General features: G+C 38.1%; 45 protein-coding genes, 1 other RNA gene and 1 other annotated feature. Of the genes, 9 read left to right on the forward strand and 37 right to left on the reverse strand.

What is annotated here, in order from left to right:
* From GH715_RS14995 to cymR, 8 genes are all read right to left on the reverse strand, one after another.
* On the reverse strand, nucleotides 1-1,425 hold a 1,425-nt coding region (locus GH715_RS14995), incomplete at its 3' end, for a ribonuclease YeeF family protein (protein ID WP_163578685.1).
* Nucleotides 1,426-1,449: 24 nt separating this feature from the next.
* Nucleotides 1,450-1,743, reverse strand: a complete 294-nt coding sequence (locus tag GH715_RS15000; RefSeq protein WP_018931493.1) for a YwqI/YxiC family protein — start codon at nucleotides 1,741-1,743, stop codon at nucleotides 1,450-1,452.
* Complete coding sequence (locus tag GH715_RS15005; RefSeq protein ID WP_153836090.1) at nucleotides 1,743-2,168, reverse strand: YwqH-like family protein; 426 nt, start codon at nucleotides 2,166-2,168, stop codon at nucleotides 1,743-1,745. The genes GH715_RS15000 and GH715_RS15005 overlap by 1 nt, the downstream gene beginning before the upstream one ends.
* Before the next feature lie 354 nt (nucleotides 2,169-2,522).
* Nucleotides 2,523-4,892, reverse strand: coding sequence for an SF1B family DNA helicase RecD2 (gene recD2 / locus GH715_RS15010; RefSeq protein WP_153836089.1), 2,370 nt, complete (start codon nucleotides 4,890-4,892; stop codon nucleotides 2,523-2,525).
* A gap of 18 nt (nucleotides 4,893-4,910) precedes the next feature.
* Nucleotides 4,911-5,576 (reverse strand): tetratricopeptide repeat protein, encoded by a 666-nt coding sequence (locus GH715_RS15015; protein ID WP_153836088.1) that lies wholly within the window; start codon nucleotides 5,574-5,576, stop codon nucleotides 4,911-4,913.
* A gap of 301 nt (nucleotides 5,577-5,877) precedes the next feature.
* On the reverse strand, nucleotides 5,878-6,987 hold the full coding sequence (gene mnmA, locus GH715_RS15020; protein ID WP_018931489.1) for a tRNA 2-thiouridine(34) synthase MnmA: 1,110 nt from the start codon (nucleotides 6,985-6,987) through the stop codon (nucleotides 5,878-5,880).
* 13 nt (nucleotides 6,988-7,000) lie between these two features.
* Nucleotides 7,001-8,143, reverse strand: coding sequence for a cysteine desulfurase family protein (locus GH715_RS15025; protein WP_153836087.1), 1,143 nt, complete (start codon nucleotides 8,141-8,143; stop codon nucleotides 7,001-7,003).
* An 18-nt stretch (nucleotides 8,144-8,161) separates the two neighbouring features.
* The gene (gene cymR, locus GH715_RS15030) at nucleotides 8,162-8,581 is read right to left on the reverse strand and encodes a cysteine metabolism transcriptional regulator CymR (protein ID WP_018931487.1); all 420 of its coding nucleotides are present in this window, start codon (nucleotides 8,579-8,581) and stop codon (nucleotides 8,162-8,164) included.
* Nucleotides 8,582-8,808: 227 nt separating this feature from the next.
* Here cymR and GH715_RS15035 point away from each other — a divergent pair, with 227 nt between their 5' ends.
* The 3 genes from GH715_RS15035 to GH715_RS15040 all read left to right on the forward strand — a co-directional run bounded on the left by GH715_RS15035 (nucleotide 8,809) and on the right by GH715_RS15040 (nucleotide 11,127).
* Nucleotides 8,809-10,071 carry a replication-associated recombination protein A gene (locus GH715_RS15035; RefSeq protein ID WP_153836086.1) on the forward strand — a complete coding sequence of 421 codons (1,263 nt, stop codon included), beginning with the start codon at nucleotides 8,809-8,811 and terminating at the stop codon, nucleotides 10,069-10,071.
* A 136-nt stretch (nucleotides 10,072-10,207) separates the two neighbouring features.
* Complete coding sequence (locus tag GH715_RS21815) at nucleotides 10,208-10,342, forward strand: hypothetical protein (protein ID WP_267463681.1); 135 nt, start codon at nucleotides 10,208-10,210, stop codon at nucleotides 10,340-10,342.
* Nucleotides 10,343-10,407: 65 nt separating this feature from the next.
* The gene (locus GH715_RS15040; protein ID WP_153836085.1) at nucleotides 10,408-11,127 is read left to right on the forward strand and encodes an RsfA family transcriptional regulator; all 720 of its coding nucleotides are present in this window, start codon (nucleotides 10,408-10,410) and stop codon (nucleotides 11,125-11,127) included.
* A 424-nt stretch (nucleotides 11,128-11,551) separates the two neighbouring features.
* Here the strand turns inward: GH715_RS15040 and ssrS are convergent.
* From ssrS to GH715_RS15060, 4 genes are all read right to left on the reverse strand, one after another.
* Nucleotides 11,552-11,749: non-coding RNA, 6S RNA (gene ssrS / locus GH715_RS15045), on the reverse strand.
* A gap of 88 nt (nucleotides 11,750-11,837) precedes the next feature.
* On the reverse strand, nucleotides 11,838-13,589 hold the full coding sequence (gene aspS / locus GH715_RS15050; RefSeq protein ID WP_153836084.1) for an aspartate--tRNA ligase: 1,752 nt from the start codon (nucleotides 13,587-13,589) through the stop codon (nucleotides 11,838-11,840).
* Nucleotides 13,590-13,600: 11 nt separating this feature from the next.
* Nucleotides 13,601-14,863, reverse strand: a complete 1,263-nt coding sequence (gene hisS, locus GH715_RS15055; RefSeq protein ID WP_153836083.1) for a histidine--tRNA ligase — start codon at nucleotides 14,861-14,863, stop codon at nucleotides 13,601-13,603.
* A 61-nt stretch (nucleotides 14,864-14,924) separates the two neighbouring features.
* Nucleotides 14,925-15,139: a binding site (T-box leader), on the reverse strand.
* Nucleotides 15,140-15,185: 46 nt separating this feature from the next.
* Nucleotides 15,186-15,359, reverse strand: coding sequence for a hypothetical protein (locus GH715_RS15060; RefSeq protein ID WP_153836082.1), 174 nt, complete (start codon nucleotides 15,357-15,359; stop codon nucleotides 15,186-15,188).
* Nucleotides 15,360-15,442: 83 nt separating this feature from the next.
* Between GH715_RS15060 and GH715_RS15065 the strand changes: the two genes are divergently transcribed.
* Nucleotides 15,443-16,369 carry an N-acetylmuramoyl-L-alanine amidase family protein gene (locus GH715_RS15065; protein WP_163578686.1) on the forward strand — a complete coding sequence of 309 codons (927 nt, stop codon included), beginning with the start codon at nucleotides 15,443-15,445 and terminating at the stop codon, nucleotides 16,367-16,369.
* A 45-nt stretch (nucleotides 16,370-16,414) separates the two neighbouring features.
* Here GH715_RS15065 and dtd read toward each other — a convergent pair whose 3' ends face one another.
* The 7 genes from dtd to GH715_RS15100 form a co-directional block, all read right to left on the reverse strand.
* Nucleotides 16,415-16,861 carry a D-aminoacyl-tRNA deacylase gene (gene dtd / locus GH715_RS15070; protein WP_153836081.1) on the reverse strand — a complete coding sequence of 149 codons (447 nt, stop codon included), beginning with the start codon at nucleotides 16,859-16,861 and terminating at the stop codon, nucleotides 16,415-16,417.
* Nucleotides 16,862-16,882: 21 nt separating this feature from the next.
* Nucleotides 16,883-19,087 (reverse strand): RelA/SpoT family protein, encoded by a 2,205-nt coding sequence (locus GH715_RS15075; protein WP_153836080.1) that lies wholly within the window; start codon nucleotides 19,085-19,087, stop codon nucleotides 16,883-16,885.
* 926 nt (nucleotides 19,088-20,013) lie between these two features.
* Nucleotides 20,014-20,526: an adenine phosphoribosyltransferase gene (locus GH715_RS15080; protein ID WP_153836079.1), complete on the reverse strand. Its 513-nt coding sequence runs from the start codon at nucleotides 20,524-20,526 to the stop codon at nucleotides 20,014-20,016.
* Entirely contained in the window at nucleotides 20,516-22,837 is a 2,322-nt protein-coding gene (recJ, locus tag GH715_RS15085) for a single-stranded-DNA-specific exonuclease RecJ (RefSeq protein WP_153836078.1), read from the reverse strand. Before recJ ends, GH715_RS15080 begins: the two co-directional genes overlap by 11 nt.
* A 56-nt stretch (nucleotides 22,838-22,893) precedes the next feature.
* Nucleotides 22,894-23,223, reverse strand: a complete 330-nt coding sequence (locus GH715_RS15090) for a LapA family protein (RefSeq protein ID WP_153836077.1) — start codon at nucleotides 23,221-23,223, stop codon at nucleotides 22,894-22,896.
* Nucleotides 23,224-23,422: 199 nt separating this feature from the next.
* Nucleotides 23,423-25,681 carry a protein translocase subunit SecDF gene (secDF, locus tag GH715_RS15095; RefSeq protein ID WP_153836076.1) on the reverse strand — a complete coding sequence of 753 codons (2,259 nt, stop codon included), beginning with the start codon at nucleotides 25,679-25,681 and terminating at the stop codon, nucleotides 23,423-23,425.
* Between the two features lie 79 nt (nucleotides 25,682-25,760).
* Complete coding sequence (locus GH715_RS15100) at nucleotides 25,761-26,057, reverse strand: post-transcriptional regulator (protein WP_153836075.1); 297 nt, start codon at nucleotides 26,055-26,057, stop codon at nucleotides 25,761-25,763.
* 165 nt (nucleotides 26,058-26,222) lie between these two features.
* Between GH715_RS15100 and spoVB the strand changes: the two genes are divergently transcribed.
* Nucleotides 26,223-27,761, forward strand: a complete 1,539-nt coding sequence (gene spoVB / locus GH715_RS15105) for a stage V sporulation protein B (RefSeq protein WP_163578687.1) — start codon at nucleotides 26,223-26,225, stop codon at nucleotides 27,759-27,761.
* A gap of 19 nt (nucleotides 27,762-27,780) precedes the next feature.
* Here the strand turns inward: spoVB and GH715_RS15110 are convergent, their stop codons facing one another.
* Nucleotides 27,781-28,449, reverse strand: a complete 669-nt coding sequence (locus GH715_RS15110; RefSeq protein ID WP_026287232.1) for a DUF421 domain-containing protein — start codon at nucleotides 28,447-28,449, stop codon at nucleotides 27,781-27,783.
* Nucleotides 28,450-28,514: 65 nt separating this feature from the next.
* Nucleotides 28,515-29,816 (reverse strand): ArsB/NhaD family transporter, encoded by a 1,302-nt coding sequence (locus tag GH715_RS15115; RefSeq protein ID WP_153836074.1) that lies wholly within the window; start codon nucleotides 29,814-29,816, stop codon nucleotides 28,515-28,517.
* Between the two features lie 154 nt (nucleotides 29,817-29,970).
* Here GH715_RS15115 and GH715_RS15120 point away from each other — a divergent pair, with 154 nt between their 5' ends.
* Nucleotides 29,971-30,348, forward strand: coding sequence for a TIGR04086 family membrane protein (locus GH715_RS15120; protein WP_153836073.1), 378 nt, complete (start codon nucleotides 29,971-29,973; stop codon nucleotides 30,346-30,348).
* A gap of 560 nt (nucleotides 30,349-30,908) precedes the next feature.
* Here GH715_RS15120 and yajC read toward each other — a convergent pair.
* The 6 genes from yajC to ruvA are packed head-to-tail and all read right to left on the reverse strand — an operon-like array spanning nucleotide 30,909 to nucleotide 35,205.
* Nucleotides 30,909-31,172: a preprotein translocase subunit YajC gene (yajC, locus tag GH715_RS15125; protein WP_018931468.1), complete on the reverse strand. Its 264-nt coding sequence runs from the start codon at nucleotides 31,170-31,172 to the stop codon at nucleotides 30,909-30,911.
* Between the two features lie 16 nt (nucleotides 31,173-31,188).
* Nucleotides 31,189-32,328 carry a tRNA guanosine(34) transglycosylase Tgt gene (tgt, locus tag GH715_RS15130; protein ID WP_153836072.1) on the reverse strand — a complete coding sequence of 380 codons (1,140 nt, stop codon included), beginning with the start codon at nucleotides 32,326-32,328 and terminating at the stop codon, nucleotides 31,189-31,191.
* A 15-nt stretch (nucleotides 32,329-32,343) separates the two neighbouring features.
* On the reverse strand, nucleotides 32,344-33,372 hold the full coding sequence (gene queA, locus GH715_RS15135) for a tRNA preQ1(34) S-adenosylmethionine ribosyltransferase-isomerase QueA (RefSeq protein ID WP_153836071.1): 1,029 nt from the start codon (nucleotides 33,370-33,372) through the stop codon (nucleotides 32,344-32,346).
* Nucleotides 33,373-33,385: 13 nt separating this feature from the next.
* Complete coding sequence (locus GH715_RS15140) at nucleotides 33,386-33,586, reverse strand: DUF2905 domain-containing protein (RefSeq protein WP_018931465.1); 201 nt, start codon at nucleotides 33,584-33,586, stop codon at nucleotides 33,386-33,388.
* Nucleotides 33,583-34,584, reverse strand: a complete 1,002-nt coding sequence (gene ruvB / locus GH715_RS15145) for a Holliday junction branch migration DNA helicase RuvB (protein ID WP_153836070.1) — start codon at nucleotides 34,582-34,584, stop codon at nucleotides 33,583-33,585. The genes GH715_RS15140 and ruvB overlap by 4 nt, the downstream gene beginning before the upstream one ends.
* An 18-nt stretch (nucleotides 34,585-34,602) precedes the next feature.
* Nucleotides 34,603-35,205 carry a Holliday junction branch migration protein RuvA gene (ruvA, locus tag GH715_RS15150; protein WP_153836069.1) on the reverse strand — a complete coding sequence of 201 codons (603 nt, stop codon included), beginning with the start codon at nucleotides 35,203-35,205 and terminating at the stop codon, nucleotides 34,603-34,605.
* Here ruvA and GH715_RS15155 point away from each other — a divergent pair.
* Nucleotides 35,196-36,338, forward strand: coding sequence for an MFS transporter (locus GH715_RS15155; protein ID WP_153836068.1), 1,143 nt, complete (start codon nucleotides 35,196-35,198; stop codon nucleotides 36,336-36,338). The genes ruvA and GH715_RS15155 overlap by 10 nt on opposite strands.
* Nucleotides 36,339-36,397: 59 nt before the next feature.
* Here GH715_RS15155 and GH715_RS15160 read toward each other — a convergent pair whose 3' ends face one another.
* From GH715_RS15160 to nadB, 6 genes are all read right to left on the reverse strand, one after another.
* The gene (locus tag GH715_RS15160) at nucleotides 36,398-36,940 is read right to left on the reverse strand and encodes a BofC C-terminal domain-containing protein (protein ID WP_153836067.1); all 543 of its coding nucleotides are present in this window, start codon (nucleotides 36,938-36,940) and stop codon (nucleotides 36,398-36,400) included.
* A 287-nt stretch (nucleotides 36,941-37,227) separates the two neighbouring features.
* Nucleotides 37,228-37,977 (reverse strand): YebC/PmpR family DNA-binding transcriptional regulator, encoded by a 750-nt coding sequence (locus GH715_RS15165; RefSeq protein WP_018931460.1) that lies wholly within the window; start codon nucleotides 37,975-37,977, stop codon nucleotides 37,228-37,230.
* 319 nt (nucleotides 37,978-38,296) lie between these two features.
* Nucleotides 38,297-39,328 carry a SafA/ExsA family spore coat assembly protein gene (safA, locus tag GH715_RS21820; protein WP_153836066.1) on the reverse strand — a complete coding sequence of 344 codons (1,032 nt, stop codon included), beginning with the start codon at nucleotides 39,326-39,328 and terminating at the stop codon, nucleotides 38,297-38,299.
* Between the two features lie 163 nt (nucleotides 39,329-39,491).
* Nucleotides 39,492-40,598 (reverse strand): quinolinate synthase NadA, encoded by a 1,107-nt coding sequence (nadA, locus tag GH715_RS15175; RefSeq protein WP_153836065.1) that lies wholly within the window; start codon nucleotides 40,596-40,598, stop codon nucleotides 39,492-39,494.
* A complete protein-coding gene (nadC, locus tag GH715_RS15180) occupies nucleotides 40,595-41,440 on the reverse strand; it encodes a carboxylating nicotinate-nucleotide diphosphorylase (protein WP_153836064.1) in 846 nt (281 codons plus the stop codon). The genes nadA and nadC overlap by 4 nt, the downstream gene beginning before the upstream one ends.
* Nucleotides 41,437-42,975 (reverse strand): L-aspartate oxidase, encoded by a 1,539-nt coding sequence (gene nadB / locus GH715_RS15185; protein WP_153836063.1) that lies wholly within the window; start codon nucleotides 42,973-42,975, stop codon nucleotides 41,437-41,439. Before nadB ends, nadC begins: the two co-directional genes overlap by 4 nt.
* Nucleotides 42,976-43,207: 232 nt before the next feature.
* On the opposite strand from nadB, the gene GH715_RS15190 reads away from it, so the two are divergent.
* Complete coding sequence (locus GH715_RS15190; protein WP_153836062.1) at nucleotides 43,208-44,377, forward strand: IscS subfamily cysteine desulfurase; 1,170 nt, start codon at nucleotides 43,208-43,210, stop codon at nucleotides 44,375-44,377.
* Complete coding sequence (locus tag GH715_RS15195) at nucleotides 44,355-44,885, forward strand: transcription repressor NadR (RefSeq protein ID WP_153836061.1); 531 nt, start codon at nucleotides 44,355-44,357, stop codon at nucleotides 44,883-44,885. Before GH715_RS15190 ends, GH715_RS15195 begins: the two co-directional genes overlap by 23 nt.
* Before the next feature lie 188 nt (nucleotides 44,886-45,073).
* Here the strand turns inward: GH715_RS15195 and pheA are convergent, their stop codons facing one another.
* From pheA to GH715_RS15215, 4 genes are read right to left on the reverse strand one after another with little or no spacing between them, the layout of a single operon-like run.
* Nucleotides 45,074-45,955, reverse strand: a complete 882-nt coding sequence (gene pheA, locus GH715_RS15200; RefSeq protein ID WP_153836060.1) for a prephenate dehydratase — start codon at nucleotides 45,953-45,955, stop codon at nucleotides 45,074-45,076.
* 19 nt (nucleotides 45,956-45,974) lie between these two features.
* Complete coding sequence (locus tag GH715_RS15205; protein WP_153836059.1) at nucleotides 45,975-46,427, reverse strand: ACT domain-containing protein; 453 nt, start codon at nucleotides 46,425-46,427, stop codon at nucleotides 45,975-45,977.
* A gap of 53 nt (nucleotides 46,428-46,480) precedes the next feature.
* A complete protein-coding gene (obgE, locus tag GH715_RS15210) occupies nucleotides 46,481-47,761 on the reverse strand; it encodes a GTPase ObgE (protein WP_153836058.1) in 1,281 nt (426 codons plus the stop codon).
* A gap of 19 nt (nucleotides 47,762-47,780) precedes the next feature.
* The gene (locus GH715_RS15215; RefSeq protein ID WP_153836057.1) at nucleotides 47,781-48,293 is read right to left on the reverse strand and encodes a Spo0B domain-containing protein; all 513 of its coding nucleotides are present in this window, start codon (nucleotides 48,291-48,293) and stop codon (nucleotides 47,781-47,783) included.
* Nucleotides 48,294-48,909 lie beyond the last annotated feature (616 nt).

The raw sequence follows: 48,909 nt of genomic DNA on the forward strand, positions 1-48,909 counted from the left end.
TACATCCTCAACTCCTCCACCACTTCTTTTCGCAAACATTATATGGGTACCGCCCATCGAATCCTGTACAATCCGAACTTCCGGTATTTGTTCCTTCAACCACTTCATTGCATAATTTACTGACCATGGTTTTGGAGTTTTCGGTACTGTTGCGGGTGGTTTTGGTGTTGGGAAGATCGTGGAGAGGCTGTTTTTTGCCTGCATGCGATCTACGGCTACACCTGCTCCACCGGCACCTAACATAAATAGGCTTTGGGTTAGGCTTTGATTTCGTTTTTCTTCACTTAATTCGTTGCCGAACATATCTTTGCCGGTAATATATTCACTGAATCCATTATAGGATGCCAGTCCATATATACCATACTCTGTCTTCTTTAGTATATCAAATGCCTTCGTATTTTGGTAGGCATCCAATACATGATCCGTGGCTTTTACACCTTTCGACATCGTGTAAGCTGTTTTTCCACCTTTCAGTGCTCTTCCTGCCCAACCTACTACAGGGATAAATCCGGCTGCTGCCAATGATCCTGCCGTCACACGTTCGGCAGTCGTTAATTTTTCACCAGTAACCGGGTCTACTCCTGTCGATGCACGCTTGGCATCATAATAACCGGTTATTTCACCTGTAAACGTACAGACTGTATCCCACGCTTTTTCGTACCATGGGCGATTTTCCATTTCCTCTATTTTAGCTTGTAATTCACGATTTTCCTGTAGTTCCTCCTGGTACTGCATATAGGATGAGGTAAGCTCCTGTGCATCTTGCCTTGCTTGATGGACTTCACTTTGCTGATAGATGATTTCATTAAAATGAACGGGAGAAATTTCTCCACCCTGAGATGAAGCATGAAGCATTTCTTGTATTAAACCGACAATCACTTGTTCATGGAGAGATGACTGATGATAATGATCCAATAAGAGCTGATCAAATTCCCTTACTTTCTGTTTGGTTTGTTTCCGTTTGTCCTCAGCATCTTCCATCCGTTCTTCAAAGTCACTCTTGGAGAAAACGTCTAATGAAACGAGGTCATTGATACGTGAAAAGATCGATTGCAAATTGGATTGCTGGGCATCGACCAGATTGAATGCCTTTGAAGTACTATTAGCAAGTTCTCTTTCCAAAAAGGGGACTTCCACCAATGTTTTTCCACCTAATTCGAAATCATCTGCCATTCCTTCTATTCCTTGAAAAAAAGCTATTTGCATATCAATGAAATCAAGCCAAGCTTCAATGACATCGATTTGCGCACGATAAAATCCTTTAATTGCATTAGCACTCTTCCCTGTAAAATCATTTAAATCAACAATTTGCTGAAAAGCAGTTCTTAATGTTTCTAGTTGTTCACTTAAAGCCTTATATTCCTGTGCCCTAGCTTCTACTGTCTCGACTAGCGATTTAGTTTCCAACGTTTCAGTTGAGCTCATCGCTTCCTCTCCCTTTCCATCTTTCTACCTTCCAATTGCTTCATCTTGTTCTTTTAGTTTTTTCACACTTTCTCTTGTGTCTGCCAGGTTTTTTTCTACCGTTTCAATATATTGTAATAAAAATTCATGAATCATTTCTTCCCGTTCCAACCATTCATTCGTGAATTTTAGTTCATTTTTACCATAAGTGTCAGTAGGCTTCGGTAATTCTAATTGGGATAAGCAATTTCTCGCATTTTCAAGTTGAGCCATAACAGAATGAAAATGGAGTTTGATTTCCGTTCCACCACCAGCAGTACTACTTAATCTTATGTTCATTAGAACAACCATCCTTTTAATTCGTTAATTTTTCGTCCGAATGCTTCCACAGCTTCTTCACCTTGATCCAATAATCGATCCGCCTGATAAGCAATCGAACTGGCAATATCCAGTGTATTTTGTTGAAGCTTTAGTTGACTTATTTCCCAATCTATCCGGTAGATGTAGTGATCATAATTACTAATCTTCGTTTTCATCACTTGATAAGCTTCACGGCGATCCTCGTCAAACTTATTGGCTTCTGTACCCTCCCATGAAAGATCTAAAGAAGGTTTTTCAATTTGTTTAATTTCGATGAATGCTTGATCCTGTTCAACTTCTATGTCACGTTTCGCTTCTTTTAACCTTTCTATCTTTTGTTCTATATCCGCTGAACGATTAGAAATAATATAAAATGCATTACTTAAAAAATCAGAATCTGACAATCTGTACACCTCCGTAACATATGATAGAGTAAGACTATGATCAGTGGCCGACTGATCATTAGGGGGTTAACCACGCTTTATTCCTTCGATTCATTTGAACTTTGAAGTGGAAGTTTTACGAACAATTAACACATAATAAACTATTCATCTAATAAATCATTATAAATAAAAAATAGCAGAATAATCCAGAGAATATATGTATTTTTTGGAAAAACAGATATATATTCCTATTTAATTATCACCTTTTTATTTTCCGTTACTTTCGAATCAGTTTTTTAACAAAAAAAAGCAGAGACGGTAATACCGATCTCTGCTTAAGAGGAAGACTTCCAACAAAACTTCAGGAAGTCATGATTACTCCATAAAGTCATAAGGTGAAAAATCTTCTTGACCTACTTCTACAGCAAGCAGTTGTTCATCTGCAGTTAACTTCTGCTCTCCTGCATTTTCTGCTTTATTTTCGTGTACTTGGAATAATTCATGTAAATAAGTAATAAGTGATGTATAACGTTGATTAGTATCTTCAGTTTGCACCCCTCGTAAAAATGCTGATTTATCACCACACATGACAAGCGATTGTTTAGCACGGGTAATCGCTGTATAGATCAAGTTTTTGCGCAGCATCCGATTGTATCCCGGGATAATTGGCAAAATGACAATTTGAAATTCACTACCTTGAGACTTATGAATGGACGTACAGTAAGCATGCATCAGATTCATCAAATCTGCTTTAGCATAAGCAACTTCTTTGTCATCAAAACTTACAACAACTTGTTCCTCTTGGTCAACATTCTCATCTTTTTCAAAAATGGCGACAACTTCCCCTATATCACCATTAAACACACCATCTTCTGGTTGATTGACAAGTTGGATGACCTTGTCCCCTTTGCGAAAAACTGTATCACCAAAACGCATTTCCCTTCTACCTTGTTGTGGCGGGTTGATCACTGCTTGGAGCTCTGTGTTTAACCGGTGAATACCTGCTTTTGAACGGTACATGGGAGCTAACACCTGAATTTGCCGTAAGTCCACTCCTTTGTCATGAGCTTTTTTCACTACTTGCGTTACAATATCAACAACCTGATAATCTGGGCAAGTTAAAAAGTTAAAATCATTTGCTTTGGTTAAGCTATCTGGCTGTACCTGATTGTTTTTGATTTCATGAGCAAGCTGAATGATTTTGGAGCCTTCCTTTTGCCGGTACACTTCCTTGAGTGAAACGGATGAGACGACCTCGCTTTTTAACAGATCTGCAAGCACCTGTCCTGGACCGACGGATGGCAATTGGTCTTCATCTCCTACAATTACTACTTGCATATCATCTGGAATCGCACGAAACAATTGATAGGCAAGCCATATATCAACCATCGAAAATTCGTCAATAACGAGAATTTTTCCTTCCAGCTTATTATTTTCATCTTTATCGAAAGTCTCATTGCCATCCCAGCCTAATAGACGGTGAATCGTCACACTGTCAATGCCTGTGGACTCTTTCATCCTTTTGGCTGCGCGACCAGTTGGCGCAGTTAACACAAATGGATATTCTTCGTCTTCTTTATAATCATCTCGATCCAATGAAAGATCATGAATCTCAGCATAAGCATTGATAATTCCTTTAATAACCGTGGTTTTACCGGTTCCTGGTCCACCAGTTAAGATGAATATTTTCTCTGATAATGCGGTTTCTAATGCCTGATATTGCTCTTTTCCATAACTTAAAACTTCTTCTTCCTCAATAGAACCAACAATTTTTAACAATTCTGCATCTGTAAATGCTCGGCCTATTTTTTTGTCAGCAATTCGTTTTATTTGAGCGCAAAATCCTGTTTCTGAGTAGTATAAGGACGGTAAATAGACTTTTTTGTCCGTTACAATGATTTGTTTTTCTGTATTTAGCTCAACAATTTGAGCAGTCATTTTGTCGACATCGATCTGGTTTCCTTCCCCATCTAATAATTGATCCATTTCATATAATAACTGATCAATCGGTAAATAAACATGACCATCCTGAATACTGTTTTGCAGAATATAAACACACGCTGCTTGTAATCTAGTAGGATGATCAATCGGAATGTTATTCTCTTTAGCCATTTGATCGGCTCGTATGAAACCAAAGCCTTCCACTTCAAATACGAAAGCATACGGATTGGTTTGCAATGTTTCTAAAGTATTTTCTTTAAAAGCTGTATACATTTTCTGAGCCATTTTCAGGCCGAAACCATATTTCGACAATGCGATGACAATATGTTCAAACCCTTGATTTTCTTGCAGGATCTGATAAATTTTTTCCTGTTTGTCTTTCGCTAATCCTTTTACCTGAGCCAGAACAGATTGATCGTTCAGAATCTGAGATAGAGCTGATTCTCCTAATGTATCGACAATCCGTTCTGCTGTTTTTTTTCCGATACCCGGAAATAGATCACTTGATAAATAGGCTATCACGCCTTCCTTCGATTCAGGAAGAAAACGTTGATAACTTTCCACCTGGAATTGACGACCAAATCGTTTATGATCAACAACCCGTCCATAAAATTCATAAGTTTCACCAGGATCTAGGCGCCGGAAATATCCTTTCACGACGACTTCTGTTTCATCAAACTGTTGATTGGTTTCGAGAATCTTGATCTTTGCAATGGAAAAGTGCTCTTGTTTATTTTCGAATATAGTATGAATCATTTCACCTTTTATGAAATTTTTTTGTTCGGCTGGTTGGCTATTCTCCATTACAAAGACCTCCATTTCTTACTGGTTTTCTTCGAGCATTTTTTCAATTTGCTGTTTACCATTTCCTGCTAATAAGTGATCAGGTTGAATTTCGAGTGCTTGATGAAAATGCGCCAATGCCTGTTCAACATCTTCATCATATAAGGCGATAACCCCTAAATTATAATGAGCATCACTATGTTCTTTTTGTAACTCCAATACTCTTTCAAAAGTTGATTTGGCAAAGTCCAGCTGCTCTGTTTGTGCTAGTGCCAGTCCATATTGAAATTGCACATCCACATCATCAGGGCTTAGTTCGCTTGCTCGTTGTAGATATGGAAGTGATAATTTAAACTGCTCATCGTATAAAAATGTCATTCCTAACATAAAATACGGATCCGCTTCTTCCAAGCCAAGACTAATTGCTTTCTGAAAATATTCTTTTGCCGAGTCATATTTCTCCTGTTCAAACTGAACATTTCCCAATCCATAATAAGCTGTTGCTGCTTTTTCATCGAGCTCTGTTGCCTTTTGATAAAATCGTTCAGCTCGCTCATAATCTTTCATATGTAAAAGTAGATTACCAAAGTTGATATAATGAACGGGATCTTGTGGATTTTTTTCAATCGCATCTGTAAAGTATTGTGCTGCATCTTCTAGCTTGCCTTCTTTCATATACTGAATCCCTTGGTCCATTTCAGTCATGTTAAAACCTCCTGTTGTTATTTTAGCTTAATTGTGAATTAGCGTGCAAGCACTGTCTGCGGATTGATCGTATGATGACCAATTCTGTATCTGAATATCGCATTTGTCTTTTATCAGATTGATGAGAGACACTTTTTGGTGTTTTGCTCTACTTTTGTCCTTCATCAAGCTTATGATGGACACTTTTTGTTGATTTGTTCCTCTTTTGTCCTTCATCGAGCTTATGATGGACACTTTTGTTTTATCTTATCACCTTTTTTAAGCGAAAGGGGACAGCACATTAATATGCTGCCCCTCTCAATCATCCTACATAATCTAAATATTTATCATCTTTAATAATCTCATCGATTGTTCCACCACCCAAGCAGATTTCATCTTGGTAAAAGACGACTGCTTGTCCTGGTGTAATCGCACGTTCCGGATTATCGAATATGACTTTAGCAGTACCATCTTCATTTGGATATACAGTTACACCATTATCTTTCTGGCGGTAACGGAATTTTGCCGTACAATGGAAAGCTTCAGTTGGTGCTTCATTAATCCAATTAATATCCGTTGCAATTAGTGCATCGGAATATAATGCATCGTTATGGTAATCTGCTCCAACATAGAGTACATTGTCTTCTAAGTTTTTACCAACGACAAACCATGGACCACCTGGACCACCGATACCAAGTCCTTGACGTTGCCCAATCGTGTAGTACATCAGACCGTCATGCTCACCTTTTACTTCTCCGTCCAATGTCATGATTTTACCTGGTTGAGCTGGTAAATATTCACTAAGAAATTCTTTGAAGTTTCGTTCTCCGATAAAACAGATTCCAGTACTGTCTCTTTTATTCGCTGTAGCGAGTCCGTTTTCTTTGGCGATACGACGTACTTCCGTTTTTGGTAAATTTCCAAGTGGGAACATCACTCTTTTTAACACATCTTCAGACAATTGATTTAAGAAGTATGTTTGATCTTTATTATCATCCACACCACGTAACATTTCTGCACGATCACCTGTATGTCTTACTTGGGCATAATGTCCTGTTGCGACATAATCAGCACCTAGTGAAAGGGCATGGTCTAAAAATGCTTTGAATTTAATTTCTTTATTACACATTACATCAGGATTCGGAGTTCTACCTGCTTTGTATTCATCTAAAAAGTAAGTAAATACTTTATCCCAGTATTGTTTTTCAAAGTTGACGGCATAGTATGGGATATCAAGTTGGTTACATACACGAACAACATCATCGAAATCTTCCGTTGCCGTACATACACCAAATTCATCGGTATCATCCCAGTTTTTCATAAAGATACCAACAACATCATAGCCTTGTTCCTTTAACAGAAGGGCTGTCACGGATGAATCGACACCACCACTCATACCGACAATTACACGTGTATCTTCATTTTTTTTCATTGTTGTCACCACCTTAGTTTGTGAGTCTTTGGACGATTTTCGCCACTTTCTCTGCTGCCTCTTCTATATTTTCCTGAGTATTCGCTAACCCGAAGCTGAAGCGAATCGAATTAGTCGTACAGCTACTATTTTCCGTAAACATCGCGCTTAACACATGAGAAGGTTCGACTGATCCTGCTGTACAAGCACTTCCACTCGACGCTGCTACACCACTCAAATCAAAATTGGTTAATAGCGCTTCTACATTGGTTCCCGGGAAGCTTACGTTAATAATGTTTGGTACGCGTTCGCTTTTTTCACCGTTAAGTGAAAAATTGACATTTTGGTCACAGAGTATTTGCAAAAAGAGATCGCGATAGTCTTGATATTGTTGATATCGTTGGTCTCTTTCTGTCTGGGCAAGCTGAATTGCTTCTGTAAATCCGGCAATCGCTGCAACATTTTCCGTACCTGGACGACGTTTACGCTCTTGTTCTCCACCATGCTGTAAGGCTTGTAACGTTACATCTGGATGAACATATAAAAACCCTAAACCTTTCGGACCGTTTATTTTATGAGAAGAAACGGTTAACAAATCAACTTTAAGTTCCCCAACATCTATCGGTAACATACCATAAGCCTGAACAGCATCTGTATGAAAGTAGGCTTGATGATCCGCTAGCAATTCACCAATTTCTGCAATCGGCTGGATCACACCTGTTTCATTGTTTACCATCATGACGGTCACAAGTATGGTATCGTCACGCAAAGCATTTTTCAATTGTTCAGGATTAATTACACCGTGTTCATTTACATCTAAATACGTTACATCAAACCCTTGTTTTTCAAGATTTTCAGCCGTGTGTAATGTTGCATGGTGCTCAATTTTTGTTGTGATAATATGCTTTCCTTTATCTTGGTTGGCTAGCGCAACTCCGGTTATGGCGATATTATCTGCTTCGGTTCCACCACTTGTAAAAACGATATCCTTTTCGGTAGCTTTTATAGATTGGGCTGCAACCGAACGTGCTTTATCTAAAACCTGTCTAGCTTTCCGTCCAAATGAATGAATACTAGATGGATTACCAAAATTCTCTTGTAAGCTTTCTGTCATTGCCTCGGCAACTTTCGGGTGTACCGGAGTTGTCGCGGCATGATCTAAATAGATAGCTTTCATTACTTTCAACTCTTTTCTTTAAATGTAGAACATGTAAGGATCCTGTACACCTTTTTCCCCGTAAGTGGACAAGTCCTCTAATGTGGTTGTATCCAGTACATCTTTCACTGCGTCACGAATTCTGATCCAAAGTTCCTGTTTGGCTGGCTCCTCCTCTTCAATTCCCTCAACCGGAGTGATTGGTCCTTCTAGAATTCGGATGATATCGCCAGCAGTTATCTCATTCGGTTCCTTTGCCAATACATAACCACCATATGCGCCACGAATACTTTTTACTAAGCTTGCATTTCTCAATGGGGCAACTAGTTGCTCTAAATAATGTTCTGATAAATTATTTTCTTTGGCGATACTTTTTAACGACATCGGGCCGTTGCCATTATTTTTGGCCAACTCGATCATAATCGTAAGTCCATATCTCCCTTTCGTAGATATCTTCATGATTACACCTCATTTTTCCCCTTCAAATTATCTATATACAATGTTCGTCATTAGTTGTTATTATAGCATGAATGATATACTAATTGCAGAACAATTCATAGCAGGAAAAAAGAAACAACGAACGCAATTAGCTAAGTATTTCTCATCATTACATACTTGCCTATATTAAGAAAGCAACTAAAAAATGTCAAGTTGCTTGCTCTAGAAGTAATAGAAAGGATGTTACCATGGCAAATCAACCACTTGCTTTTCGTATGAGACCAAAAAATATAGATGAAGTAATTGGACAACAACACTTAGTAGGAGAAGGCCAAATGATCAGGAGAATGGTTGATGCAAATCGACTCCATTCAATGGTATTCTATGGACCTCCAGGCACAGGGAAAACCTCTATGGCAATCGGTATTGCAAATAGTTTAGGTATTCGCTATAAACTATTGAATGCAGCTATTGATAAGAAAAAAGATATGGAGATTGCTGTAGAAGAAGCAAAAATGTCGGGACAGCTTGTCGTCATATTAGATGAGGTGCACCGACTTGATAAGGCGAAGCAAGACTTTCTTTTGCCACATGTAGAATCGAATCTAATTACATTAATCGGTTGTACGACGTCAAATCCTTATCACTCGATCAACCCTGCGATTCGTAGTCGTTCTCATATTTTTGAACTCTTTCGGCTCGAACCTTCAGATATTATCGAAGCATTAGATCGTGCGATTGCAGATGAAGAAAATGGTTTAGGAAAGTTGCCACTTGTAGTGGAGCAAGAAGCCAAAGAACATTTCGCTAATGCCTGTAATGGTGACTTGCGAGCTGCCTTAAACGGACTAGAACTAGCAGCCTACTCTACGCCTCAAACCAATGATCAGATCGTGATTGATTTAGCGAATGCTGAAGCTTGTATGCAAAAAAAGAGTTTCTCCCATGACAAAGGTGGAGATGCCCATTACGACGTATTATCTGCTTTTCAAAAATCAATCCGCGGCAGTGATGTTGACGCTGCATTACATTATTTAGGACGACTAATCGAAGCAGGTGACTTAGAAAGTATTGCCCGGAGAATGTTGGTTTGTGCATATGAAGATATTGGACTTGCAAATCCGCAAGCTGGTCCAAGAGCCTTAGCTGCAGTCGAGACCGCTGAACGCGTAGGCTTTCCGGAAGCACGTATCCCTTTATCAGTGGCTATTGTCGAGCTATGTTTATCTCCAAAATCGAATAGTGCTTATTCAGCACTGGACGCAGCACTTGCTGATATTCGTAGTGGTGATACCGGTGAAATACCTGCTCACTTAAAAGATGCGCATTATAAAGGAGCATCAGCTCTTGGTCGTGGAGTTGATTATAAATACCCACACGCCTATGAAGGCGGCTGGGTTAAGCAACAATATTTACCTGACAAAATCAAGCATAAACAATACTATCAGCCTAAGGATACCGGTAAGTTTGAAAAAAATTTACAACAAATATATCAAAAAATGAAAAAATAGTGTTTAATTCACTCCTTTTCTGGTCACACTAGCAAATAAGTTAATCTATTCGTACGATTATCAATCTATTAGAAAAGCAAAAAGCGCCCGATCAAAAACGTATAACCTGCGCCCGTTCAACACGGATGGATCGAAGTTGCCACGTAAAGTGGCGCTTTTAATCGATCATACATACGGAGGAGATAAAGGAATCACAGTGACGAAGGAACTGGTGATGACTTATCGTACGAAGCTGCAGGAAGGGCACTTGTTTTTGGGTGCTTGGAGCTAGACATCTCTGTTTGCTTAACTATCTATTAAAAAAATATATCAGAATCAAACAAGGAGTGAACATCCATGGCGAAAGTACGTCAAGATGCATGGTCACATGAAGATGACCTATTATTAGCAGAAACAGTATTACGACATATCCGGGAAGGGAGTACGCAATTAAGGGCTTTTGATGAAGTAGGTGATAAATTAAACCGCACTTCAGCAGCTTGCGGATTCAGATGGAATGCCGAAGTGCGACAAAACTATGAACAAGCTGTACAAATTGCGAAAAAACAACGGAAAGACAGGAAAAGAGCACTTGCCAAACAAAATAATGTTTATACACCTCCTAGTGTACAAACTAGTCAACAAGAAAATGAGACAAATAGAACAATTGAAGAAGAAGTATATTCGATGTTGAATTGGAATTCCAATCGTGAACAAGCTCAACCAGAGACTACCCCAGTTGCTGAGTCTTATCAGGAAGAATATAGTATAGATCTAGATCAAGTTATTCGATATTTACAATATTTGAAGAAAGAGCAAAAACTAGCACAATCTTCAAAGGCCAGTAACCAAAAACTAGTGCAAGAAAATGAGCAACTACAGAACCAATTGGAAAATGAACAAAAAAGAGTAAAAGATTTAGAGAAGGAATTACAAACGATGAAGGAAGACTACCAAGCCTTTATGCAAATTGTCGAGCGAGCTAGAAAGATGGTAGTGTTTGAAGAAGAGGAATCACGTCCGATTCCGAAATTCCGCATGGATAAAAACGGTAACTTAGAACAAGTAGCAAAATAATGAAAGCAAAGGCAGCTACCTTCAGAAGCTGTCTTTTATTTATGTACTCGAAAGCTATTTTCGTAGACACTTTTTTCAACTTTCGCATTCTTTTGTCCGTGAGAGCTGTTCTCGTGGACACTTTTTCCCTTTTCGGCTTACTTTTGTCCGCGAGAGCTGTTCTCGTGGACACTTTTTCTCTTTTTGGCTCACTTTTGTCCGCGAGAGCTGTTCTCGTGGACAGTTTTTTCTTTTTTAGCTTACTTTTGTCCATGAGAAACATTGGTTGTACTACAATTTTATCTGCTATGTATAATCGACTCTTTTCTTAAAAACTAATCAGAATATCTGCACTTCTAAATCACCATAAAACTTTCATATCCGGTTCTATTCTACATATAGAAAAGACACACCATGAAAATGATGTGTCTGTTAATTTTAAATCGACAATCCCAATTGTGCCGTCGTAAGTGATGAAGTTTTGATCCCGCTCCTAGCAGGTGGGTGCCCTGTCCTATACTTCATGCTTCCGCTATTTTTCATATAAGTAAAGCGGCATGCACACCATATAAGAACGCCGGGCTCCCGATGTAATTGGTGTTCGGTCAAAACGTCAATAATCCGACGAACACATCAGGATTTTTGTTATCTTGTTGTTAACTACATAATAGCATATCGAATTTTGGAATTCAAGGGTATTACTTTACAATACCTTAACCATTTCTTTACATTTATTTTAATTTTAAATGTAATTCATTTAACTGTTTACCATCAACAGGACTTGGTGCCTCTGTCATTGGATCTGATGCTGATGCTGTTTTCGGGAATAAAATGGTATCACGTAAATTCGTGCGACCTGCAAGTAACATAATGAAACGATCAAACCCGAAAGCAATACCTCCATGTGGTGGCGCACCGTATTCCAATGCATCAAGTAAGAAACCAAACTGAGATTCTGCTTCTTCTTTCGTGAATCCAAGTTTTTCAAACATTTGATTTTGCATGTCACGTTGATAAATACGAAGTGAACCTCCACCTAGTTCATATCCATTCAAAACTAAGTCATACGCTTGTGCGCGAACTGCTCCAGGATCAGTATCCAATTTGTCAAAATCAGACTCAAATGGCATAGTGAATGGATGGTGGGCTGCATGGTAGCGCCCTTCCTCTTCATCATATTCTAATAGTGGCCAGTCTGTGACCCAGAGAAATTCAAATTTGCTTTCATCAATTAAATCGTGATCTTTAGCCAACTTCAAGCGTAATGCACCTAATGTGTCATATACGACTTGTTTTTTATCAGCTACAAAGAACAGAATGTCTCCTGGTTTAGCATCAAGCATACTGCGGAATTGTGCTTGTTCTTCTTCCGAGAAAAATTTGGCAATAGGTCCTACTAAAGCTTCCTCTTCTACTTTCAGCCAGGCTAACCCTTTTGCACCATAAATTTTTGCGAAATCTGTCATATTGTCCAAATCTTTACGAGAGTAAAGTTCTGCTTTTCCTTTTAAGTTAAGAGCACTTACTTTCCCACCATTTTCAACTGCTTGGCGGAATACTTTAAAGCCAGAATCCTTCACTACTTCGGAAAGGTTCACTAATTCCATATCAAAACGTACATCTGGTTTATCTGAACCGAAACGTTCCATTGCTTCATCATATGGCATGCGATGGAATGGCGTTTCAATATCTAAACCTTTCACATCTTTCATTACTTTTTTCATCATGCTTTCTGTCATTTCTAAAATATCGTCCATTGACATGAAAGATGTTTCGATATCAATTTGAGTGAATTCCGGTTGACGATCAGCACGTAAATCTTCATCACGGAAACAACGAGCAAATTGATAATACTTTTCAAAACCTGCAACCATTAATAATTGTTTAAACAGTTGCGGTGATTGTGGCAATGCGTAAAAGTAACCTTCATGTACACGACTAGGCACTAAATAGTCACGTGCACCTTCTGGAGTACTTTTTGTCAGCATAGGTGTTTCCATTTCTAAAAAGTCTTCGCTGTTTAAAAATTCGCGAATGGACTGTGTTGCTTGGTGACGTAACTTAAATGTTTCCTGCATGACTTCACGACGTAGATCGAGATAACGATATTTTAATCGAATATCTTCTGATACATCGATGTCATCTGTTAACGTAAATGGAGGTGTTTTTGCTTCATTTAACACTTTTATTTCACTTACGATAACTTCAATATCACCGGTATCGATTTTGGAATTAACCGTTTCAGCATCTCTTTCTACCACTTCGCCTTTTACTTCAATTACATATTCACTACGGACACTGTCTCCAACCTCATGTGTTTCTTTACTGTTTTCAGCATTAAAAACGATTTGGACAACGCCAGATCGGTCACGCAAATCAATAAAAATAATTTCGCCAAGGTCACGACGTTTTTGTACCCAGCCTTTTAGTGTAACTACTTGATTCACGTGATCTTTTCGTAAAGTTCCTGCTAAAGTTCGCATGATTCTCCCCCTTATAAAATTCCTTGCATGTGTTCTGTTAATTGATCTAAAGCAACTGTTTCTTGGTCACCAGTCTCCATGTTTTTTACGGCGATTTGATTATTAGCTAATTCATCATCGCCCAGAACTAGTACATATTTTGCTTGAAGGCGATCAGCTGCTTTAAATTGTGCTTTAAATTTCTTCGCTTGATAATCCTTATCTACTTGAATACCTGCTTGACGTAATTCATTAACGATTGCTGCTGCTTTTAGATTGGCAGCATCCCCTAATGACACAACATAACAATCAAGCTTACTGTCAATTGGCAACTCAACACCTTCTGCCTCTAATGCCATCAGTAGACGTTCAATACTTAAAGCAAAACCAATTCCAGGTGTTTCAGGTCCACCAAGATCTTGAACCAATCCGTTGTACCGACCACCACCAGATAATGTGGTAATAGCTCCAAATCCTTCAGCATTACTCATAACCTCAAATGCGGTGTGATTATAGTAATCTAGACCACGTACTAAATTTGGATCCACTTCGTATGAAATATTCATTACATCTAAGTATGCTTTTACCTTTTCAAAATAAGCTTCTGACTCGTCATTTAAGTATTCCAAAATAGATGGTGCATCTTGCATTTTGGGATGTTCGCGATCTTTCTTGCAATCTAATACACGTAAAGGATTTTGTTCTAAACGTGTCTGACAGTCATCACACAATTCTTCTTTCACTGGAGTAAAGTGATCAATTAACGCTTGACGGTGATTTTCTCTGCTTTCCTGATCACCTAGACTATTAATCACAAGCTTTAATGACTGTAAGCCTAATGTTTGATAAGCATTCATTGCCAATGAAATAACTTCCGCATCGATCGCGGGATCAGCACTGCCTAATGCCTCTACCCCATATTGTACAAATTGTCGCATTCTGCCTTGTTGCGGTCTTTCATAACGAAACATTGGTCCAATATAAAATAGTTTTGTCGGTTGATTAGGAGAACCAAACAACTTATGCTCAACAAATGAGCGAACAACAGAAGCTGTTCCTTCTGGTCTTAAGGTAATACTTCGATCTCCTTTGTCTAAAAAAGTATACATTTCTTTTTGGACAATATCTGTAGTATCACCGACACCACGCTGAAATAATTCAGTATGTTCAAAGATGGGTGTGCGAATTTCTTGGTAATGATAGTTATTGCTTAATTCCTTCAGTTTTTCTTCGACATATTGCCATTTTTCCGTCACACCAGGTAATAAATCTTGCGTACCTCTAGGTGCTTTCATTAGATCTCCCCCTCACACATTCTCTAGATTAATGGACATAAAAAAACTCCCACCCCTAAAAAAAAGGGACGAGAGATTACCCGTGTTGCCACCCTAGTTGAAGTATAATTACTTCCACTCAAACAGTTAACGCCTGTTACGTTCATACCTACTCTATTCGGTACAAAGCCTCCGGAATGTCTTTCGCGTAAGCCAGTCAGCAAGAATTCTTTCAGCCTCGGGAATTCTCTCTCTTTCCTACTGTTTCTTCGCTACTCTTTCCATCATTAGCTATAGTTATCTTTAGAATTTATTATATCATAATCGTTCTTGATTGTTTTTGTCAAGTTTGTCTTCGGTTTTTCGCTATTTTTTGGGTAGAGTGCAGAGGAATATCAAATTGTGCTGCAATTTCTGTTTGATAGTTCCTCGGCTGGAATTCATGAAAATGATGAGCATTTTTAGTGTATTGCTGATTTGTTGCTGCTTTTCTGTTATGTTTATAATGCGTATGCATCCGTTGTTCTCATCCTTTTTTTACTTTTGGTTATGATTCCGGTAAGATAATAGTGAACATATGTCGAAGGAGCGTTATCAATTGTGAAAAGAAAAATCTTTTTCCTGACAATCATTAGTTTTATTTTTATTTTTTCAATATCTTTACTTATTTATGCAAAGGAAGCGCAAATTGAAGGAGAAAATTTAAACGTAAGAAGTGGACCTGGTACAGATTACGATGTAATTACAAAAGTAAACCCTCCTGAGCAGTATCCAGTTCTCGAGGAATCTGGTGAATGGACTAAAATCGATTTAGGAGATCATCAAGGATGGATCCACCAGGATTATTTTTCAATTACAGAAGAGTCTGAATCGCAAAATGACAATGAAAATATGATGGAAGAAGAAAGCTCTGATAACGAAGAACAAGATGGAACAAGCTCTAATTCCGTTACAAATTCAGCGGAAACTTACGAGCAGATGGACAATAGCTTAGCAGGCAAAAAAATCGTCTTAGATCCTGGTCATGGTGGAAGGGATGTTGGTGCTATTGGTGCTTCAGGTGGTTTTGAAAGTGATTATACATTAAAGACAGCACAAATATTACGTGAAAAGCTAGAAGAACACGGTGCGGATGTATATCTTACTCGTAGTAACAATCAATATGTACCGTTAACGAGCAGAACAACACACACCAATCTGCTGCAAGCCGATGTTTACCTCAGTATACATTATAATAGTACCCCGGAGTTACCAGAGGTTCAAGGTATTGATACATATTATTTATCTAAACGTGATCAGCAACTAGCCGAGTATGTACATGGTGGAATTATTAATGAAACGGACATGAATGATCGTGGGATTGAACAACGGGATTTACACGTATTGCGAGTCAATCATCGCCCATCACTATTATTGGAACTTGGGTTTATTTCAAATGAAACAGAAGAAAGGAAAATTCAATCACGAGCATTCCTTGAAGCAATGAGTCGAGGAGTCTTAATGGGTCTAGAACAATATTTCAGATAGTAAAAAACGAGTTGATTAATATCAACTCGTTTTTTATTATCCTTATCACTCTATCCCACTTTCAAGAATCATGGTAACAGGTCCATTGTTAGTCAGCGATACGTTCATAGTAGCTCCAAATTGCCCAGTTTGAACGTTAATACCTTCTGCTCTTAATTTTTGATTGTATTGTTCATATAGATTTTCGGCAACATCAGGTTTAGCTGCCTTCATGAAGTTTGGCCTTCTCCCTTTTCTTGCATCTCCATAGAGTGTGAATTGTGAAATCGAGAGCACACTTCCGCCTACGTCTTTAAGAGATAAGTTCATCTTTTGATTTTCATCTTCAAAAATACGTAAGTTTATCGTTTTATTAACGAGATAATTAACATCCTCTTCCGTGTCTTCATGAGTGACACCGACTAACGCGACATAGCCATTCTCTATTTGGCCAACTACTTGATTATCTACTGTAACAGAAGCTTCCTTTACTCGTTGTAATACTACTTTCATGCGATTTCTCTACCTGCCTTTTTACTGAATCGTTCGTTCAACTGTATAAACATCTTGAATTTGTTTTAAACGGTCGACAATCCGACGTAAATGATTAATATTATGAATCAGAATCGTCACATTAATAATCGCGATTTTATTACGATCAGAACGGCCGTTTACTGCAATGATATTTGTCTTTGATTCATTAATAACCTGTAGGACATCATTTAATAATCCACGACGGTCATATCCGGATATTTCTAGGTCAACATGATAGGACTTAGATTCAGATTCTGTATTTTCCCATTCGACAAAGATTAAACGGTCTTTTGCTTCGTTTGCCTGTACATTCGGACAGTCCTTACGATGAACAGAAACGCCTCTGCCCTTCGTAATATAGCCGACAATATCATCACCAGGTACCGGGTTACAACATTTAGACAAACGAATCAGCATGTTGTCGACGCCTTCTACCCGTACACCAGAATCTCTTTTTGATTTTTTCTTTATCGATTGGCCACTTGCATTAACTTCCTCAATCGTTTCTTCTATCTTTTTATCCTTTTCTTGCTGCTCACGAATTTTTTCTGTCAGTCTGGTAACGATTTGTGCTGCCGTAATGCCATGATAACCAACTGCTGCAAACATATCCTCTTCTGTACCAAAACTGAATTTTTCTAGGGCCAGATCAATATTTTCCGCTGTTAATACTTCTTTTGGCTCAAATCCTGCTTGTTTTAGTTCCTCTTCAACCATCTCGCGTCCATTGCTCACATTTTCATCACGACGCTGTTTTTTGAAAAACTGCTTTATTTTATTTTTAGCTTGCGATGTTTGCGTCATTTTCAGCCAGTCTTGTGAAGGTCCATAAGAATGCTTCGATGTCATCACTTCCACAATATCACCATTTTTTAATTGGTAATCAAGTGGTTCCATTTTGCCGTTGATTTTGGCACCAATCGTATGATTCCCGACTTCGGTATGAATTTTATAGGCGAAATCAATTGGAACTGAACCTCTTGGTAATTCAATAACGTCGCCTTTCGGAGTAAATACATAAACCATGTCTGAAAAGAGATCTACCTTCAATGATTCCATAAATTCTTCAGCATCATTTGCGTCATTTTGCCACTCTAATATTTCACGGAACCATGCAAGACGGTCTTCATTTGACTGCTGAGTGGTATTAACCTTCTTACCTTCTTTATATGCCCAGTGTGCTGCGATCCCGTACTCTGCTATTTCATGCATTTCTTTTGTACGTATTTGTACTTCTAAAGGTGCACCTTTTGGTCCGATTACCGTCGTATGCAGGGATTGATATAAATTTGGTTTTGGCATGGCAATATAATCTTTAAATCGCCCTGGCATTGGCTTCCAGCATGTATGAATAATACCTAAAACAGCGTAGCAATCTTTAATACTGGATACAATAATACGAACTGCTAACAGATCGTAGATTTCATTAAATTGCTTTTTCTGTAACATCATTTTCCGATAAATACTATATAAATGTTTCGGTCTGCCAGAAAAGTCAGCTTCGATATTAACATCATTCAGTTGTTTTTTTACTTCTTCCATTACTTCATCAATATAATGTTCACGCTCTTCGCGTTTTTGTTTCATTAAGTGAACGATACGATAGTACTGTTGAGGGTTTAAATAACGAAGTGCCGTATCTTCCAATTCCCATTTAATAGCTGAAATACCTAACCTGTGTGCCAAAGGTGCAAAAATCTCTAACGTTTCATTCGAGATACGACGTTGTTTTTCTGCAGGTAAATGTTTCAATGTCCGCATGTTGTGTAATCTGTCTGCAAGCTTGATTAATATTACACGAATGTCTTTAGCCATTGCAATGAACATTTTGCGGTGGTTCTCAGCCTGTTGAGCCTCTTTTGACATATATTTTATTTTCCCGAGCTTTGTTACCCCATCAACGAGCATTGCGATTTCTTCATTAAATTCCGTTTCCAAGTCTTCTACAGTAATTGATGTATCTTCGACGACATCATGTAAAAAACCACTAGCTATCGTCTCGGGATCTAATTTTAAATCAAGTAAGATTCCAGCAACCTGAACAGGATGAATGATATATGGCTCTCCTGACTTACGAAATTGTCCCTCATGTGCTTTTTCCGCATAATCATACGCACGCTTGATAAAGCGAATATCTTCATCATTTAAATAACTTTTAGCTTCTTCAAATATATCCTCAGGCGCTAAAATTCTATCTTTTGCCATATAATCACCTTTTACTATTAGACTAACTACGTTATAAAACGTGTTTTATCTATCATACCAAAAATAAAGCAAATTTTCCTCCTATACCTTTCATTTCTCGACAATTTACTTCATTTATTTATTATGTACTTATTATTATACTTAACATCACTAATATAGTGATCATTCGGTGGGAATTCATCACTCATTATCTGATTCGGAATGAATGAATAGAAACTGCGGAGTATGAAAGTTCTGTTTGTTCGACGTAGCGTAATAATTTTAGACATAATTTTGAAACATATAATGATGATAACTACCACTCCAGCTGCCTGATATAATCATTTATCCCCGGAAGAGAAGGGTTTTTCCTCGGAACAGAACCGCGCTTCCGGGGATATCTTCTTCCCTTCCCTGGATATAGACGATTATCCTCGGAAGGGAAGGCTTTTTCCCCGGAACAGGAATGCGCTTCCGGGGATATTTTCTCCCCTTCCCTGGATATAGACGATTATCCTCGGAAGAGAAGGCTTTTTCCCCGGAACAGGAATGCGCTTCCGGGGATATTTTCTCCCCTTCCCTGGATATAGACGATTATCCTCGGAAGAGAAGGCTTTTTCCCCGGAACAGGAATGCGCTTCCGGGGATATTTCCCCCCCTTCCCTGGATATAGACGATTATCCTCGGAAGGGAAGGCTTTTTCCCCGGAACAGGAATGCGCTTCCGGGGATATTTCCCCCCCTTCCCTGGATATAGACGATTATCCTCGGAAGGGAAGATATTTACCTCGGAACAGGAATGCGCTTCCGGGGGTATCCTTCTGTAGGGGTTGTCTTCTTGCGCTGTCTATTAAAAAAGCATGAGTCCGATTTGTAGCTGAACTCATGCTCAAGTAAGAGCCTTATGAAGTAACCATATAACTTTTCTTCATTTGGCACACGTTATTCTTAATATTCCATCAATGTTAATACATCATATCCTTCTAGTTTGTCACGTCCGTTTAAGTAGGATAGTTCGATCAAGAATGCACAGCCTACTACAATACCACCAAGCTGTTCGACTAGATTAATTGTCGCTTCGATCGTTCCACCTGTTGCTAATAAGTCATCTGTTATTAACACGCGTTGACCAGGCTTGATTGCATCTTTATGGATCGTTAAGACATTCTTACCGTATTCTAAACCATAATCAACTTTTATTACTTCACGAGGAAGCTTTCCTTCTTTTCTAACTGGTGCGAATCCAATTTCTAATGCATAGGATACTGGACAACCAACAATAAAGCCTCTTGCTTCAGGACCTACAATAATATCAACATCTTTACTTTTAGCATATTCGACAATTTCGTCAACTGCTGCTTTATAAGCCGGGCCATTGTCCATTAATGTTGTAATATCTTTAAAGCGAACTCCTTCTTTTGGCCAATCTTCTACAACCGTAATATACTTTTTATAATCCATGAACCATTTCCTCCTCATGTATCTCAGCATTCATTTGCTCAGATATCCATGTTTTTAATTGTGTATACGATGAATAAATTAATATTTCTTCTAGTTCCATCCATTTTTTTCGGTCTTGATAAACCTGTGCTTCTGCTAAATCTTTTTTAGATGGTTGATCGGCAGGCACAATCAACCCTTCTTTACGCGTTACAAACTCCAGTTCATAAAAAACCTGGAACATAAATTTAATTTTTTCTAATTTCCAACCTTTATATTGGGCAAGTTTCGGAGCATCCACTTTGTAATCAAAATATTTACGCTTTAACATTAACTGATACAACCACTTAAATTCCTCTCTAGTTGGCAATGACCGAAAATAATCACTATCTTTTGTGGAGAAACATACGATCAATCGTTTAAATTTTACTTTTTGAACAAGCTCGCGAATGTCATCTAGTGATTTAGGTAGATCAAGTAAATATAGTGCATCGATAGTTTGATTAAGACTTAATACTGTATCTTTATCACAGACAGGTATTCGATCGTAGTTATGACCTTGAAAGCTCACAAAGTAGTGGTTTTCCAGATTATCCTCTAATTGTTGCTGCCAGTTCTTTGTTCCTCTATAGTCAAAAAGCTGCCAACTCGTTACAGCAATATCTTTTATCATCATTTGTGGTTTACGGATCCCATTCCATTCGTTAACTTGCAGTTCCCCCACCATTTCGATTGGTGTCTGTTTAGCTAGGAATGGTACCTTCTCACCAAAACCAAATCCAATACTATCCATATGCACACCAGCATCGACAAATTTCATCTTTAGGTGATTTTTAGTTGCGCCAATTTGACTTATTTCAGAAGGAGTTGCCTCAATATGAAAAAGAGGTTTTGGATTAGCCATACCAAACGGTGCTAGCTGGTCGATCGTTTCCAATAATGACATATCAATATCGCTGATCGATAATTTACCACTGACAAGCAACTGCGGTTTATAGTCTGCATCTGTCAATTGTTCTTGTGCTAATCGATCTAATTTTTCTTCTAACTCTATAATATTTTCTGTTGGTAATGTCATTCCGGCAGCTTGAGCATGCCCACCAAAATGTGTAAATAAATCTCTGTGTTGCATACAATTTTGGAACATGTCAAAGCCTTCAATACTACGGGCAGACCCTTTTGCCTGATTTGTTTCCGGATCACTGGTAAGTACAATAGCTGGCCGATAGTAATTCTGAACCAGTTTGGATGCAACAATTCCTAGTACGCCTTGATTCCATCCTTCTTTCGCAACGATAATTACCCGCTTTTCCGCATCAGATGATTCAAAGATTTCTATCGCTTCTTTTGTAATATCGGCAACAATTTTTTGCCTTTCCGTATTTAGTTCTTGAACATAATTAGCCAATTCTTCTGCTTCTTCAGGATCATCCGTTAACAAAAGGTCGACAGCTAAATTGGCATCCTGCAAACGTCCAACTGCATTAAGTCGCGGTCCAATTCGGAATCCGACATCTTCTTCAGTAACATTTCCTTCTATTTGGCACAGTTTTTTCAATGCTTTGATCCCTTTTCGTTCTGATCGGGTTAGTGCTTGTAAACCATAATGCACGAGGATCCGATTTTCATCTTGCAAAGGAACTAAGTCTGCGATCGTTCCAATTACGACCAGATCGAGAAACTGTTTAGGAAAATATCCAAGTAAATGTTCCGCAAATTTAAATGCAACACCTACTCCCGCTAATTCCTTAAAAGGATAACTATCTGAACATTTAGGGTGAATAATGGCATAGGCTTCCGGTAATGATTCTTGCACCTCATGATGATCCGTTATAATAACATCCATACCTAATTCATTAGCAACGGCGACTTCGTTTATTCCAGCTATCCCATTGTCCACCGTAATAATAAGTTGAAATCCTTGTCGATGTGCTTCACGAAATGCCTCTTCATTGGGACCATAACCTTCTGTAAATCGATTCGGTATATAATAATCACACATCGCGCCACTTTCACGTAATGCCTCGATCATCACTGTAGTTGATGTCACACCATCGGCATCGTAGTCACCATAGACAAGAATACTTTCGCCTGCATCGATTGCTTGTTTCACTCGATTCACAGCTTTATCAATTTGAGAGAAACTATTCGTACTATGAAGTAATTCCAGACTTGGATTTAAAAAGTTTTTGGCTTTTTCAGCTGTATCGATTCCTCTTTGTAACAGTAGTTGTTTAATTACAGGAGAAACATTTACATCTGCTAAACTGTCCATATTTGCTTCATCTTTATTGTTATATGTAAAAATCCAGTTTGATTGACTTTCTAACATAAATTCACCCCTGACTCACTTATTATACAAAAGTGTATCAAGGGTAGCAAACAGAATTATTTTACTGTATCGTCGTTTTCTGCTATTTCAGTTGATGTTAATTCTTCTGGTTCCGCTTCTACGACAGGATTTTCATGGGCTTTTAACTCATTTAGTTCTTTTCTAGCAATTTTTAATTCTTTTTGCAATCGCATCACACGAAACACTCCAACCGCGGCGGTAATAATAGCTCCCATTAAAACAGAAAATAAAATAACAAGAATAAGTGGTGCATGACCAGTTCCAAACAGATAATTGACTTCAACAGCATCTACATTAATGACAGCAAAAATAGCGATAATAACTGCGAATACTACAGCAAAAATAATATACGTTTGTCCTTTCATATACTTATGCTACCTCCTCCATGTTGTCTATTACCATAAGTTAAGTATAAAGGAATTAATATACAATGTCGATTTATGTTGTTATTTTACAACATATCATCTTTTCAACTTATTAATTAGTTCTATCGATTTATACCCGTCCTTGCTACAAAATAAACTTAAAAAGCTGAGCATCTCGAATAAGATGCTCAGCTTTATATTACACTTGTGGGCCGTCATTATACTTTTTCTCTTGATAAACGATCGGTTTTTCTTTTATCGATTTACCACGCCATACCAACCAAACTTGTGCTGCAATGAATAGTGATGAGTAAGTCCCCGCAATTAAACCTACAATTAACGCAAATGAGAAGTTGGTAATAGCATTAGCACCGAAAATAAATAGCATTAAAGCAGCAAATATTACCGTTAAGACGGTATTGATACTTCTTGCTAATGTCTGCATTAAACTATGATTGATAATCTTAGCAAGTTCGGCAAATGATTTGATTTTTTTCTTTTTCTTCAGATTCTCTCTAATCCTATCAAAGGTTACGATTGTATCATTGATGGAATAACCAACTATGGTTAAAATCGCAGCAATGATCGTAATATCAAATTCCATCCTTGTAATACTAAACAATGCGATAATAAAGAATGCATCGTGCAATAACGCCAGTATTGCCGTTAAAGCAGAATAGAATTCAAATCGAATGGTTACATAAATGATGATCCCAATCGAAGCATACAATACAGCAAGCACCGCATTCTTGGCTAATTCTTGCCCAACAACAGGTGAAACAGTGTTAACCGTCGGTGCACTTCCGTATTTTTCTTCAAAATGACTTCTCACTTCGGAAACTTTGTCTTGCGATAACTCATCCGAGAAACGAGCTACAGCAATATTTTCATTATCACCTGATAACACTATTGGTGCACTTACTTCTAAGTCAAGTGCCTCAAACTCTTCTTCAATCTCTTCAGAGGTTAGTGTCTTGTCCGCTAATACTTCTACTCGAGAGCCAGCTGTAAAATCTATACCGAGATTTAACCGGAATAATGCCAAGCAAGCAATACCGATTACGATTAAACCAATAGAGATGCTGAAAAATTTCTTACGGTGTTTGACAAAATCAAATTTTTTCCCGAAGACAGTTGGTTCCACTTCCTCACCACTATTAATATCAAGAATTTGATCCTGTTTCACACCAAACCATCCAGTACGCTTGTTTAACATGTTGCTGTTAACCCAGAAACCTAAGAATAATCTGGAGCCAAATACTGCTGTAATAAAACTTAATACAATACTGACCATTAATAGTGTCGCAAACCCTTTTACGGAGCTATTACCAAAGGTAAATAGTACTGCTGCAGCAATCATCGTCGTAATGTTGGCATCAAATATCGTTGACAATGAATGTTGGTTACCTGCTTTAAAGGCTGCTTTAATCGATTTTCCTTCCTTAATTTCTTCCTTAATCCGTTCATAGGTAATGATATTGGCATCAACTGCCATACCAACCCCTAGTACTAGGGCCGCAATACCAGGTAAAGTTAAGACACCATTCATTAATTGGAATACCAGTAATACCAAGTATACATAAATACTTAATGTTATCGCGGCAATCACACCAGGAAAACGGTAATAGAAAATCATATAGATAAAGATTAAAAGAATTCCTAATATACTGGCAAAAACAGTTTTATCTAATGCTTGTTTACCAAACTGTGCACCAACTGAATCAGAATATTCCTCTTCTAATTCAACTGGTAATGAACCTGCATTTAATAAATCAGCTAGTTGTTGTGCAGATTCTATTGTAAAGTTTCCCTCAATCATAATATCAGTCGTTCGTAATACCTGTTTAAAAGTAGGCGCAGAGATAACTTTTGAATCTTCTTTTTGAATTTCTTCTTCGTATGTATCTCCTTCTTCATAATCCATCCAGATAACTACTTGATTTGTTAGGTCAGGATTTTCCATAATTTTTTTTGTGGTATCACCAAAACGATCTGCATCTTTAAATTGGACAGTTACGATCGGTTGATTAGTATCCGGATCAAAATCCTGTTTAGCACTACCTTCTTTTATATCCGAGCCATCTAAATATTTTTTATCGTTCACATCTCGGAATGATAATTGTGCTGTTGTAGCCAACATTTCCCTTGCTTCATCTTGATCTTCTACACCAGCTAGTTGAACACGAATACGGTTTGGTTCTTCAATATTAAAGCTCGGCTCACTGATACCGATCGCATTTACACGTCTTTCCAGTGTAGCAACGGTAGATTCTAAGACGCTTCGGTTTACTTCCTGACCTTCGTCTAAAGGCTGTACTTCATACAAGACTTCAAAACCACCTTGCAAGTCAAGCCCTAATTTGATTTTATTTGCTATATCCGTATATGTTGTTCCAATCGTTGCTCCCAGTACTAGGACAATCAGAAAAAATGCAACGATTCTCCCTCTTTTCACCATATGTAAAGCCTCCCTAAGTTTTCACAGCACTACTATATTACTATAAAAGTCAAACATGAGACAAGTAATGAAGGGCATCCTAGTCTCTTTTTTCGTTTCCTAATAAGGCATCAAGTGATTCCTGTAAATTATTATCTCTCCATGATTGTTGTGTTAAATATGTCATAAAAATGTTGGGATGTAAATGAAAAATATCCTGAACCACTTCATGTAGTGTTTTCTCAGGGTTACCTTTCCACACTTTATCCAGTAAACAGTTCCAAATATCTTCTGATGTTGCTTTCGAATAATCCAGTAATTGAAATTCATTGACCTTACTAGCTATCACATCTTCCAGTTCACGCTTCCATAACGAAACTTGCTTTTTGACTGTCATGAATTTTTCCTCCATCCGTGATTAGCACTATACTATAATCCTTCATCATTTCCTACACGCTTAAACACAAAAAAATCTATCTGAAATTGTCATGCTTGTCCTCACCTCATGCATATACTTCATTGTATATGAAAATTTTCCATTTGAGAAGGTAGGTCGAGCAAAGTGACCAAACAAAATTTTTTACAAGGGACTATTATTTTAATCATAGCTGGGATGATCACAAGATTTTTGGGATTTATTAATAGAATTGTGGTCGCGAGATTAATGGGCGAAGAAGGTATTGGTTTATATAATATGGCATTGCCAACCCTATTTTTAATGTATACGATCTCGCAAATCGGACTACCTATTGCCATCGCAAAACGAGTGGCAGAAGCAGATGCTAAAAATGATCACACCGAGATCAAGCAAATATTAATTATTTCCTTATCCATCACCATTTCGTTGAGTATTCTATCATCTGTGTTGATGTTCTTGTTGATCCCTTATATTTCAAGTTATCTATTAACCGATGAGCGTGTCTTTTATCCGATGATGGCGATTATCCCTATTATACCGATTAGTGCTGTCGGTTCGGTAATTCGAGGCTATTTTCAAGGCCGTCAGAACATGAAGCCACAGAGCTACGCCCAAGTCTTAGAACAAATCGTGAGGATTGGGTTTGTCTTAATACTGGTAAGCTGGTTGGTGCCCTATGGAGTAGAATTAGCAGCATCTGGTGCGATGATTGCTGTTATTATTGGGGAAGCTGTTTCCTTACTATTCATGCTAAAAATGTTCCAGATCAAGAAACGGATTAAATTACGCAAAAATATCTATCAATACTTGAAAACAGGTAAAGAAACACTACAGCAATTGTTTTCGATAGCAATCCCTAGTACAGCAAGCCGGTTGGTCAATTCAATTGCTAACTTCCTGGAACCCATATTGGTTGCGCAAAGCCTTGCCTTAGCTGGTTTTCATGCAACTGTGGCTACCAAACAATATGGGGCACTTACCGGCTATGCTTTACCACTTTTATTTCTGCCTACCTTTATCACACATTCACTCGCGGTTGCACTAGTACCTAACATTAGCGAGGCAGAAGCTAAACAGCACAATAAATTGATTCACTACAGAATACATCAGGCCATTCGGCTTTCCTTCGCATCTGGAGCTATCGCTACCGTTTTATTAACGCTTTTTGCCGATGCCATATTGCAATATATGTACGGAACAAATAGCGCTAGTCTTTTTTTGAAAATAATGGCACCATGTTTCTTGTTTATGTATATTCAGTTCCCACTGAATGCGTCTTTACAAGCTTTAGACCTAGCAAAACAAGCGATGTGGAATAATATCGCGTCAACGGTGATCAAATTTATTATTTTAATCAGCCTTGCCACCAATCCGCAATTTGGAATTTATGGTGCTGCTATTGCCATGTGTGTTGGCGTCATCATAGGTACGGTATTTCATCTGATTACCTTATTCCGAGCCATTCGTTTTTATATACCGCTTAAAATGATAGGGAAGATGATCGTCTTAACTGGTTTAACCTTCTGGATGGGTAAATTATTAATCCAAATATTTTCCTTTCAAATAGCTGATATGTTCAACTTTTTCATTATTTTTATTCTTTTAATTGTTAGCTACCTTTTCTTTCTATTCTGCTTACAATTTATTAGTAAAGATGAATTACAACAATTACGGAAAAAATAACACATCGTTCAGTGATGTGTTATTTTTTCTCATTCTTTTCATCAATATACCATTCATCATTCACATCAATCGAACAGAAGGATACCTGCTTTACGTCGTTAAAGCCTCTTTTCTCCAATTGTTGATGTAACCAGCTCTCACTTTCCCCTAATTGATCTAAGGCTTTCTCTTGTATTCTACCATCTACGATTAATGGTAATACAAGCCCATTTATCTTATTCCGTACATTAGCAAAGTCTTTTTTTTCAATGATAGAGAGCTTACCGGACGGCTCTAGAATAGCATACGATACATCTTTAATACTTTCTGTCCCGTTTTCGCGAAGTTGTTGCATAAGATCATCAAAATTAAAGCGATTTTTCTTCATCGCATACTCATCAATTTTTCCCTTCGTAATTATAATGGCTGGTTTCCCTTCAAACCATTGCCGAAATAGCGGACTTTTTAACGAAATCCATGCAGTTAAACGCTGAATGATAAGTAAAATAACCATTGGAATTAAACCATAACCAAAAAACAATTCTAAATCTTCTATTGTCAAAACTGCGATTTCGGCTATCATGATAAAGACTACAATATCTAAAAGGCTCAATTCACCTACTTCACGCTTTCCCATTAACCGAAAAATCAGCACAATACTAAAATAATAAAGCAATGTACGAAAGATAATAGTAAAAATTTCTTCCATAGACAAACTAGCCACACCCTTTACAAGCGATGTGGCTAGTTTTCCCAATGCTCCTCGTAATATACTTACAACGGTTGCTGAAATGGTATCAAATAACGAAAGTAAATATAGATTGTTGCAATGACCAAAGACAGGATAACAACTGGAATCCCGTACAGCATAAATTTGAGAAATGCAATCGGCTTATTCTGTGCATCAGCAAGCCCTGCAACCACAACATTGGCAGACGCACCAATTAATGTACCATTGCCACCAAGACACGCACCAAGTGCCAATGACCACCATAATGGATCTAAATTTGCCATTCCATATGTTTCAAACTCTTTAATGACTGGAATCATAGCGGCAACAAATGGAATGTTATCCACGATCCCTGAGAAGATTCCTGAAACCCACAAAAGTAATAAAGCTGTATAAGTCATATCTCCTTCCGTTAACCACATAATTGATCTTGCAAGTTCGTCAATAACCCCCACTTCTTCTAATCCTCCAACAAGCATAAATAGGCCGATAAAGAAAAATAATGTAACCCATTCGACTTGTTGAAAAACCGTATCTGCCTCCACCTCTTTTTCACTAATTATTAAGAGAAGAATGGCACCAGACAAGGCGATAATCGTTAAATCAATATGAAAAACCGGATGTAATAAAAACCCTATAATAGTCAGCGTTAATATTGATAGTGATTGATATAGTAACGGGGATTTTATTAAATAACTTGATTCTTTCATATTCATTAGCTCTTGTATTCTATTCTCATCTATATTCTTCAATTGCTTGTGGAATAGAAAGCTGAGAATAATCATAACTAAGACAAACAAAAGGGCAGCAATCGGTGCTGTATGCTGCAAAAATGAAATAAAGGTTAAGTGCGGAACAGCTTGACCAATCATAATATTTGGCGGATCACCGATTAACGTAGCTGTTCCACCTATATTTGCTGTTAATATAATGGTTATTAAATATGGTAAAGACGGTAATTGTAGTAAATTTGTCAGTGTTAATATGACCGGAACAAATAATAACACAGTTGTCACGTTATCAAGTAAAGCAGAACCTACTGCTGTTAAGAAGCCAATCCCCACCATCAAAGGAATCGGCTTACCTTTTACTACTTTCGCTAACCAGATGGCAATATACGTGAATACACCTGTTTTTTTCGTTATCGCTACTAATACCATCATTGCAAAAAGTAGCGCCACCGTATGCCAATCTATATAGGATGTAACAGCATCTTCCCAGCCATAGACACCTGTTAATAGTAACAGTACACCACCAGCTAGCGCGACTAACGCTCTATTTATTTTTTCTGACATTATAAATATATAACTAATAATAAAAACAGCAACTGCGATGGTAACTGACATGAAATGTCCCCTCTCTAATCTTCATCGTAAGACAAGTTATATTATCATCTATATTCTTATTTTTTGGAACTATTCAAAAAAGCAGTTCTTCTATTTTTGAGGGACATGCATACATAATTAAAGAGGACTTTTAAATAATCAGGAGGTGTGATCGATGAAATCAGTTGTTGGCGTCTTGTATGGTTGGATCGGAATTTTTGTAGTAATGATTCTTGCCAGTGTTATTCTTACACTATTGCTACGTTTCACTTCTTTAGGCGAATCTACACTCGAAATGGCTACGTTATTTATAAGTTTTATAGCGTTGTTTACAGGTGGTTTAATCGCAGGATTAAAAGCAAAGCATAAAGGAATTCTTATCGGTACGATTACAAGTCTATTGTTTACTTTTGTCGTCTTTTGTTATCGTTTCCTTGGCTTACAGGCGGGGTTTTCAGTTGTCGAACTAGTAAACCATAGTGCATATTTATTGTTAGCGATCATAGGGGCAATTATTGGTGTCAACCTATCTTCCGAAGAAGAATCAGCCTAAAAAGATTCATTCGTAGTAGATAGACACTGTGAAGTAATGAAAGTTCTGTGGCATTTTTATGAGTGCTGCCATACGCTCCGGCAGAATACTGCGCTTTCCGTGGGCTCGGCTTCAGCTAACATTGCAAAGAAAAGCACTTTGCAATGTGGATCTTCAGCTCTCGCTGTCCCACAGGAGTCTCCGTATTCTGCCTACGCTACATATGGTGGAGAAATCGACTGGCTGATTTCTGATTAGTGTTGTGGAGCATAGCTTAACGAAGGCCGCCCACTTCCACTCCTGTGGGAATTGTTTGACCTGAAGATCCACTTTTTCGAGCGGTTTTTGCTCGAAAAAGTTAGCTGAAGGGCAAACCCCACGGAAAGGGAAGTGGGCAGCCGGAGTGGTAGTTATTCATCACGATATATGTCAAAATTATCTCTTAATGCAGTACGAATACGGGAGGAGAGCAAATACACGTGCAAGTTACTGCGCAGTTTATGGATGTTGTGCGCTATATTGGTTTAGTCAAATAAAAAATACCATGACAGTTTGAGTGGCCATGGTATTTTTCCTTATTTTTAGCTTTGTTCTACTACTTCTCTTACTGCCGAACGATCGTATGTAAGTTTCGTTCCATCCCCAGCTAGAAGTACGATCTGATCTTCATCCAGTGCGTGTACAGTTGCATGGAATCCACCAATCGTGACGATCTTGTCACCTTTTTTCAATTCTTGTTGCATTTGACGGACCTGTTTTTGTTTTTTCTGTTGTGGTCTGATTAATAAGAAATAAAAAATCACAACCATTAAAATCAGTGGTCCAAAAGTTGCTAAAATTTCCACTCACTTCGCCCCCTTTCTAGAAGTTCTTTGCATTCGGTTTGTTAAAACCATATTGTTCAAAGAATTCCTCTTTAAAATCACCAAGTCGGTCTTGCTTAATCGCTTCACGGACTTGCTCCATTAATTTTAACAGAAAATATAGATTATGATAAGTAGTAAGTCTAAAACCAAACGTTTCATTTGCTTTGACTAGGTGTCGAATGTAAGCCCTAGTGTAATTTTTACATACGTGACAATCACAATTGGGATCTAATGGTGAAAAATCTCGAGCAAATTTCGCATTTCGAACGACCAATCGCCCCTCAGATGTCATACATGTTCCATTACGAGCAATCCTTGTCGGTAAAACACAGTCAAACATATCTACACCACGAATCGCACCATCAATTAATGAATCAGGTGATCCTACGCCCATTAAATAACGAGGCTTGTCTGATGGTAATAGTGGTGTTGTAAATTCAAGCACTCGATTCATCACATCTTTCGGCTCTCCTACTGATAAACCGCCGATTGCATAACCAGGAAAATCTAACGATGTTAAGTCTTGAGCACTTAATCGACGTAAATCCTCATATTCTCCACCTTGGACAATACCGAATAACCCTTGAATATCTTTTCGCTCATGTGCTGCTAGGCAACGCTCTGCCCAACGGCTAGTACGTTCAACAGACTTTTTCATATAGTCATGTTCTGCCGGATATGGCGGACATTCATCAAAAGCCATCATAATATCCGAACCTAATGCATTTTGGATCTGCATCGCTTTCTCCGGTGATAAGAACAATTTCTCACCACTTAAATGATTTCTAAAATGAACCCCTTCCTCTTCAATTTTACGTAAATCGCTTAAACTGAAGACTTGAAATCCACCAGAATCGGTGAGAATGGCACCATCCCAGTTCATAAATTGATGCAGCCCACCAGCTTCTTTCACAATATCTTCTCCTGGTCGTAACCATAAGTGATAAGTGTTAGATAAAATAATATTCGCACCCATCTCCTCTAATTCCTCTGGACTCATTGTTTTCACTGTCGCCAAAGTACCAACAGGCATAAAAACGGGTGTTTCAAATGTTCCGTGTGGCGTGTGCACTTTTCCAAGTCGAGCACCTGTTTGTTTACACGTTTTAATATGTTCATATCTTATAGCTGTCATAGTGGTTTCCTTTCCTTACAAAATTAGCATGGCGTCACCAAAACTGAAAAATCGGTAACGTTCAGCTACTGCTTTGTTGTAAGCTTCTAAAATAAAATCGCGGTCAGCTAACGCGCTTACTAACATAATCAAAGTTGACTTCGGTAAGTGGAAATTCGTGATTAAGCCATCAATCGCTTTAAATTGATATGGAGGATAAATGAAAATATCGGTCCAACCATTTCTTTCCTGAAAATTTCCACCAGTATCCCGAGCAATTGTTTCTAACGTTCTTGTGGAAGTTGTTCCAACGGAGATAATTCGATCTCCTCTTCTCTTTACTGCATTTAATTGCTCAGCAGTCTCCTGTGTCATTTGATAAAATTCTGCATGCATTTCATGTTCTTCGATATTATCTACACTTACTGGACGAAATGTTCCCAAACCTACATGCAACGTAATAAAAGCAATTTCCACACCTTTTTGCTTGATTTGCTCTAATAATTCTTCTGTGAAATGCAACCCGGCAGTCGGTGCAGCTGCTGAACCTTTCTCTTTTGCATAAACGGTTTGATAGCGATCACGCTCATCTAATTGTTCCTTAATATAAGGCGGGAGTGGCATTTCTCCTAACTCATCCAATACTTCGTAAAAAATGCCTTCATATTGAAAACGAAAGACTCTTCCACCATGTTCTTTCGTATCAACACACGTTGCAGTAAGTTTCCCTTCACCAAAACTAATGGTAGTACCTACTTTCACCTTTTTTGCCGGCTTGACGAGCACTTCCCAATTATCATCTTCCAATTGGGTTAATAATAAGACTTCTACTTTTGCTCCTGTATCTTCCTTCACACCATACAACCTTGCAGGTAATACTTTTGTATTATTTAATACTAAACAGTCACCTGGTTTTAAAAAATCCAAGATATCGTAAAAATGATGGTGGGTAATTGAACGATTTTCTCGATTTAAAACCATCAAGCGCGAACTTGCACGATCCTCTAATGGAGTCTGAGCAATTAGTTCTTCTGGTAAGTCAAAATCAAAATCTTCTATTTCCATTTTTCTTCTCCTTCTATTTGAATCGTCCGATAATAGCAAAAATCACCGTTAAAATAATACTGATCACAATCGAAGTCATAATTGGGAAATGGAAAGAAAAGTTTCCTTTTTTAAAGCTGATATCTCCTGGTAACTTCCCAATCATTCCCCATAACAGACCAACGATAATAAAGACAACCCCTATTACAATAAAGATTTTGCCAAAATCCGTCAAGCTTCAGGCACCTCCCGCTCAAAATGCGCATATGCTTTTGGTGTCACTAATCTCCCTCTTGGTGTACGCTGGATAAAGCCTTGTTGTAATAAGTATGGTTCATAGACGTCTTCAATTGTTTGCGATTCCTCACCGATGGATGCCGCGATCGTATCTAATCCAACAGGGCCACCTTTAAAACCATCCATCATCGCTAATAACAACTTATGATCAATATGGTCAAGCCCTTCTTGATCGACTTGTAACATTTGCAGAGCCTTCTGTGTAGTCTCTATTGATATACTATCTTCTCCTTTAACTTGTGAAATATCGCGAACTCGCTTTAATAATCGATTGGCAATACGTGGTGTACCACGGGATCTCCTCGCTACCTCTAACGCCGCAGCTTTATCAATTTCCACCTGAAAAATATCGGCAGTTCGTTCGACGATGGCACAAAGGTCCACCACTTCATAAAATTCTAATCGTGACAGCACACCAAAACGATCACGCAATGGTGCCGACAGTAACCCAGCACGTGTTGTTGCCCCTACTAAAGTAAATGGAGGTAGATCTAATTGAACAGAACGTGCGCTTGGCCCTTGGCCAATGACGATATCTAAACAAAAGTCTTCCATTGCCGGATATAGAATTTCTTCTACCGCTCGAGGTAAACGATGAATTTCATCGATAAACAGGACATCACCAACTTCCAATGAAGACAAAATAGCTGCCAAATCCCCTGACCGTTCAATTGCAGGCCCTGACGTCTGTTTAAACTGTACTCCCATTTCATTTGCGATTATCTGCGCCATTGTAGTTTTTCCTAGCCCGGGAGGTCCATATAATAAGACGTGATCTAAGGCTTCATTCCGCATTTTAGCTGCTTCGATAAAGATCGACAAGTTTTCTTTTGCTTTATGTTGCCCAATATATTGTTTTAAAACTTTTGGCCGGAGACTGAGCTCTTCTGTTATATCTTCTTCTTGAATTTCACCTGAAATGATCCGCTCTTCCATTAAGAAGCTCCTTTCTCCTTATTTCATTAATAATGCTAACCCTTTTCGTATATATGTATCCGCAGTATCACTCTGTTCTTTCGTTAATACCGGTTTAATATGATTAATTTCCTTTTCCGAATAGCCTAGTGCTTTTAGCGCTTCAATTGCCTCTGTTAATGCCTGATTACTTTCAGGTGTTCCATCTTTTTGTTGTTGCACCATATCTTCAGCTTGATAGTCAAAAGGTAGCTTTCCTTTCAGATCAAGAATCATCTGTCGTGCTGTTTTCTTTCCGACACCTGGAAAACTTGTTAAAAACTTTTCATCTTCTTGTTCGATCGCAACAACAAAGTCCTGTACGGAAGTTGTGGCGAGAACAGCTAATGCGCCTTTTGGCCCGATTCCGGAAACATTAAGTATTTGTGCGAACAAAGTCTTTTCTTCCTGATTTTGAAACCCGTATAATATTTGAGCATCTTCTCTTACATAATGATACGTATACACCTTTTGCCTTTGACCAACTTGTGCTTGAAAACGATAAGGATTCGGACATATCACTTCATATCCAATACCGTTCGTATCTAATATAATAGCTTGCTCCGTTATTTCCGCTACTTCCCCGTTTATATATGCAATCATATCATGAACTCCTCTTTGATCCAATTCTATTTATAATTTACAATCATACGTTCGTATTAATCTTAGCTTATCTCAGGTCGTTTATCAAGGTAAGCAGGAGAACCATTTTAGGGATTGCTCCTATGATAAGTATTGTAGCACAACCTTTTTTTGGTTACATCAGTGATAAGTATAAGACGATTAAAGGATTACTACTATTTTTATATTTTGCAGTCATCGCTATTAGTTTCAGTATTTTTTTCAGTACTTCATTTATTATTGTTTTTATTTCTTTTGTCGCCTTTCACTTTGTGATGTCACCTGCAGGCCCATTACTGGATAGTATGGCCATCAAAAGCTTAGGTTCGAAAAAACGAGATCAGTACGGTAAAATTCGCCTTTGGGGATCTGTCGGATTTGCGTTTACTGCAGTAGTTTCTGGTCCAATCCTAGGCTTTATCGGGATTCGTAATATTTATATTTTGTTTTGGATTCTGATTCTGCTATTAATTTCGTTAACATTATTTTTAAAAGATAATAATCATTCGACAGATCCTGTCTCCTTACAAGGTGTAAAAGAAGTATTAACGAATAAAGGATTTATAATCTTTTTGTTTTTGTGCTTTCTCGTTATGATTCCGCACCGAATGAACGATACCATGCTTGTTCTTCACTTAGAAGATTTAGGAGCTACTACTTTTTTAGTCGGTGTTGCATGGGCACTTGCTGCATTTAGTGAAGTACCTGTCTTTTATTTCTTAACACAGAAGGTCCTGCAATTTCACCATTTATTTCTACTTGGCATTGTTGCTATGTTTTTTACAATTCGTTGGTTATTATATGCTTTTATTCAATCTGCTGAATGGATTGTGTTTTTCCAAATATCACAAGGACTCACATTTGGTTTGTTCTGGCTCGTTGCCTTACAAACTGCCGTGAGCTTTGTCCCCAATCATTTGCGTAGTACGGGCCAAGCATTATTAATGTCGACGTGTTTTGGATTAGGTGGTGCGGTTGGAGGTACTGCTGGGGGAGCTATTTTAGACAACTTTGGTTCTCAAACCATGTATCAATTAATGGCAGCTATGACTTTTTTAGCGATGATTGGTATTTTTACTTCCTACAAATTGAAACAATCATCAGTGGAAGGATGAATAATAGCTAATGTTGTGGGGGCATATCAAAAAATAGTTGAACGATGATTGAGCATCGTTCAACTATTTACTGCTTCCACGTCTTGATAAGATCGAAATGTTTCTAGCACTTCTAAATAGTCTTTCTTAGAATTAATTTTAATACCTTCTTGTAATTCTTCATACAAGTGTGATTCTAATTCTTCGGTATCTATTTGATAAAAGGATTGCACAGCTGCTTCATGTACTGGAACACCTTCGAAGATTGTCAACTGTCCATCTTTAATACCAAAGTATCCATTTGCTTTCAGGTATGGTGAAATATCATCCACTTCTTTTCGAAAACGAATAAAACCATCCCTCTGCTCCATCACTTGCCACTCTTGGTATTCAGACCAGAAATCTTGCATAGAAGCGATGGTTTCTTGGACATTCTCTGTTTCAATATGTCCATCTATATATTGTTTCTCTAAAGTTAGTTCAATGGTTAGTGGGTCTTGTGACATGACCATTACTTCTTTCTGTTGTTCTTCAGATTTTTCTTGCTCAAAGAATGATTGAAAACTAATGACCCCAATTATTAAGACAACGACACCATTTAATAATAACCATAGTTTGCCCATAATGAATGACCCTCCAATCGAGCTTTGTTATTATTAGGGTGTCCAATTTTAGAAAATATAACCACGATATAAAGGAAAAGGACAGATTGTTTCGATCATTGTATGAGGTAATACGAATCAAGATTTGAAGACTGTTATTCGTGCTTATAGCAGGCGAAATGCTTAAACATTTTAGTAGCAAGTCAACCATGACTAACGGATCCTTTGCTCAACTAGTTTTGAACTTAAGAATGAAGGTTTATTTATACAAACAAAAAGACTGCCTCCTATGGGCAGCCTATTGTTTATTATATTTGTTCCATAATTGCTTCATCTGCGTCCATGTTATGGTGGACTTCTTGGACATCTTCCATATCTTCGAGCATGTGAACCAGCTTGACCATTTTGTTACCGTCACTTTCATCCACTTGTGAAAGTGTTTGAGGTATCATGGTGATTTCTGCTGTTTCCAATGTAAAACCACTTTCTTCTAATGTTGATTTTACATTCTGAAAATCTTCCGGATCAGTGTAGATTTCATAAGCACCTTCCACGGTTTCCATTTCTTCTGCACCAGCTTCGATTGCTTCTAACATTACAGTATCTTCATCTGCATCTGTTTTACTTTGATCAATTACTAGGTAACCTTTACGATTAAACATGAAGGCTACACAACCATTCTCACCAAGATTACCACCATTTTTACTAAACGCATGTCGTACCTCAGATGCGGTCCGATTTTTATTATCTGTTAATACTTCCACCATTACAGCGGTTCCACCAGGACCATACCCTTCATACGTCAATTCTTCATAATTAGCTCCGTCTAAGTCCCCGGTTGCTTTTTTAATCGCTCGATCTATGTTCTCATTCGGCATGTTGTCAGACTTTGCTTTTTCTACTGCAAGACGTAAGCTTGCATTCATTTCTGGGTCGCCGCCACCTTGTTTAGCAGCTATATAAATATCCTTTGCATGTTTCATAAAAATTTTACCACGTTTTGCATCTTGTGCATTTTTTCTTCTTTGGATATTTTTCCACTTAGAATGTCCTGCCATGCTTTCTCACCTCTCAATAATCTATCTCAGTCTCCATTACTTACTTTATCACAACTAACAGAAATTGAAAATAACGATGCAAAACAGATTCATCGGATGCGAGTTTATTATTGTGAAATCAATCTCTTTTATTGCAAATTTACCTTCGTTTATTGCGAAATCGTGCTCCTTTATTGCGAAATTGCCTTCGTTTATTGCGAAATCGTGCTCCTTTATTGCGAAATTGCCTTCGTTTATTGCGAAACCGAGCTCTTTTATTGCGAAATTTTAAAAAGGCTGTTGAGAAAAAATTTCTCAGCAGCCTTTGCAATTATGATTATTATCGATTTCCTCCACATCCACAGTCCTTTTTATTCGGTTGCCCGTAAGGCATTCCTTGTTGAGGATATGGCTGATATGGCATTTGTTGTTGGCCTTGCATTCCATATGGCATTGGCATTAATGGGTAATTCGGTGCGCCAGGTTGTGGGATCATTGGTTCTCCTGGCATCGGTACTGGCATATTTGGTTGTTGCTGCATCGGCATTTGTTGCATTGGTTGTTGTTGATTTGGCATCATTTGATTTTGGGGCATTTGTGATGGTCCCCATGGCATTTGCTGTCCTTGGTTATCTGATGGCATTTGTGCTTGGTACCATCCTTGATGCGGCTGGGTAGATGGACCAGATTGTTGTGGTTGCGATTGTTCCCCCATTACTTGTGGCTGAAAGCCTTCTGGAAACGGATATTGTGGCATATGCCCTGTATGTCCCGTGTGTCCATAGCCATAAGGGATACCTTCCGTTGAATAACAAGGTGCGTGCATTGGCATTGGTTGTGGATGATGATGATGTGGTGCCATCGGTTTGTGTTTTGGTTTCTTATGATCCTCCACTCCTGCTACGTAGTCATCCTCTTCAGGCATTTGCGTTGGATGAATATGGGTTTCGAAATTATTAGTTAGCTGTGTCCACTTTAAGTCTTGTGATGCCTGAGATGGTGCTGGTTGTACAGGTTGTGGTGGTTGCTTATTAAAATGAATTGGTAATGAAGGCATTTCTTTTTTCAATGGTTCCCATTTTTTTTCTTCATCCTCTTCAATCGCAGGTAAAATTTGATTTGGAGCCTCTGGTTTTACCTCCTGTTTGTCTTTTTTGTCCGTTGTACCAGGTTGGACTTGTTGTTTCTTATTAGATGGTGCTGGTTGCTGTTTATTATCAGATGCAGTTGGAATCTTTATCTTCATTCCTGGCATAATCATATCAGGATTTGAAATTTGTGGGTTCGCTGCTATCACTTCATTTACATTAACACCATATTTTTGCGCAATTTTCCAAAGAGTTTCATCTTTTTGCACAATATGAATTTTCAAAGCAAATTCTCCTTTCTGTATGATAAGTATGGAAGGGCATTTGTCTCGGTCTAATCCATCTTCTTTAACAACATATGCAAAATGCCTAAAATGTTGAATAAAAAAAGAAGGATATCTTTTTTTATAGATATCCTTCGATCAACTTAAATACAAGCTTGTCACATTATAGGCTTCCTTGCAGCATTCGGTTTAGAGCTAGTTTGGCATGTTGAGCTATTTCATTTGGAACACTGATTCGATTCGTATAATTTCCTTCCCATACTTCTTCTAATGCCCATGTTAAATGAGGCAAATCAATACGATTCATTGTTAAGCAAGGACACATAAATGGGTTTAAGGAAATAATTTTTTTATCTTGATGGCTGTTTATTAAACGATTAACTAAGTTCATTTCTGTACCGATTGCCCATTCACTTCCAGCAGGCGCTTGCTTGATGGTTTCAATAATATATTTCGTGGAACCAGCAAGGTCTGCCTGTTGCACAACTTCATACTTACATTCCGGATGAACGATAATCTTCATTTCGGAATGATTTTTACGAACTTGCTCAATATTTTTCGTAGTAAAATTTTCATGTACGGAACAATGACCTTTCCATAAAATAACACGGATATCCTCTACTGCATCACCTGCAAATTCCAATTTGCTTGCAATCGGATCCCATACTGCCATCTGATCTAACGGAACGCCTAACTCTACTGCGGTATTCCTACCTAAATGCTGATCAGGCAAGAATAACAGCCGTTGTTTTTGCTTAAATGCCCATTGAACCATTTGTTTCGCGTTAGATGAGGTAACGGTAGCACCTCCATGTTGCCCCACAAATGCTTTAATGGCAGCTGTAGAATTGACATAGGTTAAAGGCAAAAGCGTATCACCGAACAAGGCCGTTAATTCTCTCCAAGCTTCTTCAGTCTGCTTATCATCTGCCATATCTGCCATCGAACAACCGGCACGCATATCCGGTAGTATTACCTTTTGATCAGCATTTGTTAAAATATCAGCGGTTTCCGCCATAAAATGAACACCACAAAAAACAATATATTTCGCCTTTTGTTGTGCGGAAACTTGGGCTAGTTGCAATGAATCTCCACTTGCATCAGCAAATTGGATCACTTCATCCTTTTGATAGTGATGCCCCGGAATAAATAACTCTTCTCCCATATCTTTTTTTATCTTTGTGATTCTTTCTATCATTTCTTCATGACTCATGTGTTGATACTTTTCTGGTAACTGTTGATGTGTGGTAAATAGTGTTGCTAGATTCATTTTACTCCCCCCGTAATGTTAAAGCTGATATCTAAAGCTTGTGCTGAGTGGGTAATAAACCCAAGTGAAATGATGTCCACTCTCGTATCCTTATATAGGTGAATATTATCGACAGTGATATTACCTGAAGCTTCTGTCATGATATCTTTTGGCACTAGTTGAATCAGCTCTCTTATTTGTTCTGGCGACATATTATCAAACATGATCACATCTACGCCTGCTGCAATCGCTTCTTCCAACTGCTCCTTGTTTTCGATTTCTACTTCGATCTTGATCATGTGACCTGTCGAGGTTCTTATTTTTTCTACAGCTTTAGTAATCGAACCCACTGCCGCAATGTGATTGTCCTTTAACATCACCGCATCATCTAATCCAAAACGATGATTGACTCCACCACCACAACGAACTGCATATTTTTCTAACATACGTAATCCTGGTGTTGTTTTTCGAGTATCGGCAATTTTTATCTGATCATTAGCTAAATGACGAATTGCTTGAGAAGTAACAGTTGCAATACCGCTTAATCGCTGCAAAAGGTTTAAAATAACCCGTTCTGACGTTAACAATAATGGATATGGACCAGATACTTGTGCAATCACATCGCCTTTCTTTACTCGTTGGCCATCCTTTTTAAACAAATCGACTTTTATCTGTTCATCAAAAAGATGATAAGCCTCCTCTAATATCACTTCTCCAGCAAAAATACCTTGCTGCTTAGCAATAAATTCACCTAGTCCTGTTGGAGATACGTGATCGAAAATATGATCGCTTGTGACATCTCCACTCCCGATATCTTCTTGAAAAAAATGGTTGAGCTGTTGCTTGACATATAATCGATTCATACCGTTACTCCTTGTTTGGTTAATTGATAGGTTATCCTTTTATTCTCCCATTGTTCACTTTTAAATGGGTAATCCACTCGGTAATGAGCGCCTCTGCTTTCTATGCGTTTTCTGGCTGCCTTGGTTACGAGCTGGGCAACCTGTAAATGATGCTGCATTTGAATTTGATCCCGCGATGTAGTATATCTGCTTAAATAATTATCTTGAATAATTGTAAATTTCACTAACCATTCCAGCATTTCATTTAACCCTGATTCGCTTCGATTAATGCCCACATGATTGGTCATTTGTTTACGTAGTGTGTGTAGATCAGGATGATGGAATCTGTGATGTAATGGTTGGACTAGCGATATACTACTGGAAGGCACACTGGATTGCGTCTTTAAATAATCTGCTAATCTCGTTGCAAATACTAATCCCTCTAGCAGTGAATTACTTGCCAAACGATTAGCACCATGGACGTGTGTACATGCTACTTCTCCAATTGCATACAACCGTGGGATATTCGTCCTTCCTTGCAAGTCGGTTTCTACCCCTCCCATCGTAAAATGGGCTCCTGGATTTACCGGTATTAGTCCTTGCTGCCAATCTATGTTATTCTTTTCACATACTGATTTAATAAAAGGAAATTTAGTTTGAAAGTTTTTGATTTGATGAATATCCAAATATAGCCGATTTCCTTTCGTTAATTCTGTCATCATAACACGGGCTATGATATCCCGAGGTGCTAGATTTTCCAATGGATGCGCACCTTTCATAATTTCTCGACCATTCTGATCCACCAAAATGGCTCCTTCTCCTCGAACTGCTTCTGAAATCAAATCATTGTAAGGAGCTTGTGTTGCTAGCATAGTCGGATGAAACTGGACAAACTCCAGATCTGAAACTCTAGCTCCAGCACGATAAGCAATCGCTATACCATCACCGGTAGCACTCGGATCATTAGATGTTGTTTCATAAAGCGCCCCAAAGCCTCCGGTTGCCAATACGATATGATCTGCAGTATACGTATGCAATTGATTATCTTGATCCATCGTAATAATCCCTTTACACTCGCCGGCTTCTATCACACAATCAACCGCAAGTTGTCCTTCTATAATCGTTATCTTTCCTTGCAATATTTGCTGATAAAAGTGAATGAGATACTTACCGGTTTGATCTCCTCCTGCATGAATGATTCTTCGCTCACTATGGGCACCTTCACGACCTAATAAAAGTTCACCATGTTGATTACGGTCTGCTGGAAACCCTTGTTGAAGCAGACTTTTCACTACCTGTTTTCCCTCTTTCGCTAATGTTTCCACTGCTTTTTGATGGTTATGGAATACACCTGCTTTTAAAGTGTCTTCTGCATGTAAATGCCATTGATCCTTGGAAGAAACGGCAGCAGCTATTCCTCCTTGGGCGCGGATAGAGTTACTATCGTTTGTTGTATTTTTCGTCAGTATTGTTACATCACTATGCTGCCATGATTCACTCGCAAGTACATATGCAGCAAGACCAGAGCCAACAATGACTATTTTTTGTCGTTGCAAACAAAACACCACACTTTACAGTTGTCTTTACAGATATCTTTACATATAATAAGTAATATGACAAGTATTTTTTTATGCGATCATCAATTATAAAAAAAGACTGCCATCAGCAAGCGAATGATCGCAAGATGTTAGGTACATTATTCCTGCTTTGCTTCTTTGAATGACGGTAGTTATGGAAATTCACTGACAATTGTATATAGGACTATACTTCTAAGGAAAGGACGATTGGATGATTTATTGTGATTATGCCGCTACATCTCCTATGTCAAATCTAGCATTAGACGTATATCAAGAAGTAGCAAAAGGTTATTTTGGAAATGCTAGCAGCTTACATGATATAGGTGGGAAAGCAAAAGATATATTAGAAAATTCAAGAACTATGATAGCAAAGCTTTTAAATACAGAAGCACGACAAATTGTATTCACGAGCGGGGGAACGGAAAGTAATCTGTTAGCTATCGACACATTACTAAGAACTAGTCATTTAAAAAAGAAAAAACATATCATTACAACAGAAGTCGAGCATAGTTCTTTATATTACTACATGAAAGAGTTGGCCAATCAAGAAAATGTAGAGGTCACTTTTCTATCAGTAGACCACAACGGGCAAATTCGGCTAACTGATCTAGAAAAAGCGATTCAGCCTAACACATGCCTTGTCTCAATCCAACATGTTAATGGCGAAACAGGTGTTATCCAGCCAATAAAGGAAATTGGAGAAAGGTTACAAAAACAGGGTATCCCTTTTCATAGCGATATGATTCAATCATTTGGTAAAATAGATATAAAGCACTTGATACCGTTTGTTGATTGTATAACGATTTCAAGTCATAAAATATTCGGTCCTAAAGGAGTTGGAGCACTATATTTCTCTAATAGACTCTCATTAAGATCTCACCCTGTTTCAACTAATCATGAACACGGATTAAGACCTGGAACAGTTAATGTGCCTGGAATAGCTGGATTTGCTGCGGCAGCTTCAGAAACAATAAACAATCTCGTACAAAATCAAGATCACATCCAATACATACGAGAACTTTTTATTCAGAAATTGAAAATCGAAGGAATTCCATTACAACCGATTGTAACCGTCAATCAATGTCCAAGTATTGTTGGTTGTATTAGTGATTTTGTACAGGGTGATTATGTCATGCTAGAATATAATCGACATAGTATTGCAATTTCGACAGGTAGTGCATGCGCTATTGGAGCAACAGAAGTTCCTAAATCCATTCAACCGTTTATTAGCGATTATGATGAAGGGAAACGGTTTGTTCGATTTTCTTTCAGCCATCATACAACGGAAAAAGATATTCATGAGATCATCAAAGCTTCGAATCGAATATTTAATCGAATCAAGGAGGAGAGACAAGGTTATGACAAAGAAATTAACGGGTAAAGCAAGGCGTGAAAGCCTGCTGACTTGGTTGCAAAATAGTAAAACACCGCTTACTGGAACAGAACTGGCTGAAAAGGCAAATGTAAGCAGACAAGCAATCGTACAGGATATTTCCTTATTAAAAGCTCATAATCATCCTATTATTGCTACCAGTAATGGTTATTTATATATGAAAGCTGAAAAAGAAAAAGTAGATTTTCGTCGTGTTATCGCGTGTAAACATGAAGGAAAAGATACTAGAGAAGAATTATATACGATCGTAGACTATGGCGCGACCGTAGAAGATGTCATTATCGAACATCCGATTTACGGTGATTTAAAAGCTTCTTTAATGATAAACAGTCGCGTTGATGTTGATCAGTTTGTTCAGAAAATCGAAGAAAAAAATGCTCCATATTTGTTGGAGTTGACCAATGGGATTCATAACCATACCATAGTCGCCAATGAAGAGCGGAAGTTGGATCAAGCATATGAGGCGTTAAAGGAAAAAGGATTTATTGTTGAATAGTAGCTGTATTTAATGTAGCACATGCAGATGAGTGGATAGAACTTAAATTGTCCACTCTATTTTTTGGAAAAGTTAGTTAAGGCCGTGCCCACGGTAAGCGAAGGAATGATTCGGAGCTTAGCCGATTCCATCGCTTAACACGGTCATTGGCCGATTATATGCTTTTTTTCCATAAAAAACGCCTGCGATTATACCGCAAGCGTTACACCGTTTCCACTGTGTAAATAGTAAGGATAACTGCCTAATACTGATACTTTACAGCCTAACGATTCCATTTCTGTTATAGCATTAGGAATCAGAACATCATCCATTTTTTGTTCAATGTCTATTAGGAAGTAATAATTACCAAGACCAGTTTTCATTGGTCGTGATTCAATTTTGGATAAATTCAAGTTACGCCATGCAAACGCAGATAGTACTTGATGTAAGGCACCAGGTTGATCTGATGGTAAGGTGACCGTTACGGTTGTTTTAAATCCTTTTTCCTCCATTTTATTGGAAGTTAATTCTGTTTGACTTTTATGCAAGACAACGAATCTCGTATGATTATTATCGAAATCGTGGATGTCTTTTTTCACAATCGATAAACCGTATTCTTTCGCTGCAAGATGATTGGCAATTGCAGCTATATTCTGTTCAGGGTGCTCACTGACAAATTCTGCAGCTGCTCCTGTCGAAGTCATCGACTGTGCCGGTACCTTCACTAATTCCTTACGTAAAAAGCTATGGCATTGCGCAATCGCGTGAGAGTGAGAATAAATAGCATCAATTTCTGTCCATTTATCAACATTATCAGGGTGTACCATTAAATGCTGACGAATCGGAACAATTACTTCACTTACAATTTTCACATCCTGTGCTTGGATTAAATAGTCCAACGTTATATTAACCGTACCTTCTATCGCATTTTCCAGAGGTAAAACAGCATAGCTTACTTCATTGTTTACTACAGCGTCGATACATTCAGGAATGGTACTATACCCTTTTTTAACGTCTCCATTAAACATGGAATCTACTGCGATTTTAGTGAAAGTTCCTTTTGGACCTAAATACCCGATAGTTTCCTTCATATAGCTTGCTCCCCCTATGTTATGAAACACCTGAACTTAATATTTCTACTTGATTGACAAAATCAATCTGTTTTAAATCACTTAAGAGCTGATCGATCTCAACTGTCATTCCATTTGTATTTAATGATAACGTAACATTTGCTTTCCCTTGAATTGGTATCGTTTGGTGAATCGTTAATATATTGCATCCCGCCTGTGCCACAACAGATAAGAGGTGAGAAAGCACCCCTGTTTGATCTTGCAAATGGAAAAACAACGTAATCATCTGTTCTTTTACCATATGTTGAAACGGAAAGACAGCGTCCCGATATTTATAAAAAACACTACGCGACAATCCGACTTGGCGTGTAGCTTCATGAATCGAATCCACTTCATAACTTTCCAACAATTTTTTTGCTTCCAATGTTTTTTTCATTCCTTCTGGTAAAAAATCTTCACTTACCAAATAGAACTTTTCATTTTTCGCAGACATCCACATTCCCCTTTTTTACCAACGGATGGTCTTGCTACTAAGCATATTATCTATTATTCCATAAACTCGAATTCATAATCAAGCAGGCGAACTGTATCACCGTCTTTTGCTCCACGTTCTCTTAACGCATTGTCTACACCCATTCCGCGCAGTTGTCTGGAGAAACGTTGAACAGATTCATCACGACTGAAATCAGTCATCTTGAATAGCTTCTCAATCTTTTCTCCATACAATACATAGGCACCATCAGGGTCACGAGTTATCGAGAAAGCTTTATCTTCTTTTTCAAAACGATAAACTACGCGATCTTCTTGTTCTTCAACTGGTTTATAATTTTTCGGAATTTCATCTAGTTTGTTCGCTACAGCAAACAATAGATCACGGATTCCTTCCTTAGTAACCGTTGAGATCGGAAAGATTGGATAATCTTCATCTAACTGTTCTTTAAAAAAGGCGAGCTGTTCCTCTGCCTCTGGTAGATCCATCTTATTAGCAGCAATGATCATTGGACGTTCTAATAGTGTTGGATCATATTGTTCTAACTCTTTATTAATCGTAATAAAATCTTCGTAAGGATCTCGGCCTTCTGTTGCTGCCATATCTATTACATGTAAAATCACACGTGTACGTTCCACATGTCGTAAAAATTGGTGACCAAGTCCAACACCTTCGTGTGCCCCTTCAATCAATCCAGGTAGGTCCGCCAAAACAAAACTTCGTTGATCAGCCGTATCGACAACTCCTAAGTTAGGTTGTAATGTCGTAAAATGGTAGTCGGCAATTTTCGGTCTTGCCGCACTAACGGTTGATAATAAGGTCGATTTCCCAACACTTGGAAACCCTACTAAACCAACATCAGCTATCAATTTTAATTCGATCTGAATATCGCGCTCTATACCTGGCTCGCCATTTTCTGAGATTTCCGGGGCAGGATTTCTAGCAGATGCAAATCGAATATTTCCTCGACCACCTCGACCACCTTTTGCAATGACGGCCCGTTGTTTATGTTCGATTAAATCAGCGAGCACTTCTCCTGTATTAACGTCCCTTACAGTGGTACCTGGTGGTACAGACAATACTAATGGCTCTGCATTTCTTCCATGCATGCCTTTTCCCATTCCGTTCTCGCCACGTTTCGCTTTAAAATGTTTCTGATAGCGAAAGTCCATTAGTGTATTTAAGCCTTCATCAACTTCAAAGATAACATCTCCGCCATCTCCTCCGTCGCCACCAGCAGGACCACCCATCGGAACATATATTTCACGCCTGAAAGCAACTATACCGTTACCCCCGTCACCTGCTTTTACATATACTTTGACCTGATCGACAAACATGCTGTCTCACCTTCTTTCGTTATTCTTGCCACTCTATCCTTAACATCTCTTCTGTTGTCACTTTTTCAATAAAGGATAAAGATTCTAACTCTTGTTTTAATGCCTCAATATCGGTCCAATTCTGATCAAATGTTAAGTGAATATGTATAGTATGGTCCACTTTTTTGAAAATAAGCGTACCGATATATTCCTCATATTCTTTTTGATAAGAAGGTAATATTTGAAATACTTTTTGTATTTTGGTTAGTAATGCTTCGTCATCCATGATGGCTGGTTGTCCGTCAACAAATGATTGAAAATGAAGCTGAAAAGTTTCCGAACGCCAATTCAATTGATACAGCCATACCATTGTTTTTGGTATATTCAATCGATCCAAACCGCGTTCCTGATTAGATCTTTCCATTACTTCGGTTATTTTACTTTGTATTTTATCTAATTTCCCCATTTGAGCATAGCCCAAGATTAGTTGCAAATCATTAAGCCAATCATGGCGATAATGGCGCAACATTTCTACTACATCTTGTTCCTTCAACGTCTTCACCCCTCACACAATAAGAAAATTATAGCATAGAAAAACATAAGATTCATCTATATGACGGTCATATCCCATTCGAAGTATAGATAACAACTGCGAAATAGTGAAAATTTAGAAAAGGGAAGCTTTCTCCCATTCTGTATAATGATGAGTGCTCGGTCGACGCTGCGGAAAAATACTCCCTTTCCAGGGGCGCAGCCTCAGCTAACTTGGTAAAGAAAATCACTTTACCAAGTGGATCTTTGGCTCGTGCTATTCCCCCAGGAGTGTCGCATTTTTACGCAGCTTAGAATAGTGTTCTAATAAAATGACAGGAAATCCAAAGGAAACAGTTTCCTAAGTTCTATTCTTACAATAATCAGAGCACTAAAATCAGCGTAGGCAGAATACGAAGACTCCTATGGGAACTCACGCGAGCTGAAGACCCCGCAGGAAAGCGACTTTTGCTTTCCGAGGAGGCTAAGGCCGTGCCCATGGAAAGCGCAGTATTCTGCCGTAGCGAATGACAACACTTCTTAAAAATGGAACAACGTAAAGCCATGTCCAAGTTACTTCGCAGTTTATGTATCTTGTGAATTTTTGGTTCTTTGTCAAATGTGGTGGTGTAGTTTTA

It is taken from the genome of Gracilibacillus thailandensis, from assembly GCF_010994055.1.
Lineage (GTDB): Bacteria > Bacillota > Bacilli > Bacillales > Amphibacillaceae > Gracilibacillus > Gracilibacillus lacisalsi.

What these genes read in the sequence shown, in the direction of transcription:
- GH715_RS15000 (WP_018931493.1), bottom strand. Translation starts at nt 1,743, where the DNA reads ATGAACATAAGATTAAGTAGTACTGCTGGTGGTGGAACGGAAATCAAA.
- recD2 (WP_153836089.1), bottom strand. Translation starts at nt 4,892, where the DNA reads ATGGAGAATAGCCAACCAGCCGAACAAAAAAATTTCATAAAAGGTGAA.
- GH715_RS15015 (WP_153836088.1), bottom strand. Translation starts at nt 5,576, where the DNA reads ATGACTGAAATGGACCAAGGGATTCAGTATATGAAAGAAGGCAAGCTA.
- mnmA (WP_018931489.1), bottom strand. Translation starts at nt 6,987, where the DNA reads ATGAAAAAAAATGAAGATACACGTGTAATTGTCGGTATGAGTGGTGGT.
- GH715_RS15025 (WP_153836087.1), bottom strand. Translation starts at nt 8,143, where the DNA reads ATGAAAGCTATCTATTTAGATCATGCCGCGACAACTCCGGTACACCCG.
- cymR (WP_018931487.1), bottom strand. Translation starts at nt 8,581, where the DNA reads ATGAAGATATCTACGAAAGGGAGATATGGACTTACGATTATGATCGAG.
- GH715_RS15035 (WP_153836086.1), top strand. Translation starts at nt 8,809, where the DNA reads ATGGCAAATCAACCACTTGCTTTTCGTATGAGACCAAAAAATATAGAT.
- GH715_RS15040 (WP_153836085.1), top strand. Translation starts at nt 10,408, where the DNA reads ATGGCGAAAGTACGTCAAGATGCATGGTCACATGAAGATGACCTATTA.
- aspS (WP_153836084.1), bottom strand. Translation starts at nt 13,589, where the DNA reads ATGCGAACTTTAGCAGGAACTTTACGAAAAGATCACGTGAATCAAGTA.
- hisS (WP_153836083.1), bottom strand. Translation starts at nt 14,863, where the DNA reads ATGAAAGCACCTAGAGGTACGCAAGATTTATTACCTGGTGTGACGGAA.
- GH715_RS15060 (WP_153836082.1), bottom strand. Translation starts at nt 15,359, where the DNA reads ATGCATACGCATTATAAACATAACAGAAAAGCAGCAACAAATCAGCAA.
- dtd (WP_153836081.1), bottom strand. Translation starts at nt 16,861, where the DNA reads ATGAAAGTAGTATTACAACGAGTAAAGGAAGCTTCTGTTACAGTAGAT.
- GH715_RS15075 (WP_153836080.1), bottom strand. Translation starts at nt 19,087, where the DNA reads ATGGCAAAAGATAGAATTTTAGCGCCTGAGGATATATTTGAAGAAGCT.
- GH715_RS15080 (WP_153836079.1), bottom strand. Translation starts at nt 20,526, where the DNA reads ATGGATTATAAAAAGTATATTACGGTTGTAGAAGATTGGCCAAAAGAA.
- recJ (WP_153836078.1), bottom strand. Translation starts at nt 22,837, where the DNA reads ATGTTAGAAAGTCAATCAAACTGGATTTTTACATATAACAATAAAGAT.
- GH715_RS15090 (WP_153836077.1), bottom strand. Translation starts at nt 23,223, where the DNA reads ATGAAAGGACAAACGTATATTATTTTTGCTGTAGTATTCGCAGTTATT.
- secDF (WP_153836076.1), bottom strand. Translation starts at nt 25,681, where the DNA reads ATGGTGAAAAGAGGGAGAATCGTTGCATTTTTTCTGATTGTCCTAGTA.
- GH715_RS15100 (WP_153836075.1), bottom strand. Translation starts at nt 26,057, where the DNA reads ATGACAGTCAAAAAGCAAGTTTCGTTATGGAAGCGTGAACTGGAAGAT.
- GH715_RS15110 (WP_026287232.1), bottom strand. Translation starts at nt 28,449, where the DNA reads ATGGAAGAAATTTTTACTATTATCTTTCGTACATTGCTTTATTATTTT.
- GH715_RS15115 (WP_153836074.1), bottom strand. Translation starts at nt 29,816, where the DNA reads ATGTCAGTTACCATCGCAGTTGCTGTTTTTATTATTAGTTATATATTT.
- GH715_RS15120 (WP_153836073.1), top strand. Translation starts at nt 29,971, where the DNA reads ATGAAATCAGTTGTTGGCGTCTTGTATGGTTGGATCGGAATTTTTGTA.
- tgt (WP_153836072.1), bottom strand. Translation starts at nt 32,328, where the DNA reads ATGACAGCTATAAGATATGAACATATTAAAACGTGTAAACAAACAGGT.
- queA (WP_153836071.1), bottom strand. Translation starts at nt 33,372, where the DNA reads ATGGAAATAGAAGATTTTGATTTTGACTTACCAGAAGAACTAATTGCT.
- ruvB (WP_153836070.1), bottom strand. Translation starts at nt 34,584, where the DNA reads ATGGAAGAGCGGATCATTTCAGGTGAAATTCAAGAAGAAGATATAACA.
- GH715_RS15155 (WP_153836068.1), top strand. Translation starts at nt 35,196, where the DNA reads ATGCAATCATATCATGAACTCCTCTTTGATCCAATTCTATTTATAATT.
- ruvA (WP_153836069.1), bottom strand. Translation starts at nt 35,205, where the DNA reads ATGATTGCATATATAAACGGGGAAGTAGCGGAAATAACGGAGCAAGCT.
- GH715_RS15160 (WP_153836067.1), bottom strand. Translation starts at nt 36,940, where the DNA reads ATGGGCAAACTATGGTTATTATTAAATGGTGTCGTTGTCTTAATAATT.
- GH715_RS15165 (WP_018931460.1), bottom strand. Translation starts at nt 37,977, where the DNA reads ATGGCAGGACATTCTAAGTGGAAAAATATCCAAAGAAGAAAAAATGCA.
- nadA (WP_153836065.1), bottom strand. Translation starts at nt 40,598, where the DNA reads ATGAATCTAGCAACACTATTTACCACACATCAACAGTTACCAGAAAAG.
- nadC (WP_153836064.1), bottom strand. Translation starts at nt 41,440, where the DNA reads ATGAATCGATTATATGTCAAGCAACAGCTCAACCATTTTTTTCAAGAA.
- GH715_RS15190 (WP_153836062.1), top strand. Translation starts at nt 43,208, where the DNA reads ATGATTTATTGTGATTATGCCGCTACATCTCCTATGTCAAATCTAGCA.
- GH715_RS15195 (WP_153836061.1), top strand. Translation starts at nt 44,355, where the DNA reads ATGACAAAGAAATTAACGGGTAAAGCAAGGCGTGAAAGCCTGCTGACT.
- pheA (WP_153836060.1), bottom strand. Translation starts at nt 45,955, where the DNA reads ATGAAGGAAACTATCGGGTATTTAGGTCCAAAAGGAACTTTCACTAAA.
- GH715_RS15205 (WP_153836059.1), bottom strand. Translation starts at nt 46,427, where the DNA reads ATGTCTGCGAAAAATGAAAAGTTCTATTTGGTAAGTGAAGATTTTTTA.
- obgE (WP_153836058.1), bottom strand. Translation starts at nt 47,761, where the DNA reads ATGTTTGTCGATCAGGTCAAAGTATATGTAAAAGCAGGTGACGGGGGT.